The sequence below is a fragment of the Arcicella aquatica genome, from assembly GCF_034928825.1.
Taxonomy (GTDB): domain Bacteria; phylum Bacteroidota; class Bacteroidia; order Cytophagales; family Spirosomataceae; genus Arcicella; species Arcicella aquatica.
Genome location: NZ_JAYFUL010000010.1, coordinates 57,672 through 115,342, shown reverse-complemented (window position 1 = coordinate 115,342; position 57,671 = coordinate 57,672). Strand labels below are relative to the sequence as shown.

Below are 57,671 nucleotides of genomic sequence, written 5' to 3'. Positions count from 1 at the left end.
TTTTTTGCTGGTCATTGAATTGCTTTTGTTGCTGTTCCTGACGCTCTTTTCGGAGTTGTAAATACTGAGAATAATTTACTTTGTAGTCATAAATACGTCCCATTGTCAACTCAATGGTACGGTTGGTAATATTATCGACAAAAGCTCTATCGTGCGAAATTACAATTACTGCCTTGGCATTATTAATCAAGAAGTCCTCCAACCATTGAATCGACTCTATGTCCATGTGGTTGGTTGGCTCATCAAGTAATATCAAGTCTGGATTTTGTAATAAAATTTTTGCCAATTCGATTCTCATACGCCATCCCCCACTAAATTCGCTAGTTTGACGCGTAAAATCTGAACGTAAAAACCCTAAACCCAACAAAGTTTTTTCTACTTCTGCATCAAAATTGATTTCTTCAATAGAATAATATTTTTCACTTAATTCAGATACCTTTTCGATGATGTGCATATACTCATCTGACTCATAATCAGTACGTGTTTCTAGTTGAGTATTTAATTCATCTATCTCAGCTTTCATATTCAACACTGTAGAGAACGCTTTTGATGTTTCTTCAAAAACAGTGTTTTTATCTTCTGTAAGCAAGTGCTGAGGTAAATAAGCAATTACTGCATCATTAGGAGCAGATATTTTTCCTTTGGTTGGCTTATCAACACCAGCTATGATTTTTAGGAGGGTAGATTTTCCTGCTCCATTTTTCCCCATCAGGGCTACTTTATCTTTATCGTTGATGTTGAAAGTGACATCACTAAAAAGAGCTCTTCCACCGAACTCTACCGCTACGTTATCTATTGAAATCATTTTATTTTATTATGAAATACAAAGATAAGGAAAGTTTTTTGAGTGAGGAGTTTTGAGTTTTGAATGAGGAGTGATAAATTGTCATTGTCTGATATAGAGAGGAATCATAACTATTTTCTAATGGAATAGACAAGTATGTAAATGTGTTCTTCTAAAATTTTTACCCGCAGATTTATGGAGATTTTTTCGCTGATTTACGCAGAGATTAATATCGTGTAAATCTGCGGTTTTAATCTGCAAAATCTGCGGATAAAAAAATCTAGAACTACTAACTCAACACTCCACTAAATCATTCTTCAACTTTTGGTTTTGAAGCTGATTTAGCTTGGTTTAGTCGATAACTCAAAGTCAAATTGATTTGTCTTTGTCTTGGTAAAAAATCTCTGTTTGAATAGAAATTAACGCCTTCAATAACTGTCCTAATTCGTCGACTATTGAAAACGTCCAGAATATTCAAGGTTAATGTTCCTTTACCTTTTAGTACATCTTTATTCACAGCCAAGTCGGTATAAAACAGGTAGCCCCTCCTACCCTGCGGTAATTGCTGTGGTGCTTCATAATTCGCCCGTACTTGTAAATCTATCCCATGAGGTAAATTAAATTTAGAAGTTTGTCGGGCAAACCAACTGTAGGTGTCACTCTTATAGTTAGCTGAAACATTTGAACCATCAGTAACAGCTCTAAAAAAACTCCAACTCAAATCTAATTTCCACCATTTTTTAGGAGAATATGTCGTAGCAAACTCAGCACCAAATGAGTTTTGTCCGACTAAATTCAAGGGTAACGTCGTAGAAATACCCGCACTATTTACCGAGCGAATGGATTCTATTTTACCATTAGTTTGGCGATAATAAACTGATGACGAGAGTGAGCCCTTTTCAAAATATTTTACATGACCTAATTCAAAGGCATTGGTAAACTCAGGGTTCAAATTAGGGTTTCCACTAAAATAATTTCTTTGGTCAGAGAAAGTAACGAAAGGACTTAAATCATTATACGTTGGTCGGCGAACTCTTCTTGAATACGAAATTTGTAAGGCATTTTCATTGGGGAGATTCAAGGTAAAATGTGTGCTTGGAAACAAATTAGCATATTTTCGTGGGTTTACCTCATTGGTTTGTTTCAAGGTAGTAGTTACGTTTGTGAGCTCCGCACGTAGCCCTACCTGATATGAAAACATCTTACTTTTATTACCAATAATTCCATAAACTGCCGAGATATTTTCGTTATAAACAAAATTATTAGTTAACCCTACAAGTGGCACAAAACTGCCAGATGCATCTTGTTGCGTAACGCTATAATCGTTGGTCATATCTCTGAAACTTGTTCTTAAACCAGTCTCAATTTTGCCCTCCTTACTAATCGGTTGAATATAGTCTACTTGTAATAATATTTGTTTTTCTGCCTCATCATTAAGTGCTTTTTGTAGTTTGGTATTCGCTGGATTCGGTTTGCCATCTACCCAAAAACCATTTTGTGTAAATGTTTGGTCAGAACGCTCCCAATAATCCAAATAGCGGACATCGGCGACTAATTCTTGTCCTTTTTTGTCAAAATTCTTCTTATAGGTTATCGAGTATTCTGAATTAGGTTCTGTTTCGGTTTCGTCTTGTTGACGATAAGTAATGGTATGTAACGTTTCCGTTCTATTGTTTGAATCATCATAACGGAAATCTGTGATACGTCTCACATCACTCCTTCTGAATAAATACGAAGCCGTAAAAATATCTTTATCAGTCAAGAAAAAATCTAATCCTCCTTTTATGTTATTGTTCAATCCTTTTACACTTCCGCTGTTGGTTTGATTGAGCGTGAAAGTAGTATCATTAGAAAAAACGTTTTGAAATAATTTCCCATTCCCTCTTAAATCACGATACGAAATACCATAATTGATAAAGAAATTCACCTTTCTATGACGGTAATTCACATTGGCTGAAACTCCATAGTTGGCTGGTGTTCCCGATATTAATTCAAAAGAACCATTGAAGCCTTGTTTTTGTTCTTTTTTCAGAATAATATTAATAATGCCCGACATACCTTCTGCTTCATAACGTGCCGAAGGGTTCGTAATAATTTCTACTCTTTCTATTAAACTTCCTTGCAATTGCTGTAAGCCAGCCCCTCCTTTAAAACTTACTAAACCCGACGGTTTGCCATCAATTAAAATCCTGACGTTATCACTTCCACGCAGTTTTACTCCACCTTCGGCATCAACAGAAATAGAAGGAATATTACTGAGAATATCAGAAGCCGAACCACCAGCATTAGATAAATCTTTGCCTACATTAAATATCTTTTTATCCAAAGCCAATTCCATCGTACTTTTTTCAGCTTGTACTACTACTTCATCTAAAGTACTGCTTGACGAAGTCAACTGTATTAAGCCTAAATCTATCGTTTTCTTGTCTTTAGATATGGTAAAAACGGGCGACTTAAATGCTTTATATCCAATAAATTCTACCAAGGCATAGTATGTACCATAAGGATTGGCAATCGAAAAATCGCCAGCATCACTAGCAATATTGCCCCCAACTAACTTTTGGTCAGCATCATTATAAATTCTTATTGTTGAAAAACTTAATGGAGTAGCCGTTTGGGCATCTTTTACTTGCCCTTTAATAATACCTTGTGCTATTCCTAAAAAAGGTAATAAAGTAAGGAGTATTAGAAAGAAGAGATGTTTCTGAGTTTTTGTAAAATATAGCATATTGGATAATTAATCATTCATTTGATAAAAGGATGAGGTAGGTATTATTTACTGTATCGTAATCAAGAGCAATTTAGAAAAGTATTGAGACTTCTGTGGTGGTAATTGTAGGTAACAAATATTTAGTTCTCCCCTAAGTTTGGTTATTTTGCTATCTTTATAAACTTTTTCCAGATTTTGTTAGTTTATAAATCATACTGTATAAAATCTGATTTTATTTATTGCTCTAAACATATTGTAGTTTAATATTATCTAACAGTGTTAAATAGTTTATTTTAATTAAAATGGCAAGTAAGGACAGAATATTAAGGTTGAAGGAAGAGACCCGAAATAATATATTAGAAGCAGCATGCAAGATAGTGAAGGAAGAAGGATGGCAGGGGCTAAGTTTACGAAAAATTGCCGATGCTATTGAATATACCGCACCCATTATTTATGAATACTTTGCTAATAAAGAAGCAATACTTCAAGAATTAACAAAGAAAGGTTACTTAGTATTGAATAAAGATTTGATTCAAGCAAAGAAAAGTAAAGGTAATCCAGCTGAACAATTAGAGGCTATGTGGTTGGCTTACTGGAAGTTTGCTTTTGAAAATAAAGAAATGTATCAGCTAATGTTTGGCGTTGAAATGACAACTTGCCACATGGTAGCTTTTCCAGAAGTACAAACTCCTTATGACCTATTTACCGAAACAATTATTGAAGTGATGGGCGATAAAAATCCAAGTGAGGATATTATTTGTCAGAAATATTATACTTATTACTCAGTAGTTCATGGATTAATTTCAATTAATCTAGTAGGTAATGGTTTGCCAAATGACATTAATCTTCAGATATTGAAAGACGCAATTACGGGTATCACAAGATCTTTAAATTAATTTCTTATAGAAATTTTAGGAAAGAATATAGCATAAAAGATCTCAATAAAAGAGTATTTTTATTTAACGCCGTTAAATAATTTATCTTCATTAATGAACTAAAAATATTCAATATTGATTTTACATAATAAGGAGCAATATTTTTTTGCATTATAATCTAACGCTGTTAAACAATTTACTCACTATAATTAAGTATCAAGTAAACACTATTTGTAGTTCTTTTAACTACTAAAGTTTTTTGAATAATTACTTAACAGTGTTAAATAGTTAATCAATATTAAATACCCACAAATTTTAAACTAAATAATCCTTATGAATAAACTCCCTAAACACAGCAGTAATGTATTTCAAGGCAAATGCACTGCAAACAATCAATTATAACATAGTTTTAAACATTCCATTAAGTCAATCAAGTTTTAACAAATCAAATTAGTCATGAAGAATATATTCTTAAGTGTATTAATCCTTTATACATTATCTGCTTGTTCAGAAAAGAAACCTATAGCCCAGACCGTTACCGCTCCTTCATTACCTGTTATCAACATTAACAGTACCTCAGCACTAACCAGTTCTGAATATCCAGCTTCCATTCAAGGAGCAGTAAATGTTGAGATTCGTCCACAAATAAGTGGAAATTTAGAAAAAGTATTTGTCGATGAAGGCGTATACGTAAGCAAAGGTCAATCACTTTTCAAAATCAATGATTTACCTTTCCGTGCCCAACTAAATAGTGCAATTGCTAGTCTTCATGCCGCCGAGTCGGCCGCAAACAATGCTCAACTGGAAGTAGATAAATTAACTCCATTGGTACAAAACAAAGTTGTTTCTGAATATCAATTAAAAACGGCACAGGCTAATTATAAAACAGCCTTAGCGAATATTGCTCAAGCCAAAGCAATGGTTAATACTGCTGAAATCAATTTAGGTTATACATTGATTAAAGCTCCAGTAAGTGGTTTTATCGGAAGGCTTCCTAAAAAACAAGGTAGTTTAGTATCATCTGCTGATATTGAAGCCCTGACCCAACTTTCTGATGTTCATGAAGTTCACGTGTATTTCTCATTGGGTGAAAGTGATTTTATTGCCTTTAAATCACAATATGAGGGTTTTTCAATCAGTGATAAAATCAAAAACCTCCCACCAGTTTCGTTGATATTGCCAGACAATTCCCTGTATTCAGAAAAAGGAAAAATCGATATGGTAGACGGACAATTTGATAAAAACACTGGAGCTATTACCTTGCGTGCTACCTTCCCAAATGCTAAAGGATTACTTCGTTCGGGTAATACAGGCAAAGTAAATTTAAGTGTTCAGCATGAAAATGCCTTGTTGATTCCACAAGAGGCTACCATCGAAATTCAGGATAAAATATTTGTTTTTACGGTTGATAAAAGCAATAAAGTAACCAAACAGCCCATCACTATTGCTGGAAAAAGTGGCACCAATTATTTGGTGAAAGATGGTATAAAAGATGGGAATAGAATCGTATTCAAAGGTTTCGAAAATTTGCAAGAAGGTACCATAATCGCGCCTGAAAATACTGATAAAGAAGTTGCAAAAAACTAATTCACAAGTTATTCAATATCCATTATGTTTAAGAAATTTATAGACAGGCCTGTGTTGGCTACTGTCATATCCATCCTATTGGTAATCCTAGGTGTTTTAGGCCTTGCCAAATTACCATTAAAACAATTCCCTGATATTGCTCCACCCGCGGTACAGGTAATGGCAATGTATCCGGGTGCAAATGCCGAAACAGTATTGCGTTCGGTAGCTCCTTCCCTTGAAGAATCAATCAATGGGGTAGAAAACATGAGTTACATGAGTTCGACCGCCAGTAATGATGGTTCATTAGTCATCACAGTATTCTTTAAATTAGGCACCAATCCTGACCAAGCAGCCGTAAACGTACAAAACCGCGTAGCACAAGCTACTAGTCAGTTACCTGCTGAAGTTGTGCAAGCGGGTATTACTACTGCCAAGCAACAAAATAGTTTGATGATGGTAGTTGATATGTATTCTGAAGATGAAAAAACGTATGACCAGACTTTTCTAGCCAACTATGCTCAGATTAACATCATTCCAGAAATCAAAAGGATTCCTGGGGTAGGGCAATCCATGATATTTGGAGGGAATAAAGACTATTCAATGCGTGTGTGGCTCAATCCTGCTCAAATGACTAGCTATAACCTTACACCAAAAGAAGTAATGGCAGCTATTCAAGACAAAAACCTAGAGGCTGCTCCAGGAAAATTTGGAGAAAGTAGCAAGGAGTCTTTTGAATACGTAATCAAATACAAGGGTAAACTCAATAAACCTGCTGAATATGAAAACATCGTAATTCGCTCTAATGCAGATGGTTCGGTATTACGCTTAAAAGATGTTGCGAAGATTGAATTTGGAGCCTATACGTATGGAAACTTTACAAGAGTAAATGGCAAACAGGGTATCAACATTGCATCGATGCAATTGGCGGGTTCTAATGCCAACGAAATCCAGATAGCCATTGCTAAACTAATGGAAAAGGCTTCTAAAGATTTCCCAAAAGGTGTAAAGTACCTTATTTTATATAATACCAAGGATTCGCTTGACCAATCTATTAATCAGGTAATCTCTACATTGATTGAAGCATTTCTTTTGGTTTTCTTGGTTGTATTTATTTTCTTACAAGATTTCCGTTCAACACTTATTCCTGCTATCGCAGTGCCAGTGGCTATTTTAGGGACATTCTTCTTTATGTCGCTTTTTGGATTCTCGATTAATCTACTTACTCTATTTGCTTTGGTATTAGCCATTGGTATTGTGGTAGATGACGCCATTGTAGTAGTAGAAGCTGTTCATGCTAAAATGGAACATCGACTACTTCCTCCGAAAGCAGCTACAACGTCGGCGATGAGTGAAATTACGGGAGCAATTATTTCAATTACTTTAGTAATGTCGGCCGTATTTTTACCTGTTGGTTTTATGAGTGGCTCAACAGGCGTTTTCTATCGTCAGTTCGCTTTTACCTTGGCTATTGCCATTGTTATTTCAGCTATCAATGCCTTAACGTTGAGTCCAGCGTTAGCAGCTTTGTTCTTAAAAGCGAATCATTCACACCATACGGACAGTCAACAAAAACCTAGTTTTAAAGAGAAGTTTTTTATTGGCTTCAACAAAGGGTTCGATAAGCTTACTAATAATTATGTAAGAAGCCTATATTTTTTGGTAAGAAATAAATGGCTAAGTATTGGTGGACTGGTAGTGATTATCGCAGCGACCATCGTTATGGTAAAAAGAACTCCAACAGGCTTTATTCCTTCTGAAGACCAAGGTTTTATTGCCATATCGCTTTCAATGCCTGCTGGTGCATCGTTAGAAAGAACTACCAATGTAATTCATCAAGCAGAAACAGTATTAGGCAGTATGGAGTCTAAAAAAACTTTGATGGGTCTATCGGGCTTTAATATCCTCACTCAATCTTCAAGTCCTTCGTCGGGTGTTGCTTTCGTGTTGTTGAAACCCGCTAAAGAAAGAGGAGCAGTAACAGACATTAATGCAATTATGAATGAAGTAAGACAAAAGCTTGGCGGTATCAAAGGAGCTAATTTCTTTGTCTTTACTTTCCCAACTGTTCCAGGTTTTAGTAATGTCGATGGACTAGACTTAGTCCTACAAGATAAAACTGGTGGTAGTCTAGTTAAATTTAGTGAGGTCGGCAATAAATTCCTTGGTGAATTGATGAAACGACCAGAAATCGCATTTGCGTTTACTGCCTTTAAAGCAGACTATCCACAATACGATATGGAAGTGGATGATGTAAAAGCCGAGCAACTGGGCGTAAACGTAAAAGATATTCTTCAAACAATGCAAGCCTATTTTGGTAGTGCTCAGGCATCCGACTTTAACAGATTTGGGAAATACTACCGAGTAATGGTTCAGGCAGAAAAATCTGCTCGTACAGAAATATCATCAATGGACGGCATTTTTGTAAAGAACAGATTAGGTAACATGGTTCCTATCAATACGTTGGTAAAATTAAAACGGGTTTACGGTCCAGAAACGGCTTCTCGTTATAATCTCTTCAATTCAATTGGTGTAAATGCCATTGCCAAACCAGGGTATAGTTCTGGAGATGCGATTCTTGCGGTAGAAGAAGTTGCGAAACAACACCTACCAACAGGCTATTCTTTTGAATTTTCAGGGATGACCAAAGAAGAACTTTCTTCAGGTGGACAATCTACAGTCATCTTTATGCTTTCGTTATTATTTATCTATTTCTTATTGGCTGCTCAATACGAAAGCTACATCTTACCGTTTGCCGTTATTCTATCCATTCCCACAGGAATATTTGGCGTATTTGTGGCAATAGGGTTAAAAGGAATAGAAAATAATATTTATGTACAAGTAGCCTTGGTTATGTTGATTGGTCTGTTGGCTAAAAATGCGATTCTGATTATAGAGTTCGCCTTACAACGCAGAAAAGCAGGGAAGACGTTAGTTTCTGCATCAATAGAAGCTGCGAAACTCCGTTTAAGACCTATTATCATGACCTCCCTCGCTTTTGTGGTGGGTTTAATTCCGATGATGGATGCCAAAGGGCCTTCGGCTCAAGGTAACCACTCTATCAGTATTGGAGCAGCAGGCGGAATGGTCTCTGGCGTAGTCTTAGGCTTGTTTATTATTCCAGTGTTATTTGTAATTTTTCAATACTTACACGAAAAAATTTCTAGAAAAAAACCAGAGATTAACTCTATCATTCATGAAGATTTGGTCGCTACTTATAATTAAGCATACAATGAAAAATCATATTAAAACCTTGTCGATAATGTTATTATTATCGACAAGCATTATTTCTTGTAAAGTTTCAAAAGAAGTTAAAATTCCCGAAGATGCTATTCCTGTTACTTTCAGAGATGTAAATATTCAAGATAGTACTACTAGCGTGGCAGATTTAAACTGGAAAACGTTTTTTACAGAAACTACCTTACAAAAACTAATCGATAGCGCTATTCATCGTAATAATGATTTGTTGGTTGCTCAGAAAAATATTGACATTGCACAGTTACAACTAAAGCAAGCTAAGTTTAATAATATTCCTAATTTGAATCTTCAGATTACCTCAAACTCTACGAACCCTTCCAACAATAGTTTGAATGGCATTAGTTTGAATCAGTTTTTGAAAAAGGAACATATCGAAGACTTTACTGCGGCAGCAAGTTTATCTTGGGAAGCAGACATCTGGGGCAAAATTGGTAATCAAACGAAAACCACCCTCTCACAATATGCTCAGTCGGAGGAAGCTAAAAAGGCCTTGCAAACAACCATTGTAGCGGCTGTTTCAAAAGGATTTTATACTTTATTGATGTTGGATGCACAAGTGGAAATCGCTAGAAAAAATCTGGAATTAAATGATAAAACTCTTTTTATGATTAATCTTCAGTTTGAATCGGGTCACGTTTCACTATTGGCCAAACAACAAGCAGAAGCACAAAGACTAGTGGCTGCACAATTGATTCCTTTGTTGGAACAAAATATCGTTATTCAAGAAAATGCGTTGAGTGTATTAACGGGAGGTTTTCCAAAAGCAGTTGAACGCAAAGTGATGTTGAGTGCTATTGCTTCCCAAAATCAACTTTCAGTAGGCGTGCCGTCTGCTTTAGTTGGAAGAAGACCCGATGTAAAAAATGCGGAATTGCTATTGCAAGAAGCCAATGCAAAAGTAGGTATAACAAAAGCAAGCTTATATCCGTCATTGACGATTACCGCAACTGGTGGCTTAAATGCCTTTGAAGCAAGTAATTGGTTTTCGCTTCCTACTTCACTGTTCGGAGTAGTTGCTGGTGGGCTTACCCAACCTTTGTTAAATGGCAAAAAATTGAGTACTCAGTATGAAATAGCAAAAGTACAAAGAGAGAAAGCCGTTATTGGTTTTCGTCAATCTGTTTTAATTGCTACAGGAGAGGTTTCTGATGCTTTGATTAAAATTCAAAAAATAGAAGAGCAAAATACGAAGCTCTCATTAAGAGTAGCAACATTACAACAAGCTATCAGCAATGCAGATATGCTGTTTAAAAGTGGCATGGCTAATTATTTAGAGGTAATTACTGCTCAAAGTAATTTACTACAAAGTGAATTAGAATTGGTTTCCTTGAAAAAAGCCAGACTAGAAGCAGATGTAGATTTATATCGTTCGTTAGGTGGTGGCTGGAAATAAGTAGTATCGCAGGATTTGTATTTAAACAAAACAGCTCAGCCGTGTGGCTGAGCTGTTTTGTTATTAATTAATAACCAGTATTTTGATACATTTTCACTGGATTTAATTTGTATTCGTCTGCAGGAATTGGGAATAAATAATCCTTCAAACCAAAGTTAGACACTTTAGCCGTTCCATAATCTGCCTGTGCTTTGCTTTGGATATATGAAACCAACTCAGTCGCTGTAAAGAAACGAAGTAAATCAAACCAACGGTGATGTTCAAATGCTAATTCAACTCTACGTTCATGAAGAATTGCCAATTTTAACGTTGGGTATCTTTTAGCGTAATCAGCATCGTTTTTCATTACTTCATACGTTGGCATTTTGGCTCTTTCACGTACTTGGTTTAAGTATTGAATAGCATTAGCTTCTTCTCCTAAATACATACTTACTTCTGCTAACATCAAAATTACATCTGCATACCTGATAATCGGCCAGTCGTTTCCACCTAAACCTGTAGCTCCTGCCAAAGCACTAGCATCTCTGAATTTAGTAATGTACCAATCTTTTACAGAAGCATCGTTGGCATATTTTATTGAGAAATCTTTACGTAAATCATTGGTTTCGTATTCTTTTACTAAATCAAGTTTTACATTTCCACCTACACCGCTACTTGGTTTTAATGAATTAATTGTTTCCCCTTTTGCTTGATTATTTGCCGCAATAGATGACGAATACGTTATGTCGCCTTGTTTGTTAACAATCTGGAAAATAATTTCTGGATTCGTTGACTTTTTATTTATATCAAACACATCTACATAAGGAATATCTTTCAAAGTCGTAAATGTTTTCATATTATAAGCTGCCGTTAAATACGTTTTTGCATTGGCTAAATTACTAGCTCGGTTAGCTTGGTCTAAAGTAGTAGCCATTGTTAAGTACACCTGTCCCAATAAAGCGTTCGCTGCTGCTTTTGACACTCTTCCTTTACCCGTAAGTGGCTGTTGATTAGGCAATCCACTTGCTACAGCCTCTTTCAAATCTGCAACAATTTGTTCATATACTTTTTCTTTTTTCTCACGGAAAGTATTAGCAACAATCTCATCAGAATTTAGTTGTTTAGTAACCAAAGGTACATCACCCCATTTTCTTACTAAATGAAAGTAAATCATCGCACGAACAAACTTTACTTCTGCATTGTAAATATCTTTATTGGCAACAGTGGTAAAGGTTACGTTATCAATATTTGAAGTAACCTGATTACAACGGGCAATTGTTTGATATAACGACAGCCAGTGGCTTTTTAAATACGTGTTACTTGGCAAAATAGAAAAATCATTGAACTGAAAAGGCTCCCCTGCGTTCGACTGGTTATCATTTCTACCAGCATCATCCGAACGTTCGTCGGTATAAAGTCCGCTGTTTTCACCAATATTATTTGAGCTACGAAGCGATTGGTACACACCATTGACTGCTAGAAGCACATCATTTTCTGTACGAAAATAATCAGAAGCAGCTACTGAGTTAGGGTCTGTTTGTAGGACAAAATCATCACTACAACTTGTAAGGGCTGTTGCCATTACAAGTAATACTATTAGTTTCTTTATCATTGTTATGAATATCGTTAAGGTGATTTTCGAGAAAGCATCACAAGAGATTACTTTCCTTGAAAATCAATTTAGAATGTCAATTTTGCACCAATATTATAAGCTCTCATCAAAGGATATTTTCCGTAATCAACACCTGGTGTAAGGTTCGCTCCGTCGTTATAATCAACTTCTGGGTTATAGCCTTTGTATTTAGTAATGGTAAATGCATTATCCACTCCTACATAAATTCTAGCATTTGATACTGATTTTTGTTTTCCTAACCATTGGGTTGGCAAAGTAAATCCTAAGGTAAGGTTAGTACAACGCAAGAAAGAGCCATCTTGTAAATAGAAACTTGAAAGACGTGTACTATTACTTTGTGTACCACCACGAGAAGCACGATATACCGAACCATCTCCAGGTTCTGTTTCTGAACGATAACGATTTGCTACCGAAGCATATTGATTACCAGAACCTTCCATGTTATAAACATAATAATCTTGACCGTCTAATACTTGGTTACCATAAGACCCATTGAAAGATGAACTTAAATCAAAGTTTTTATAGGTTGCTGATAACGCAAAGCCATAAGTAAATTTGGCATAAGGCGTACCAATCACCGTTTTATCTAAATCGTTTACTACTCCGTCACCATTAACATCTTCAAAATAAATATCCCCTGGCTTTAAAGTATTGCTGGATGCAGTTGAGCGAGCAGGACCTTTGATTTTATACCCTGCTGGGAAAGACTGTGTAGCCGTATTATACACTAAGTTATCAGCCGCTAAATTATCCATGTCCGACTGGCGAACCATTCCTTTTACCTTAAAACCATAGAACATACCTATTGGCTGACCTTGCTGTGTAATATGTGTTAAATACGAACGCTCAGCACCGTTAGTAATAATCGTGTTAGCACCACCAAGGTCTAATACTTCATTACGGTTGATTGAGATATTACCGCTTAAATTAACTCTTAAATCGCTGTTCTGAATGATACGTGTATCAATCTGCAAGTCTAACCCTTTATTCTGTACTTTAGAGTTTCTTAGGTTTGTTAACATCGTTGCAGCACCAGAAATCGCAGAAACGGGTTGATTAAACAATAAATCTGATGACTGACTGATATAATAGTTAGCCATTACAAAAATACGATTGTTGAATAAACCGATGTCTGTACCAAAGTTGAACTGAGAAGTAGATTCCCATCCTAAGCGTTGGTCACGAATGGTATTTGCATAAACAGCAGACTGAATGGTTCCATTGCCAAAAACAACTCCTGTGGGACTAGACATCGTTTGTAAATAATTATAGTTACCAATATTATTGTTACCACTTAATCCCCAGCTTGCACGTACTTTCACAGAAGTTTGCTCTCCGAATCTATCTGCATAGAAAGGTTCTTGAGAAAGATTCCAGCTAGCAGAAACAGAAGGGAAATTACCCCAACGATTCAAAGGACCAAAACGAGAAGAAGCGTCACGTCTAAAAGAAGCCGTTAAGAAATATCTATCTTTGTAATTATAAGCCACACGAGCTAAATATGAAAGTAAAGTAGCTGTTGATTTACCTGTGTTACTATTCAAGGTAAACAAGGTAGCATCTGCTCCTTTTCCAGTAATTTCCTCAATTCTATCATTCTGGAAACCCTTAGCTGTTACACTAATCACATCAATATCAAGCTCTTGGGCAGTATAACCTGCCAAAGCATTAATATTGTGATTTCCGAATTTACCATTATAATTCAAGGTAAACTCTGCCAATTTATCCATTTCAGATCTAGTCTGAGCAACAGCGTTAGCAGCAGCAATAGATTGCGCAGAACCTGGCGCATTAGCACCGTTACTCAAAGAGGTCGGTAAATAGAATTCATATTTTTCATTGTAAGTCTGTAAGCCTACATTTACTTTAGCAAATAAGCTTGGTACAATTTCATACGTAGCATTTCCACTAAAAGTACCACGAACACCTTTACGAGAAATATGTGTTTCAGTAGCCAATGCTACAGGGTTTTCTACCGATTGGTAAGCATACAATGCAGATTTAGCAGCCGCTTCATTTTTCTTTAAGCTTCCGTCTTCATTATAAGCAGCAAAAAATGGCATATAAATTAAAGCTCCAAGAATTGGTCCTTGATTGAAACGTCCTTCTTGTACTTCACGGTTTTCATTGGTAGTAACCGCTAAATTCCCTGCTACTCTTAGTTTTTTGCTTACCTGTCCGTCAATATTTGCACGGAAATTAATACGTTCCTGCTTGGTACTTTTAATAATACCAGGCTGGTTTAGATAACCACCACTGATAGCATAACGTGTTGAGCTATTTCCGCCTGAAAATGATAAATTATGACGTTGTGCTAGCGATGTCTGATAAAGTTCATTCTGCCAGTCAGTATCAATCTTTGGTTTAATCAATGTTTGTGTACCAAAATTATAGAATTCTTCAGGAATACTAACAGAAGAAGCATTTCCTACTTTAGCAACTCTGGTAGCGTTATCATCAGAGAACATCGCATCTGACCATGCTCTACCAGAATTCACGATTAAATCACGATAAGTATTGTTATGACCATCAATCAATAATTGCGCAAATTGTTCTGAGTTCAACAAATCTACTTTTTTACTTAACTGATTCAGACCATATTGTACATCATACTGAAACTGACCTGTACCTTCTTTTCCTCTTTTGGTAGTAATCAACACTACACCGCCTGAGGCTCTTGAACCATAAATCGCAGCCGAGGCAGCATCTTTTAAAATGTCGATTGATTCGATATCGTTTGGATTGATGAATAAATCATTTCCTACAGGATAGCCATCTACCACATAAAGTGGGTCTGAACTCGCATTGATTGACCCTACCCCACGAACACGAATTTTAGTACTTACATACGGTGCACCACTTACCTGTGAAACCTGCACCCCCGCTACTTTCCCTACTAAAGCCTGACCTACTGTTGGCGTACTAAGGTTTAATTCTTTAGCTTTTACACTTGAAATCGCTCCTGTTACATCACCTTTACGCACGGTTGAATAACCAATAGCTACCACTTCTTGTAACTCTTGTGAATTCTCGGTCAACTTAACATTGATTACCGCTGATTTTCCAACAAGTATTTCTTTGGATTCGTAGCCTACAAAAGAGAATACCAACGTTGTTCCTTCGTTCGCTGTAATTGAATATTTACCATTAGCATTTGTAACTGTTCCTTTTTTTGCCGTTTTATCAAAAACGTTTACGCCTGGCATCGCTTGCCCTATTTCATTCGTCACGGTTCCTGTTACAGGCACCGCCATTTGTCTCTGCTGTGTAAAAGCGTTTGCTTTTACCGACCCAATTACTTGAGAACCAGCCATTACAATTAACAGCAGGACTCTTAGCCATATCTGCTTTTGTAGTTGTTTTTGCATTTTAAATTGATTATTAATTGGAAACTAGGATTATATTCTTACCATTTTAAACTTGTCAGATGCACATTTGCTTTACGAGAAGAAGTAACAGCTATGCCTTTTTGGAGATTTTTAGTCAACGAGAAGCCTTCTAGCTCATCAGCTTTATCTACATCTATTACTTTTAATACTACTTCATGACCACTTTCTAAAGATTTTTCAAAATCCAAGAAAGTAAATCGCCAACGACGACCTTCTATTTGATTTTGAATTAATACCAACACCTTTTTTTCGGGTACCCACAGTAAGTTTTGAACAAAAGGGCTACAAGTAAATTTCTTATAAAGGACACCTTCTTCCGATGTCTTTTTAGCAGATTTTAGCGCTAACGGATTGTATAAACGTACTTCATTTTTTTTGTTACCATAATCGGCTGTAGCCACAAACCACTTGTTTTTGTATTGCACATATTCTGGTCGAGTTCCTTGAATACAAGCATCGTCGTCGATAGTATTCAATAGATTACCATCCAATGTTTTTGTTTTTTGCAAGCCTTCCCAATCCACTAAATAAATGACAGCCTTCCAGAGCGTCCCTTCTGGGTTCAGTCGAATGCTATTACCAATAAAAGTGGGTTGGTCTTTATGAAAAGCAATGCCTGTAGGATGATTGATGACGTCCTTCCCTTCTAAGCTTAATTTTATTTCTTTACCCGTGTAAGCAAGTGAATCATTGTGTAATACATATTCACGAATCATCCCTACTTCACGGTCGCCATAAATAAATGTTTTCTCATTTTGTATGCTGATACCTTGTCCAGCACCCAATGAATCTATAGTAAACTCTTTTCGAAGTGTTAGCTGAATATCTTTAGGCAACGTTTTTTGCGATAAAAAGCAAAAACTCAAAATACCTGAGAGGATGAGTCCACTCATTTCGATGATTGTTCTTTTCCTTTTCATGATGGGATGATAGTTGTGAGTTAGTGAATTGTAAGTTAGTGAATGAGTAATTTGTGATTGAGTGATTTAAAAAAGTACTATTTTATTTAATCACTCAATCACAAATTACTCATTCACTCATTATTCTATGGGTCAAGCGGTTCTAATGGATTAATTTGTAGGGCTTCAATAAGTGGATAAAATTCGGCTTCAGTTTCTGACAGACGTTTGCCTTTACGATAAGGCACATGATTTAATTCTTTTTCGCAACGTTTATCCAAATTCAATTCTTGGATATACATACTTTGTGATTTAGAAGTAGAAGTAATACAAGCTTTATCGAAAGGGATACCATAACGGAAAATCAAACGGGCTGTATTACGCATATTAGTGGTAGTGTGGCGTGCATGGGGTTCTACAATCACGGCATTGGCTGGTACATGAAGCTTCTCAACCATAAACTTTCTCATTTCTATGGCCTCATTATAAGGAGTTTTATAAGGATGAACATTCCCCCCCGAAACGACAACTAAGGGTGCTAATCCCTCAAAATAACGTAAAGCGGCTACTCTACAACGCAACATTCCTTCAGCACTTAAGGCAACCTTTGGCTCATCGGGACCGGCACCAGGCACTAAAATTAAAGCATATTGGTAGGCTTTCCAGTTGATAGTCTTGATACGCTCGAATGCTAATTTGTTTACAGTAGAAGCCATTGGTTCATAATCCGCCACTTGTTCACGTTCGTTAATTTCTAAGGAAAGTAAAGCGGACGTTAGAGAAGGCTCGAAAAACAAAGTTGCTTTTTTACTTTCTTCTTGAACAGTTGTGTGGAAATCACCAACTAATTGCGAATAGTTTTTATTACTAACCTTAAAACTGATAGAATCAATCGCTGGATAATTTGGTTTTTGTCCTTCTGTATAAACTCCAATCGTAAAATTGATGCCATGTGCATCTTGCTCCCACGCCTTAATAAGTTGTTCTTTAGCTGAAAGCTTTTGTGATAAAATATAAGTACCCGAAGGAATTAAATGATTCACCACAAGTTTCCCCAAAGCATTATTATCATTATACAATACGCCTAAACGACGACTAACTTCCTGAATATCAGCTTCACTTAATTTCATACTTTCGCTTAAGCAAAGGAATTTATTTTGGCATTGCTTAGAAGCCTGACTCAAAGTATGTAGCTTTTGCTGAGTGATTTTCTGTAAAGTAACATCTTTACTAAGCAATTGTTTTACCTCAGGAAGATTTTGGAAAAGTGTTAAGAGGTAATAATTTTTTGATTGAACAAAGCTTTTCCCATGTATCAATGTATAATTTACTTTCGCATTTTGGGCTTTTAATGCATGAACGCTACAAAATAATAGTCCCCAAAAGACTAAACTGTATATTTTTTTCATCAATTTGATAGTTATATAAATAAGTTATCTCTTCCGAAAAAGAGGTCACTTATTCATGTTTTTGGATAATAGTGTTATTAATGAAGTTGTCTTCTGTAAGGCATACTGTTTTAAAGCGTTGCGCACTTAACGTCGGAAGGTGTTATTGAAAAATGTCATCTTTCTGGAGCACTTTTATGTTGCAAAAGTACACTGGCTGTTTAACCTGAAAATAATTACAATAATATCTGTTTGTTAATAAAAATATAATTTTTGAATCATTTTATGATTAAATTGCACTAATTGGTGTATAGGTGCAAATCCTTCGTATTCAAGTGATTAGTAATTACTTTTTTTCAAAATATTCAGAAAATTTGCAATGTTAATAGTGTATTTGCTGTTAGTATAAAAACAAAACTCAAGGAAATTATCAATATGCCATTCACTTTTCAAGTAATTGCTCTTCTGTTAAACCTTTGTTTAGCAACACCTTCAGCACACAAAGCGAAAACAATCGCAGCAGTAGATGAAATCCAAACCCTCTATATTGATTGCCAACTTAATGGTGTTGTTAGCTACGATGCTTTTAAAGAATCGGTTGAAGGCGTTCATACTTTTCACCCTTCAAAACCCATCGTTACTATTGTAGATTTTTCTCTACCATCTAATGTGGAACGCTTTTTTGTGATTGACTTAGCAAAAAAGAAGTTGCTTTTTTCTTCCTTAGTAGCACATGGAAAAAAATCAGGTGATAATCTTGCTCGCTCATTTTCAAATAAAATAGACTCACATCAAAGTAGCTTGGGCTTTTATTTGGTTGGCAGTAAAATTACGAGTCCAAAACATGGTATGGCATTATTATTACATGGTTTACAAAAAGGAATTAACGATAATGCTCGTAGAAGAGAAATTATTATTCACGGAGCATCGTATGTAAGTCCTTCATTTGTTCACCAATTTGGTCGTCTGGGTCGAAGCTTCGGCTGTCCAGCATTGCCGAACGACTTAATCCCTAAAGTGGTGCCTGTATTGGCAAATGGAAGTTTACTATATATTCATAGTTAACAAGGTTGTTCATATTTGTAAATAGTAGATTTTTAACCGTGGTTAGCAATCTGCTATTCATCAACCTGTAATCTTATACTCCTATGCAGAAAACTAAAATCACATATCAGTTATTTTTAGTCTTGTTTGGTACTTTATTATTCCTTGTTGTAATGGAAGGATGTAATAAAAAGAAAAAGAAAAATAGAGGCGTTCTACCAGATTCAAGCATTTATCAGTCACAGAATTATAATGATTTATTACTAGATTCTTCCTCCATTACGGCTTTCCTTAAAACATTTTCTGTGTCAGATACCATCAAAGAGGAGATTAATGAATTTTATATACGACGTAATTACCAATTAGCTTGGATTAACAATAACGGCTTGTCGAATTCAGTCTCTACCTTTTATAATCAATTACAGAACTACCAAAAAGATTTCGCGGATAATAGCCTTGATAACAAACAGATGGAAGCGCTTATATTAGCCTTTCAAGCTGATGAGAAAGGATTCCTTGCTCAAAAAAATCAAGTCCAACAATTAGAATTATTACTGACGACAACTTTTTTCAAGTTTGCCGAAAAGGCTTATGGCGGTATCAATAAAAGTCCATACGACCTTGAATGGTTTATCCCTAGAAAAAAGAAAAACTATCAAGTATTGCTTGACTCATTGGTTTCGTTGGCTAAAGGCGAAAATATTCAAGAACCTGTGAATCAGTATTATTTGCGGTTGAAAGATAAGCTTAAACAATATAGAGTGATTCAAAAAAATGGTGGTTGGAAAAGCGTCGTTACTAGCAAAAAGAAAATAGCAGTAGGTGATAGCGATTCTTGTGTAGTAAATATCAAAGAGCATTTATTTCTGACAGGCGACCTCAGAGCAAATGATAAAACTATGCTGTATACGGATTCATTAGCCTATGCTGTAAAAAGATTTCAGCGAAGAATGGGACTACCACTAACAGCCAAAGTTGATCTTGCTACTATTAAAGAACTCAACCAAAGTGTCGATATTAGAATCAGACAAATCATGATTAATATGGAACGTCTAAGATGGGTTCCAGTAGAAATTGAAAGTGATAATTTGTTGATTAATATCCCAGAATTTAAACTCCATGTCATTGAAAAAGGCAAGCAAGTTTGGGAAATGAATGTGGTGGTAGGTAAAACAGCTAGTCAAACCAGTATTTTTAAAGGTAATTTATCGCAAATTGTATTAAATCCTTATTGGGGGGTTCCGACTAGCATCGTTCGTAATGAAATCTTGCCTAAGTTAAAGCAAAACACCTCTTATTTGTCCAGAAATCACATAGAAGTACTTTCTGGCAATAAGGTAGTTAATCCCAATTCAATCAATTGGCGAAAATATGAAGGAAATGTTCCTTTTAATTTCAGACAACTACCTGGAGATGATAATGCCCTTGGTAAAATAAAGTTTTTATTCCCTAATAATTTTAATATTTATTTGCATGACACTCCTTCAAAAGGATTATTCAATGAACCTAAAAGAGCATTTAGTCATGGTTGTATCCGTATATCACAGCCGCATAAATTAGCCCTTTATTTATTAAGAAATGACAAGGCTTGGAATAAAGAGCGAGTTGATAAAATACTGAAAACCGATAAGGAGTATGGCATTAAGGTTAGTCCAACGGTTCCTGTTTATATTGTTTATTTTACTTCGTGGGTAGATAATACTGGACAAATCAATTTTAGAAAAGATTTGTATGGTTTGGATGCCAAGCTTTCAAAAGAAATTTTTGGAGATAGTTAGAAACATGAGTCATCCCGAATTTTAAAATCATAAAAAAGTAGTCTAAAAACTAATTTCGACCGCTTTTTTATGATTGATGAACAACGAATTCCTACTGTTTGAGCGCTAGCGAGTTTAGGAATTCTTGATTTTCTTTTGTTACTTTTCTTTCATCAAGGAAAGAAAAGTAAGGACTAGACAATAAATGGAATTAGTTGATTTTTTGTATATCATGCGCACATACGTACATGCATGATAGTAAATTTTAACTAATTGGGTTTAATAATAAGTAGAAAACTTCTCAAATTGTCTCCAAAACGCACAATTTTAAGGGAAATTCGGGATGACTCATGTTTCTATACCTCTTCATTCTCTACACTTTTCTTTCGCCAGTAATTAGCTAAAATTGAGCCTGAGATATTCATCCACGGACTAAAAACGGCTGCTGGCAAGCCAACAGTACCAAGTTTGCCCATACCACCAGCTAAGCCAGAGGCCATTCCACCATTTTGTAAGCCTACTTCAAAAGCAATTGTTCTAGAAGAGTTTTTATCTAAGCCAAACAAGCGACTCAGCCAATAGCCAAAGAAATACCCTGAAGCATTATGAATCACGGAACTGATAAAAAGGAGGACTCCTACTTTCATCAAGTTATCTCGCCCTGCTGCCGTGGTTACTGTAGTAAAATAAATAATACCAAACATTGAAATATAAGGCATGATGGTATCAAGCTTTGGAAAATAATTAGCCGCTTGATGGTACAAAACACCAACCAGTATGGCTGCTAACAAGAAACTTAGTACTTCTAAAGACTGAAGAATTTCAGGAGGAAGCAGTGATGATACTAAAAAATGCCAAAGACCAAAGGGTAAAGCAATTAACCAAAGCGAGGAAATTACTACCATAATGTTTACTTTCTTTTTGCCTTCGTCTGAAGCCGTTTTTAAGTAATCATGTAATAAAGCCGCACTGATAGGGACAATAACGATTTTGATGATTTCCATCATCATATTGATAAAATGAATTTCTATTAATGTACCTGCTAATAGTTTCATGATTAAGGGTGTCAAAAACGGAGCAGCTAAAGTAGCCATTGCCGTTACTACAACCGATAAAACCAAATTTGCCTTGGCTAAATAAACCATCACATTGGATGCTAACCCACTTGAACATGACCCAATTAAAATAATTCCAGCAGCAATTTCTGGTTCAAAATCAAAGACTTTAGTAAGTAACCAACCCATAAAGGGCATGATAGAAAAATGACAAAGTAAACCAATCGCTACACCTTTGCCAGTAGAAGCCAATCCAGAAAAATCACGAATACTCATCTGAATGCCCATGCCAAACATTACAAACTGAATGATAATTAGTATAAGCCATTTGTTTCTTAAATCAATCGTTCCCCAATGTGTGAAGGCAGCAGGATAAACCATTCCTGCTACTACAGCGACGATAATCCATGCCGTATACTGATAACTTTTTAAAGCGGAAATGCTTCCCATTCCTAGGGTAAAACTTAGCACAGTCACTACAAGAGCTACTTTGCTGATTGCTGAATTTTCTTGTATAAACGTATATACCAAAATCAACAGAGTAATGGCACTGATTCCTAAAAGAAATTGCTGGATATTTTTCATCATCAAAGAATAGTAGCAAGGTGTTGAACAGCAATGATTGGACTCGCCAAGATGGGCACTTTTTTATCTGCTTCGTCTAACGTATCTACTACTCTTGCCATAGAAGCCTGCGCTAGCAAAATAACATCTACTTGATTGACTAATTCTTTTAAGGCTTTCGCTACAATCTCATCGTGTTTGGCTGAATCTCCACTCATTAACGCTTCAAATGCTCCTTCACATAATATTGAAACTAATTCTATTTCCTTTCCTGCTTTTTGAGCACGACGGACTACTAAATCACTAGTTGGGCCTAATGTAGTTGGTAACGTAGCTATTACGCCTATTTTCTTTCCAGTTTGAACAGCCAAATCAGCCATTGGTTGGTCAACTCTCAATACTGGAATACCCGTCAAGGCAGCAGAAGCTTCAACCGCAGAACCAATGGAAGAACAAGTAACCATGATAAAATCTGCCCCTGATGCTTCGGCCGAACCTACATAGTCGACCACTCTTCTAGCCACATCTGGTCTGAGTTCTCCATGTTTAATCACATTTTTAATTAAGCTATCATCTACAATATTAAATACCTGAATACCTGGCAAGTATTCATTACAAAGCTGTTGAAAAATAGGCACCAATGTTGCCGAAGTATGGATAAGACTTAATGTTTTTGTTTGCATTTTTATGTTGTTTTCTAAATTAGCAATTCATTATAATTTACCTTCTAATAAAATACCGAAGTATCGTTCATCACCTACTTGTCCTCCCTTAAAGTTGACCTCTATGTTATTAATAGAGGGATTTGCAGAACGAGCTTTGCACAATGGTGCACCAGCTACTAAGGGAACAAGCATTTCTACAGCTTCTATTTCCATGGCTCTTGCCGCATAGCTAGAAGTATCGCCCCCAGCAATTACTACTCTGCTAACATTGGTAGATTCTACTACTTTTTTGGCAATTAAGCCTAAGGCATTCCCTAATTTTTCTGAAGACAAAGTTGCCTTAACGTTTTCCTTACTTCCATTAGTATGCACAATCAAGTGTTGCCCTTGTTGAGCTATGTCGACTGCTTTTTGAATATATTCTTCAATTGGTAAAGCATCGATTTCGCTATCACAAATGATTTGAGCATCAATGATAATCTCTTTAAAGCCTTGTTCTAAAGCCCAAGAAATTTGTCTGGATGTAACAGGCGAACAACTTCCTGCAATTACTAATAATGGGTCAGCTTTTTCTAATGCTTGCCATGAAGTAACAGCTTGCAACATTTGAGTTTCATTCCAATACTTACCCAAAGCCATTTCTACGCCAGAAGAACCTACTGAAAATAACGGCTGTTCTTTATCGGCTAATTCATCTATTAGCCGACCGATATTCAAAAACTGGTCTTCGTACATGGCATCAATCAATACAACTTTTGATTGTTCATCCATTAGTTTTGCTAACCTTGTTGATAGTTCCTGAAAAGGTTTAGCTACTTGAAGGATATCCAATAATCCTATTTTTTTGTCTGTCTGCTTAGCTAGATGTAATCTTAAATCGCTTTCGTCAGCAGGCGTTACAGGGTGTTTAATCATAGCAGGGTGGCGGTCGAGCCTATAAATTTGCCCTGTACTACCAATGCCCATTCTAGCAAACAAATTACCAAAAGCACAATATCTTCCTAACGAGGGTGCCGCTACCAATAACGGAACACACGTATTTTGAAAAACAGCGATACCTACGTCAATGGCTTTTCCAATGCTTCCAGTTGTTGGGGAAGAATCGAACGTTGAGCAAACTTTATAATGTACGTGCTTTACTCCTAATTGCTTTAAGGCAGAAAATGTTGGCAAAAGTGTTGCTTCCATTTGTCTAGGCGACATAGAGCGAGACAAACCCGCCACGCCGATAGCATTCAAATCAGTATAAGCAGCCAATTGAGTAGCCGTTGGCGCATCAATAAATAGTGCCGTTTTTGCTCCTGCCTTACTCAAAAATTCTAGTGCATCAGTCGAGCCCGTAAAGTCATCGCCATAATATGCTAAAAGTAAATTATGATTGACCATCTTATTTTGTACCAAATTTTTCTACAGATTTAGCAAATTCAGGATATATTTTAGCGGCATCTTCAATCCCCAAACCATCAACTGCGGCTTGCCAAGCTTGTTGGAGTGCTGTTACGCCAGCAGCTGGCCCCATAGGGTGAGCTAAAATACCCCCGCCCGCCATGTATAGCAAATCGGTAGTTTGTGTGCGACGATAAGTTTCTGGAGCTTGTCCACCCCATTGTCCCGACGAAACTACTGGTAAAACAGAATATCCTCCTAACAAAGGCTTTAAGCAAGCTTTTATCGATTGAACCACAGAGTCATCGCTCTCCCAAAATTTATTCTGTATCCCATTTACATGCAGTTGGTCAACGCCAGCCAAACACCAAAGCTTTTGATAGGCAGTAAAGTCTATTCCTAATAATGGATGTCTGGTAAGCATTCCCCAACCATTTCTATGTCCATGAATTGCCAAAGTACCTTGGTCACATATCTTTTTAGTTCCTGCTAAGCCCACGCTGTTGATGCTAATCATCGCACAAGTTCCCCCTGCATTGACTACTTTTTCATAGCGTTCTAACATTTCATCTATTTCTCCACTGATATTGAAAGCGTACATAATTTTCTTGCCCGTTTTATCAGCGTGCTTGTTGATTACTTTCATTACCTCGTCAACTCGTTCATTAAAAGGAGAATTGGCCGTTGAAGAAAGCAATTCATCATCTTTGATAAAATCAATGCCTGCATTAGCGAGGGTTTCTACTAAAGTTGCCGTTTGCTGAGGCGTTAAGCCAACACTAGGTTTAATGATGGTTCCAATTAATGGACGATTTTGAACCCCAGTCAATTTTCTACAGCCTTCTATACCAAATTTGGGTCCTGAAAAATGATTAGCATAACTCGCTGGAATATCAATATCCATTAATTTCAACCCAGTAAATTGACGAATCTCGTATAAATTACCTTGTAGTGTGGAAATCAATACAGGTAAATTATATCCAAAATTCTCTATCGACCAAGAAACCTTGACGATAGCACGATGATATTGATTATTGGTACTTTCAGCCCCAGGAATAGCAGGCGTAGAAACTGTTTCTAAAAATTCAACAGATTCTACCCTTGCTGCAAATCGTTGTTTTAATTCCTCGGTTTCACCCGGTACTGCTGTAAAGGTGCCAGACGATTGTTCCCCTGCTAACACTGTTGCAGCGGCTTCTGGTGCAAAGGGTGTTTCTATAAAATATGTTGCTGTTATTCTTTCCATAAAAATTTTATCTACTTATTGGAATCCATACTTCCATTTCAGAATGCCCACGGTTACTCCAAGCATAATAGGGGATTAAACGTACCTTGGTTGAAACAGGAGCTTGTTCTGAAACCTCTCTGTATAGTTTATTAGTCCACGTATCTACACCATCAATAACTTTAGCTTCGCCTTCTAATGCGGTGATTGGACTATTTTCTATCGTCATTGAGGTTGTCTTCCATTTGCTTTTAGGAGAAATGGCTAGCGTATTTAATTTTAATTGACTATTATCAACTGACTCTAAACAATATACAATTGGTCCTCTTTTTACTGCTACTTGGTTTCTGATTTCTTCTGCCAAAGGATTAGCTTCAATTAATTTTACCGTCATAGGTAAAACAATCTCTATCTTATCAGCAACCGCCCATTTTCTATTTACTTCAACATACCTTCCTGCTTCAATTTTGCCTGTAAAAGGCTTACCATTAATCTTAATCGTCGCACCTTTACTCCATTCTGGTATTCTTACAAAAACTGAAAAAGCATTTTGTGGCACTTCTTTCAATGATATGCTAATATTTCCATCCCAAGGATAATTGGTCTCTTGAGTAAGGCTAATTTTTGAACCACCTTTTAAAGAAGTAGAAAGCGCATTAGCACCATACAAATTCAGCCATAATCCTTTCTCAGATATACTGTAGGCATAATTATTTATTTGGGCGATGGTTCTTACTGTATTTGGTGGACAGCAGTTTGATTTGCTGATATACTTTTGTCGACCACCCATCCAACGCAGTTGGTAAGGATAAGCATCAGAGGCACTCAGAGGATTGGTATAAAAAAACTTATCGCCATCTAAACTAATGCCCGACAAAATACTATTATACAATGCCAATTCCATTACATCTGCATACTTGGCATCGCTCGTGATTTGAAGCATTCGCCAGTTCCATAATAGATTCCCAATGTTGGCACAGGTTTCATTATGTGCTGAATGGTTGGGTAATTGATACGATTTACCATAAGATTGATGTACTTTCTGAACCGTATCAGGTTTATATGATGTTCCCTCTGGTGAAACACCATCGTACAAAGCGCCACAGCCTCCCGTAATGTACATTTTATGGTTAATGACATCGTCCCACATCAAATCTAACGTTGATAGTAAGGTACTATCTCCTGTTTCTGCAAAAATATCAGCCGCTCCTGCAAACAAATAGTTAGCTCTTACGGCATGACCAACTACTTTTTTCATTTGTCTGAACGGTACTCTATCTGAATTGTCGTCAGTGCCTTCTGAAAGCCCACGGATATTAATAAGCTTTTTAGCAAGTGTTAAATATTTTTGCTCACCCGTAGTTCTGTACATTTCAATAATACCCATGTAATGTGAGGGGCAAATAGCATTTCTTGCTTGCTCAGGACTTGCATTATTATAAAATCCTATCAGGAAGTCTGTCGCTTTTTTGGCTATATTTAGGAGCGTCGTTTTGCCTGTTACCCTATAATGTACACAAGCGGTAGTCATTAAATGTCCGAAATTGTAGGCTTCAAAGCTCAGTTTGTCATCAAACATTTTTTGCTCGCCTGTTTTCTTTTGTTGAATAATTGCCTTCGTGTAAATATATCCATCGGGCATTTGGGCTTTACCAATCACCTCAATGGCATGATCCATTAACTCATCCAATTTCTTGTCTTTCGTCGTGGCATACATACTCGCTACTGCTTCAAGGGTTTTATAAAAATCACCGTCATGAAACGATGGTCCTTTAAAAACACCATTCTCTAACCCTGCGGCTATTTCAAAGTTTTTGAAAGAATGACTTAGGTTAGCATCGGTATAGTTTTTCCATAAAGTTGGCACCATAGCCGAACGACAAACGGCAAAACGGTCTGCCCAAAAACCAGAAGTCCACGTTACATCGCCAAAATCAATGCTTTGTAATTTAGCATTCGGACTTTTAGAAGTATTCACCAAGCCTTTATTTTGTGCTTGCAAATGATAGAAAGAAATCATCACTATAAGTAATGTTCCCACTTTCTTGATTTTTCTCTTCATATTTCTTTAATCATTGAAAATTTCTCAACTAAAACCTCAGTTCTTTTGCTTTTAATCCTACCGATTCTTTTACAGCATTAAATGGCATCATGAAAAACGTATATTGATAAGGTTTCGCTTTTATTTGATACTGCTCTAAAGGTGCTGCCACATCACTCCAACTATCATTTCCTCCCACGCCCATCTGTACCAAATCAATGTTCAGGTTGATAAAACCTGCATCTTTTAAGTTAAAAGTATGTTTAGCTGTTTCGATATTTTGGTCGGTATAAGGTCTGGCACTCATGCTTAACAAACTATCGGCTACTACCAATAATCCTTCTTGTTTTTTGTTAGACAGATACATCCAGCGAACATCTGTTCTATTGCCATTCTCTTGCGGAACGGCATAAGGCTCCATAAAATCTTGAATATTTTGTTGATAAATTCCTACATCAAATCCATAACGACGGTCAACATAGTTTTCTAATGCTCCTCTGCCATACCACGTTATGTTGTCAAAAGTGCTTTCAATACCACACTGCATCCCAATCTTAGGAATGTTAGGGAGTGCAGGAGACGCTTTAAAATCATAGTTTACTTTTACGACGCCATCGCCATTAATTGTATAATTTACTTGCACTGATGCACTGTCATTTACTAAAGTATAATAGCTAGTAATTATTACGGCGTTCTTAGAGCTCATCTTCACGGTACAACTCTTTGTTTTTAACGCTACATTATACCATTGTTTTAACTTGCGCTGAGCCTTCCATCCACGACGGTCGTTATCAGTCAGTGGACGACTAAATTTTGGCAATAATGGATTAAAAATCTGTTCTTTACCTTTGAATAAATAGGATACTAAAGCGCCATTTTTCCTGTCGATTTTTATTTGAAAACTTTTCCCACTTAATAAAAATGCATTATCTGTTTCTTGTAAATCAACAGTAGCAATGGTTTTCTTCTCTGAATGATGTGCAATTAATGTAGTTAAGGCAAATTGGTTAGAAGCTACTTCAAAACCTTTGTCTGCCCATGCTTCTTTTTTGGCTAAGGTAAAGTGTAATGTTGCAAAGTATTCTGTGTTTGCTTTGAATTTAGGTAAATACGGTAGGATATTAACGAGCGTATCACTTCCTGCTGAAACGTTCATTTTAGGCAATTCTTTGGTAAAAAGCACTTTGCCATCTTCTATTACTGACAACAAAACCGTATAATCACCCAAAGATTTAGTAGCATGGCGATTTGTTATTTTAACAATTCCTTTCTCCGCATTTTCTAACCCAGATTCCACGCCTTGGAATACTCTTTTACATTCATACATCGCAGCTTTAGGTCTTCCGTCAGAAGCAACAACTCCTTTAATGGTAAAATTATCGAAGTATTTTTCCCCAAAGTCGCCACCATACGCATAAAACTCTTTGCCAGAAGCAGAATCTTTTTTCAATAATCCTTGGTCTTTAAATTCCCAAATACACCCTCCTATTACTCTTTTCGTTTTACGGAATAAGTCCCAGAACTCCTTTAAATTTCCTGCACTATTTCCCATCGCATGGGCATACTCGCAAAAGAAAATAGGTCTGGTATCACCATTTGGCTGATTCGCCAATAATTCAGGCGTGTACATGGCTGGGTACATTCTACTAACAATATCTACATAATATTGATCTAACGGATTCTGGAGACGATGCGAATGGTCATTAGGCTTTAAATATTTCGGATCTTTATTATCCATATACCCTTCCATATTGGGACTTCCCATCGCTGGTTCATAATGCACAGGACGAGTAATGTCAAAATCGTGTATCCAAGCAGCCATCGCAGCATGATTTGGTCCGCGACCAGCTTCATTCCCCAAGCTCCAAAATATAATAGAAGGGTGATTTTTATCTCTTAAAGCCATCCTACTACTTCGTTCCAAATAAGCCCCTGTCCAAGCAGCATCATTGCTTAGTTTTGAGCCTAGCCCATGTGTTTCCAGATTGGCTTCATCGATAACCATAATACCATATTCGTCACATAAATCATACAAATGTGGGTCGCTTGGATAATGACTTGCACGGATACAGTTAAAATTGAAGCGTTTGATGGTAAGAATATCCTGTAGAATATCTTCTCTGGATAATGCCTTACCTTTTGTAGCATGATGGTCTGGACGATTAACGCCATACAAATACGTTACTTTTCCATTTATTAACAATTTGCTATTTTCTTTTGAAAATTCAATTGAACGAAAGCCTAGTTTACAGCTTTTAGCTTCTAGCACCCGTCCCAGACTATCTTCTAAAGAAAGCACTAACGTATATAGATTAGGGATTTCGTCACTCCATTTTTCAGGGTTTTTAACTTTGCTTTCTAACACGCCAAATTTGGCATTATCTAACCTTGGATAAATTTCGTTGATGATAGATTCAACACTTTTTTCGAGAGGCTTCTCAAAAATAGGTAAATTATTCTTATCATATAATTGCGCTTTCAATTGATAGCCCACTACCTCTTTTCCTGTAAGGTTTTCTATTCTTGGGCGAATGCTAAGTAAAGCATCTTTATAATCCTTATCTAATTTAGTTTGATAAAAAAAATCTGCAATTCTGATTTTAGGCTCAGCATGAAGATATACTTCACGATGGATACCACTTAAACGCCATTGGTCTTGGTCTTCCAAAAAAGACCCATCGCTCCAACGGATTACCCACACAGATAAAACATTTTCCCCTTCTTGTAAATAAGGCGTAATATTGAATTCAGAAGAAAGAAAACTATCCTCAGCATACCCAACAAATTTGCCATTTAACCATACTTTGTAAGCCGAACTTACACCTCCGAAATGTAGGGTGACATTACTTTCTTTCCAATTAGCAGGAATTGAAAAAGTACGCTGATAACAGCCTACACCATTATAATCTTTAGGAACGAAAGGCGGATTTACAGGTCTAAAAGGATACACCGCACTTTTATAAATAGGTTTGTCATACCCCTGCATTTCCCAATTAGAAGGCACAGGGATTGTTTTCCAACCCATTACCCTACTTTTATAAAAATCTTTCGGAGCATCTGCAGGTTTTAAGGTAAAGCTAAAATCCCAGTTACCATTTAAAGTCAAATAGCGATTGCTCTTTTCTCGATTGCCCGAAATAGCACTCTGAATATTATCAAAAGAATAGGCTGTTGCTCTGGATGCATCCCTATTAATCCCACTGACGGTTGGGTCTTCATAAGGCTCAATTTGGTAAACCGTTGGAGCATTTGGCACAGCAGCTGGTGTTTTATCAACCAATTGTGCGAAGCTTGCAACATGTATGAAACAGCCTAAGAAAAATAAATATTTTAACATCTTCATTTGATATATACTAATAAACAGCTTCTAAGATAAAAGCAAACTAGATTTCAGTAAGGTATTCATCTTTAAATGAAAAACCCCAACCAGCACGATCATGTGGTTTTGCCATCCCATTCTTTATTTCCAAAGGATAATCAATCAATGGATCAATCCAGTCGAATGATTCTGCCCCTACTCCGTTTGAAATGGTACAAAGCAGTGGAATATCATAGTCTTTGTAATAATGTGGTAAAACAGGAATATTATAGCTACCCGCCAATGCTGCACTATTTCGCCAAGCCTCTACCCCACCCAATCGTAAAATATCGGGTTGCCAAATATCAATGGCATTTCTTTGTAATAACTCTCGAAGTGGTAAGGTAGAATACTCTCGTTCACCCATTGCCAAAGAAATACCAGCTTGGGTTCTTAATAATTTATATCCTTCAAAATCTGCATGGTCGATTGGCTCTTCAAACCACTGGATATTTAATGCTCGGGCTGCTCTAGCCAATGCTAATGCGTTTGGGACTGTCATACCTTGGTTAGCATCCATCATAATGTTGATGTCGTTTCCAACAGCTTCACGAACCAGTTTTAATCGTTCCAAATCCTCTTTCCATTCAGGCTTTCCTACTTTTATCTTTACTGCCTTGAAACCACGGCTTTTATAATTGCTAACCTCGTCAATTAATTCAGCTGTCGTATATGAAATCCAACCACCACTACCATAAATAGGCACTTCCCTCCTTGACGAACCCAATACTTTCCAGATAGGTTGGTTTAATATTTTACACCAAGCATCCCACATGGCAATATTAAAAGCTGCTTGTGCCCAACGATTTATACCTTCCATTCCAAAGTATTCGTTGGCATGGTTTAGCTTTTCGAAAACTTTTACGGTATCAAAGACCTGTTCTCCAACCAACATTTCACCGACGTCTTTTAAGGCTCCTGCAATGGCTCTAGGACTGTATTGAAAACTCAATAAATATGATTCACCAATAATTCCATTTGTGGTTTCGATTCTTAATACTAAAAAGGAGATTTCAGTCAACGTGTGCGTAGCATCAGAGATAGGTTTTGCTAATGTAGCTTTTGCAGTAAAAACTGAATTTTTTTGGATTGAATACATATTAAAAGCGATTGTATAAAAAATCAAAATTAATAGTAATATACCTGTATTATATATAATATTTTCACAAGATATTGTAGGATGTTTGCATGAAAGTCAATGCCGTTTTTCAGCATTAAGTAGATGCACAAATGTTTGAGATATATTAATGCCATTTTACTATTAGAGTGCGACTTAAGTCGCACTCTAATAGTAAAATGGCATTAATCGTTTTTATGGTTGACTCTCTAAGAGCTTCACTGGGCCTAATAAACCTGATTCGTACAAGGGCTTGCCTTCTAAATATTTCATCGGCGCAGTAGTTTTAGTAGTTCTTTTATCTTCAGACAAAAGCATATCACCCATTAACCTATTCGCCCACGTATTAGTTACTTCTATTGTTAATTCATTGTTGCCAACTTTCAATGCTTTGCTGATATCTACTCGATAAGGAGCTGTCCAGACAATCCCACAAGAGACACCATTTACTTTTATTTCGGCGAGGTTAGCGACCTTTACTAAATCTAGCCAAATTTGTTGGTTCTTATTTGGCAAACTATTCATTTGAAAGTTTTGATGGTAGTCGGCTGTACCTGCGTAGTAACGAATTAAAGAATCAGCATTTAGCGACCAATCACTTAAAGATTCAAATGTTTTTGAGACTGTTTGATTTGCTTTTGTACTGCTAAAATTTACATTCCAAGACTTGTCTAAAGTCTGAATAGGCTTGAATTCTTGCCAATTTTTAACTTTGTTAGGTTTTGTTATAGCTTTATCAGCTTTTGAAATATTGACAAAGTTGTCTTTAAAAATTACAAAAACTGAGGCATTTGCATCCAATTTTAACTTCAAATTTGTTCTACCGTTTTCAGTTTTCCAAGCATTAGGCGAAAAAGTTTTATCATTCACAGCATCGTACAATTGAATATTTTTCCCTTTTGCTCTTAAAGAAAAATCTAATACTCTTTCCTTATTTTCTTGATTAGCAAGAAAGTACAATTCCAAATCCATTGCTTTTCTATGCGTATAAGCAATGCCTTTGGCATAGTTTCCATGTTCATCTTTTACAATCACATCCTGCTCAATACCGATTTTGGCTAAAGTATTAGCCTCATAAGGACTTTTTACAACTTTCCCTTTCCCGATTGTTTTATAGAAAATTTTGTTGTCTCCATCTATCATTAATTCAAAATTTCCTTCCCAACATTGTTTTGCAAATGTTGCTACAGCATCGTTACTTTTTGTTCCGAATTCAACTATTGGTTTGTCACCAATAATCAATGTAGCTCCTTCCTTTACTAATGCTAATAATTTTTGAGCCGTTTGCGCAGACATTCCATTGGCATTGGGTGTCATTTGGTGTTTTTTAGGCAACACTAATACACTATAGCTAGTACCATCCCCAAATATAACTTTCCCATTGTTCACTTTAGCAGTATTTAAAAGCGCATCCTGACTAAAAGAATCATAGGCATATCCCTTTAAAGCATTTACCCAGTTTTCAGGGTCAGCCATGTTAGCCGAATGTGTAACGCTTGTAGGAATTTGTCTTAAAGGTTGTCCTTCATTGGTTAACCTTTTGGCTTCGGCATCAACGACCTCTTTGCCAAATAATCCGCTTAATGTTGGTACTAGTCGGTCTGGCAAAACCGAACGTCTTGGAATATCATCTCCTACAAAAACGGCTAAATCGGCAACTGGAGCCCCTATTTGTAATAATTCCTGACAACGTTGTGCATATTCAACCCAAGCTTTACCTGTTTTCCACCAAGTTTGGTCTCTCTGAAAATACAAACCAACACCATCCAAAGTCATACCAGGTTTTCTATCCATCCAAGGATTGTGCATGAAAACATGATACACTAATTTATTAATTCCTAAAGCATAATTTCGATCTTGTAGGGTTTTTAACATCGCAGGATGTTCGTTCCATGTCATTCTTAAAGTAGTGAATGCTTCTGCTTGAATGACGGGCTTACCATAAATATGTCCTGCCGAAATGGCATCGAGCATATCGTTTGGTTTGTCGTGCGTGGGGCTATTCAACCAAAATTCCCCCATTGGCACATCTACTAATTTATAGTGTGCTAATCCGTCACTCGTCATGGTTGGAGCAACACTTTCAGCAGTGAATTTCAACCCATTTGCTTTGGTTAATTCGGCTAGTGTCTTATAAAATTTATCAACCACCAATTCCGAAACTGTCTGACGATAATCGTACAAAAACTGTTCTGAAAATTGATTATTTTCTACTGGTAGTCCTGTAACGATGGGCAAATACGGCAATATATCATACCCTCTTCTTTTTTGAAATTCTTCTCTGAAAACCGATGACCAATTCTGACTTCCACATTCCCAACTATCTACATGAAAAACTTTCAAAGCTTTTTTACTCAGTTCTGGTCCAAGCTGACGTTGGGCTTCTCCAAACCAATTATCAAACTGCAACTTGATAGCAATAGGATTAAATTTATCACATTCTAACCCTTTACCTGCTCCGCCAGTAGCATTAGTATGTCCTGTTGAAGTATGACCGACACGCAGAATCGTCCAAGAACCAGCAGGGGCCTCCCAAACTAACTTCCCATCTGGCGTAAGTTTATCAGTGATATTGATGATTTTATTGAATGGAACACACAGGTTATCAGGCAGTTGCTCTGAAGAACTTTGCTTACTTATTCGCCATACTTCTGCTGATTTACCTTCAAACTGATGAATAATGGGTTCAGACGATAATTCAATCCCGACAGTTTTAAAACTTGGTTTCCACTTTGCTGCATCTAAATCTTCTGAGCCTGGTTCACTACCTGTTTTATCATATACAAAACGGAAGTGTTTAGCCGTTGTTGGCACGATTGAATGAGTAATATTAGCATCTGTATCTTGCCAGCCATGTCTGGGAGATTCTAGTCTTCCGATAGACCTAAAACTCTTTCCATCATCACTCACTTCAATCAATAAACGTTGAGCTTGATAATTGTTCCCTCCTGTTTTTACAACGATTGTCCTACAAGTAAAAGGATTTTCAAAAGCATACTGAATCCAGCATGGCTCATCGCTTTTAAAGCTCTCTTTGTTGCCCTCTTTTACTAAAAACTGTGGATTGATATCGGGTTTGTTTGAACTTACAATGGGTACAATGTTTTTAGTTGATTGCCCTGCTCCCGTTAAAGAAGGAAACGCATATACTGCTATGTCTTTGTAATAATGCTCGTTGCTACTAGGTTGTGCCAACTGTATCTCTATACGTTGATTCCCTTTTATATACACTTTTGACGAAACTACTTTTTGCATAGAAAGTTCAGGTGTAATCCACGGCCCACCTGCCAAAGCAAAACCATCACTAACATGCATTCCCATTTCTAGATTCAATCGAGCGGCTTCATTCATAGAATGTTTCACCATGTCCCACCAAAGTGGTGTTAACTGTTCGGCTACTGGGGTAAAAATTGGAGGATTAGTCGCACCTTTTATAGGCATTAAATAGGCTCCTCCTATTCCAGCTTCTTTCATGGCTTCCAAGTCTGCGGTAATACCTTCTTTAGAAACACTTGCCTGCATCCAATACCAAAATACCCACGGCTTAGCAGCCTTAATGCTTTGTTGATTTTGAGGAATAATAGTAGCTAATCCTCCTTTAGATTGTCCCCAACCATTATTTGCACTGCAATAAAAAAGCATGCTTATCAATAAAAGCCTACTGATTTTATTGATAAGTATATTCTTTTTACTCAAAAATGTATGTTTAGACTCGCTCATTTCTTAGTTTCTATAATAATCGTATCCGACTGTAAACCTTCTGCACTAGCTTTTAAAACTATCTTTCCTGTTGTTTCAGAAGCCTGTACAATAGCTAAACAAAGTCCGTTGAATGCTCTTCTATAATTGGCTTTAAAAGGTTCTAAACTAGCTTGATAGCCATTATCTACTCCCACAATTACACCTTCTCCTTCGATGCTAAAATTCACTAAATGATTGGCCTCTGGAACAAGATTTCCGTTTTCATCAACGATACTTATTTTTACAAAGGATAAATCCTTGCCATCTGCTTTTATCAATTGATGGTCTGCTGTTGCTTTTATTTTAAAAGCTTTTCCTGCTGTTTTAATTTCTTGTGTCAGAATTATTTTCCCAGCTTTTCTTGAAACTGCTTTAAGTGTGCCTGCTTCATAATTGACCGACCATTTTACATGGAATTCATCAGTTCCTTTTCGTTTAATCCCTAAAGATTTATCATTCAGAAATAGCTCTACTTCATCCGCTTGTGAATAATATGCCCATACATCAACGGTCTTGCCTTTTTCCCAATTCCAATGTGGTAATAAATGCAAAACAGGTTTATCTGTCCATTCACTTTGGTACATGTAATACACATCCTTAGGAAAACCCGCTAAATCAATGATTCCAAAGTAGGCACTACGCGCTGGCCAAGGATAGGGATGTGGTTCTCCTAAATAATCAAAGCCCGTCCATACATAAGTGCCTGCGATAAAAGGAGCATTTTTTACAGCTTCCCAAGCTTCTTCGTGGGTGGTTCCCCAATACGCCGCCACATTGTCATAGGCCGAAAGTGTCCAATCAGCATTTCTAGGCTGTGTTTTTACATCTCTTGATGAAAGTTCAATTTTTTCCTGAGGCATTTCATAGCGTCCTCTCGATTCTAAGGCAGAAGCTGTTTCTGAAGCAATAAATTTTTGATTAGGAAAGTTTTTGGGGAAATCTGGATAGCCCTCGTGTTTATAATTGAATCCTAATAAATCTAAAGCCCCCGATTGAAAGATGAAATTTTTAACGGGTTCATTTTCTGTCAATGCAGAAGTAACTATACGAGTACTATCTAATTTTTTCACAATAACTGCTAATTCTCTCGTAATGGTAATACCCGTACTATCAAACTGTTCTCTGATTTCATTGCCTATACTCCACATAAAAATAGCAGGGTGATTGCGGTCTCTTTTAATAAAATCCTCTAAATCTTTTTGATGCCAAGCGTTCCAGTCAGCTGAATAATCTTTCTTTGACTTCCTTTTTTTCCACATATCAAAAGCTTCATCCATGACGATAAAGCCCATCTTATCGCATAAATCTAAAAATTCTGGCACAGGAGGATTATGAGCAGTACGAATGCCATTACAACCCATTACTTTTAATAATTCGAGTTGGCGTTCCATCGCTCTCACATTTACAGCAGCACCCAATGCTCCTAAATCATGGTGCATACAAACGCCTTGAATCTTGGTGGGTTTTCCATTGAGTGAAAACCCTTTTGCTGAATCAAAATTGAAAAAACGCACTCCTAATGGTATCTCATACACATCTATTTCTTGATTATTCTGATAAACCTTCGTGACTATCTTATATAAGTAAGGATTGGTGATTGACCAAAGTTTAGGTTTAATAATCTTCAATTGTTGAAAATGTTTACCTGTACTATCTTTTATCGAAATGTTTTTAGATGTTTTGCTCGCTATCGTTTTTCCATCCGCATCAATAATACTTGAAGTAATGGTAACTGATTGAGTTTTGTTAGTTTTATTGAGTAGGTTTACTTCTATACTTACTTCCGCTTCTTCTGCATTTACTTTAGGAGTGGTTGCAAAAACGCCCCATTGGTCAATAGCAATCGGGGCAGTCATAATCATTCTTACATTTCTGTAAATCCCTGAGCCTGTATACCAACGAGAATTGGGTTGTTCAGAATTATCAACTTTTACGGCAATTACATTTTTCTCTTTCCCAAATTTCAAATACTTAGTCAGCTCATATCGAAAACTAGCATAGCCATTCGGTCGTTTGCCTAAATAATGACCATTAATCCAGACTTCACTGTTGCGATAAACGCCATCAAATGTTATCCAAATTATTTTATGCTGTGCGGTTGATGGCATTAAAAAACTTTTACGATACCATGCTAAACCTGTAGGCAAAGCACCGCCTTGAGTAGTAGACAAGTGTTCTGCACTAAATTGTCCTTCTATACTCCAATCATGGGGCAGATTCAATGTTCGCCAATGAGTATCGTTAAACTGATTAGTGATAGCCTTTTCGTTATTTTCAAATGAAAATTTCCAAGACTTATTAAAGTCGATTGTTTCTCTACTTTTTTGTTGAGCGAAACCTTCAACTGTGACTACAATTAGCAATAGTATATAAAAGAATTTCTTCATTAAAATTGACGTGGTTTAAATACTAATTCTTACTTCACAAAAGTCTTTTTACTTTTCCCTAAATCTTTAGAGGTTGCTATTGCTATCCCTCTTTGGTCTTTTTTATTGACAGCGCAGTAAAAATGGTAAACGACTCCTTTATGCTTAACGACATAAGATTTATGCGCATACAATTCATCATAAGGTTCGGAAGATTGTACCAAATTATCTCCATTCCAATCTGTCCAATGAATCAAATCTTTTGAAGCGGCAAAACGGTTGAATGCGCCTTTTCTATCTTTCCAGAAAGCTCCGAAGTAAAACATTACCCAAGTATCGCCAATTTTTTGAATAACTGGGTCGCCAGTGATGCCAACAGGATGTTGAATGATTGGCTCATCAATCATTCTTTTCCAATCAAGCATATTATCCGAAACTGCCATCCCGATACGTTCGAACCAACGAGTTTTTACATTGTTCTTAGCAGAATCGCCATTAGCATTATAAAACATTACAAATGGATATCCTGTAAGTCTTTGCTTATCCTCAATGACAGTGCTTTTAAATAGTTTTCTATTTTCCCACCATCTTACATCAGCATCTTTTGCGGTTAAAATTGGTGTGGGTTTTCTTTTCCATTCATGTGCCGTTGTGGGGTTTTCGGCCGTAAAGGCTATTCCTGCCGATAAATCCCCTGCCTCATAGCCACGCATATTTCCTCCAAAATATGACATCCAATATTTTCCATCATACTTTTTCAAAGCATAGCTTCCCTCCCATTTGGTATCTCCCAAAGCTACATATCCTGCTTTTTGGCTTCCATCCCACTGTGTAGAATCGGTAAAGGACATGATTTTGCCTACATTTTCCCAATTCAATAAATTATTACTTTGGGCTAACCACGTTTCATACCCTTTTCCTCCAAAAATCAAGTAAGTCATATACCATTTCTTTCCTTTTTTAAAAACAGTTGGACAATCCATTTTCTGAGTATTATCTTTGGGCGTCATCACTAAACCGTATTTATAAGGAGTTTTGACTGCTTGATAAATGGCTTGCATTTCAGCATCAGAAATATCATTTTTTACTGTCTGAGCACAGGTAGCAATAGCGCATAGGACAAACAAGCCTATTAGGGTATTCGTGATTTTCATTTTTTGTTCTTTAAAGACTTTATTAATTCTCCACCACAAAATGGTAATTCCCTGAGCCTACTTTCAAGATTGTTTTACCATTACTAAATCCAATTTTCTCAATCCCTTTCATTGAAGTGGTTTCTTTAATGTTTGAGGTATTTTTTGAGGGTAAATAAATCATAGCAGAAGCATTAGCAGGGATGATGACCTTTAATTCAAAGGAATTATTGGTGTTATTCCATTCCGAGCGAATCTTTCCATAAGGCGAATCGTAATATCCTTTCACGAAACTAAGGCCGTCGACAATTTGTGGGTTTATTTCAATACTTTTAAAAGCATGTCCATTTTCTGGTTGTTTGATGCCTAATAGTCCGCTATAGAACCATTCCATTAAATGTCCCAACATAAAGTGATTGTTAGAAACCGAAGGCAATGCTTGCCAAGATTCTGTCAGAGCAGTAGCTCCCTTTGCTAATTGATAGCCATAGCCTGGTACATCAGAGCGATTGTTCATGTCAAAAATCACATCTGAACGCCCAGCATCTTCTAAAACCCTTAATACATAGCGGTAACCAATATCCCCCGCACTTAGGCTATTGTTTCTACCTTTAATTTCTTGAATCATGTTTTCCACTACCGCATCTTTGTCCGCAGGATCCACTAATTGCATATAAACAGCCATGGCATTAGCCGTCTGACTACCAGTAGCATACTGTTTGGTTACCCTATTGAAGAAGGTATCATTAAACGCTTTTCTTACTTCAATAGCCAAATTCCTATATGTTTGTGCGTCATCCGTTTTATGTAAAATAGTTGCTATTTTCTCTAGTATTGTTAAATCATAGTAATAAGTAGCCGTTCCCGTAACGCCCATCGGAGTTAGTTGTGATACCCCCGGAGGCTTTGGACCAAGGTCATACCAATCACCTAGTCCTTGTGATAAGATATGATTTTTTGCTTTTTTGCCTAAGTAGGTTATATAGCGTTGCATCATCGGGTAATTTTCTTCCAATGTGTTTTTTTCTCCGTACCATTCATACAAATACCACGGGACAATAATACCACTACTCCCCCATTCCGGCGAATCTCTGAATATATCATTACCACCCCATTCAAATTTCACATACTCTGGTGCAATGGCAGGAATTAGCCCCTCAGCAGTCTGAGAGTTTTTCATGTCTTCGATGCCTTTTTTCAATAAATTTTGAATATTGTAATTATATCGAACTGAACTCCCCATTAAATGGAGTTCTTCTAACCAGCCCAATTTTTCACGATGCGGACAATCAGTAAATACAGAAACCATATTACTCTTGATACCCCAGTCAATCAATTTATTGGTCTTGTTGAACAATTCATTTGAGCTACTAAAGTCACCAGCTGTTTCGGCGGCATTTCTAATATGTAATCCCTTCAATTCAATGACTGTTGGCTTATTACCAGTATTTTCTTGTCCTTCTGGAACGCCTCCTTTTACTTCTAAGTACCTAAACCCATAATATGAAAATCGAGGTTGCCAAGTTTCAATACCATCACCTTTTAGGATATATTCAAAATAATAAGGACTACCTGTGGCTTTTTGATTGGCAGAGCCATCTTCCTTTATCAACTCGGCAGGAATAACACGAACAGTATCGCCCATTTTCCCTTTTACTTTTAACTGAATAATTCCGGAAGCATTTTGGGCTAAATCGTATATCCAATTACCAGAAGGAAGTTTCTTGATACTTTTCGGTAAAAAGTTATCAAACACTTTTACAGGTTCTTGCATTTGTGAAGTGAGTTCAATATCTCCCTCTACAACCATGGCAGATTTCCACGTTTGGTCATTAAACGTTGGCGTATCCCATCCTTTTTGTGCTAAATTTGCATTATAGTTTTCTCCTCCATAAATACTTGAAAAAGTAATAGGACTTGCAGTCATCTTCCATGTATTATCACTCACGATTGTAGCGACAGAACCATCCGAATATTCTAAGGCTAAACGGCAAATCATTTTTGGGTAACCAAAAGAAACTTTCAGTTTTCTATAACGTTCTTTTACGGGGGGAATATAATAAAATCCATTTCCCAACATTACACCTACTACATTCTCACCTTTTTGTAGCTCTTGGGTTAAATCAAATGTTACATATTGTGCTTGCTTATCGTATTTAGTCCAACCTGCATCTAAAAAATGGTCTCCTACTTTTTTACCATTCAAACTCATTTCAAAATGTCCTAAGCCTGCTATAAACATCGTCGCTTTTTTTACAGTTTTGGTTATCGCGAAGCTTTTTCTGAAAATTGGTAAAATATTACTTCCTTGTATTTTGTCTTTTTTTCCATCAGTTGGCAAACTATTTACCAAAGTATCAGCTAATTTTTGGTTGGTAATCCAATGAGCACCTCTCCAATCGGCTTTATTTAATAAACCCATTTGCCAGAAATTAGCTTTACTCCATCCAGAAATATGGGCTTTGTTATCCCAAGTTTTCACCTTCCAGAAATAGGTCTTCGTAGCTAGCAAAGGCTTTCCTTGATAACTTACTTGAATAGAGTTGTCTGAAACAATTTTGCCAGAATCCCAAACATTGCCTTGATTTTTAGCCAATGACTCGGGGCTATCAGCCACTAATATTTGATATGCACTTTGTAAGACATTGCGTTGTGAAGATTGTATTTGCCAACTAAGTTTTAGAGAAGTAGTTTGTACACCAAGAGGGTTCAAACGACACTCGCAACGTAAATTACTGATTTGTAGCGTTTGAGCAATAGCATTCAACGAAAGTAAACAACAAAACAACAACGTAATTGTTTTCATACAAAATGTATTTCTCTTCATTTTTCTATATGTATTTTTTTGTTGACAGGCTATCTCAAAAAATAAAAGTTATGTTAATTTCTTGGAATAGTTCTGTCAGCGTACAAAGTTAAGAATAGCCAAAAATACATATTTGTACCATTTTCTCAATGTATTATACAATTTTATCTTTAAAAGGGAAGGCTCAATTGTACAATGTATGCATTGAAGTAAAATAGTGAAACAGCAGTGAAATATTGATTGATTTTTTGGAAAGATATAAAAAATCCGATAATCAACAGGATGTGATACTATCAATTATCGGAAGTATAAAAGGTGTATTCTTATTTACTGATTTGCTTTATCTAAAAACAGATTGGTAAAAATTCAGTACCTCCTGTGCTAATTCGTCTACACTAATCGAAACTGTATTGCTTACGTGCAATCGATACAGTTGGGTATAAGCTTGTTCATCACCTAATTGGAAGACCTCCCACAGTTCCTGTTCCTTATTTAGCCCTTCCGTGGTTTGATTCTTTATTATCAGTAGTGCTTTTAATGTTACAGGCCTCTATTCCCTTTATTTTTAGTATCTTATTACCTCCTATGCTTCATTTACTATACTATAACAAAAACGACTTTTATGGGGCTATCATTCCTATATGATTATTAAAATATTAAAACGACTTTTATGGGGTTAGTATTTCTATGTTATCCGCAAGACTGTCTTAGTTTCTATTAAAAACGACCTTTATGGGGTAATAATTTACTTAATATTCGATTTATCCTACTATTAAAATAAAATACTAATTGCTTAAAACGACTTTTATGGGGCTGAAAAGAATAGATACATTAAATTGTTATGATTCCTTGAATAAGCACATATCAAAATCTTAAAACGACCTTTATGGGGTGCTTTACTATTAGTTTTTATACACCTCAATATCAGACTGGCTAAACATCAAAAACGACTTCTATGGGGTATAAACTATTCCTAGCTTTTACATTTTATCCTTATTAAAACTTAGCTTGTAATAAATCTTTTTAGCAATGGTACTATTTAGATGAGAATTTAACATTAATAAATAGGCATTTGGAAAAACGACTTTTATGGGGCTGAAATAAATCATCTTTTAAGCTCATACAATTTTATAATAACGACCTTTATGGGGTCAGCCTTATTTTATCTTTAAAAAAAATTATAATATCATTCAACAGGACGTTTGAAAAAATATTCTATAACATTCATGTTTAAAAACGACTTTTATGGGCTTCATTTTTTTTATCGCTATTTTTTAAAAAATAAAAATCAAGAATTATTCACCATCAAATACTATTTGTTGTCTTTCTTTTATCTTTCTTTTCTTTTGTCTTTCAGGGTTTATAAATGACTGAAAGTGAGCTTGTTGAATCCTATTAAAACGACCTTTATGGGGCATATCAACGACCTTTATGGGCTATATCGACGACTTTTATGGGGTGCATCACGACCTTTATGGGGTTCATCAACGACTTTTATGGGCTATATCACGACTTTTATGGGGTTTCAAATAACGACCTTTATGGGGTGCGATAAACGACCATCTCTTTTTTGTTGTCGTTTTATTTTGATTTTATAAATTTATCTATTTTTTTTGTAAAACGACTCAACAAAGTTGTAAGTCGTGTATTCTATTTTTCATCTCAAACTGTTGGAAAGCGAATGAGCAAAGAGAAAAGTGATAAAAGAGACAAAGCAATCAATGCAATATCAAACGATCCTTATAGAATAATCAAAGGTAATCCAATTATCAATGCAAAATTTGATATTTCAGCCATTCAAATGAAAATCTTTTTGCATATGATTGCCAGTATTGATCAAGCAAAAGATTCAATTCCTATCATAAAAATAACAGTAAAAGATTTTCAGCGACTTACGGGTATCAATAGTAATAATATTTATGCACACGTAGAAAAGGAAGCAATGAAGATGAGGGAAAAACGTATTTTTTTCTCAAACAACAAAATCACCTTTGATGCCAACCTTATCAGTGCTTTTGTATATTATAAAGACGAAGGATATTTTACCTTAGAAATCCCGCAGGCACTCCACCCCTTCCTCTTACAAATCAAAGAGAATTTTACGGTATTAGATATTCGAAATATTTTAAGGCTCGATAGCGTATATGCTATGAGATTTTATGAATTCTGTAAAGAGTATGAGCGATTTGGTAAATTCAGGTTTGACGTCGAAGAACTGAAAGCAACTTTAGGGCTATCGGCTAGGTATAAAAACTATTTTGACTTCAAGAAAAAAGTAATAGAACAAGCAAGGAAAGAACTTTCTCAAAATGCAGAAATATATTTTGAGTTTCAAGAAATCAAAAATGGAAAGAAAGTTGAAAGCATAGAGTTTATCATTAAAAAGAATATCATTATCAACGATGATATTCAAACTATCTCTATCATTAAAAACAATGATTCCGAAGATAGTATTGAAAACGAAGAGCCTTCAATTGTTGAGCAAATTTTTGCGAAAGTCAAGGACTATGAAATTACGCTAAAAACAGTTGAACATTGGGTAAAGGAAGTGCCAGAAGAACAAATATTATTGGGGGTTGAGTATGTTTTAAAGGAAGTAAAATCAGGCAAGCAAATTATCAATGTTGGGGGGTATTTGAATCAAATGGTACGAAATCCTACTTTATTTGAAAAGAAGACATTAGACAAAGCCGAAGAGCTTAAGAAAACCCAACAGAAAAAAGAAGTACAAAAAAAGCAAGATGTTGTTGATAAAATAGAAGCCAAAAGAGAAGAACTAAAAATTGCTTATTCAAATGCTAAAAGAGAAGTTGCCTTAAAAATTTTGCAGACAAATCCAGGGTTATACTTATTAATTTTGAATAAATTACAAGGGAGTTTATTGGGGCAAATGAACTACAATAGTTACATGAATTATTGCGAGAAAAAGCTATCTAATGAATCTTTTATAAAATATTTCTCTGATGATGCCTCGTTCTTTGCGGGCGTTATGAATGTCATGTCTTCTGAATTTCCTGATATTGTAGCTGTAAAAGCTCAATTTGATAAAGTAGCCAATCGTTTAGGTGTACAATTGATATAAAAAAACCAAAGTGACACGCTGTCACTTTGGTTTTTTTGTTGGTTTGATATTGAAGCAAAACCAAAGTGACACGCTGTCACTTTGCTATAAAATGTCCAATAATTGATTAACTCTGTCAAGAATAGATTCGCAATCACTTTTGTTTAAGCTACCTTTTGCAATTTCTCTAATTTCACTTTGCAATTGAACTACTTGAGGGCTCAATTGCTTTTCTGGAGAAGGATGGTTGATTTTTGATAATTGACTATTAATCTCTTCGATACTTTCTAATGGACTAGTCGTTTCTAGTTTTGAAATAGCATTGATGGTAGATTTTGGTAGTTTTTGTTTTCCCGTCAGAACTTCTTGTTTTAAATCAGTTGATAATTTATTTAAACCAGATGCAAACTCCCCGTCTCTTTTTATCGTTCTGCTACTAACACCATATTCTGTAGCAAGTGCTATAGATACATCCTGCTGCCCTTCATTAGCAAACTTATCGCCACCTCGCATTGATTTTTGTTGAAGATAACGAAGCCCTCTTAAATAAGAAGCTTGTTCAGGGGTTAAGTTTCTGCGTCCTAATTGGAAATCAATCATGTAGTCTTTCACTTCATCTAACGAAGCAAATTTCAACAGATTGATACGATAATCTAAACGATTCTTCTTACAAATGTCATACCTATTGTGTCCATCAATCAACACAAATACAGGCGTATTGCTATCATCAATCTGAGCAATGGCCGCTGTAGTTTCCCAAATTGATAGCGGGTCTTTTACACCATGTTTTAGAATGTTAAGTTCTAATTGATTTAATTCATCCACTGTAAGTGGCGGAATTAAATCACGCAATTGATCGATGACTACAATTTGACTCTTTATATTTTCTTCTGATGATAAAAGAGAAGGGCGAAGGTCGCTAGTTTTCTCTTTCATAATATTCATAAAATCTTTTTTTGCCATATTAAAGAACCATTATTTCTGTTGCTAGATTGTGATATTGAATCCAAGAGGAAGATTTGGGTGCATAAGTAAACAAATCTTCTTTGGCTACTTGCGACTGCTTAATCACGGTTGAGCCTTCAATAATAGTGTTGTAAATGTGAAAACTTTTAAATTTTTCTTCAATGTGTGTCATCATACTTTTGTGTACACTTTGGTTTTTATGCACCATCGTAAATACAATGCCTTTAACCGTTAGAGTCGGATTAATATAAGCACGCACTTCAGCAATCCTGTTAAATAAACTTTCTACACCATGATAAGCACTGGCTTCTGGTTGAATGGGTACTACGCAATAATTAGAAGCTACTAACGAACAGGTTGTACAAATACCTAAACTTGGTGGGCAATCAATTAAAATGTAGTCAAAAAACTCTTTTACTTCATCAAGTTTCAACGAAAGGCGTCTGTCAGCACCAATAGCATTGGCTAATTCGGATTCTTTATAAGCCATTCTGATGTCAGATGGAGCTAAAAATAAACTATCAGTAATGGGAATAACAGGAAGTTCTGTATTGCTCAATAAAGCATCAATTACCTGACTTTGGGGTTCATGAATACCAAAACATTGAGATAAATTCCCTTGTGAATCCATATCTACCATCAATACTTTATTGCCAAGTAAACTTAACGCTTTCCCAACATTGATAGTTGTAGTAGTTTTCCCAACGCCACCTTTATGATTTACGATAGAGATGACGGTTGCTTTATCAAACATTGTTTCAGAATAACCATATTGTCTGAGGGCTTCGTCGATGGCAGGTAAATGTTTTGTCGGAATATCTTTCTGTTCAGCAAGTGCTTTATGTAAGGTTTTAGAAGGAATCCCAGCTTCTTTTTCAATTTGAGTTAAGTTAAGTGCTTGTTTTGAGCGTAAAAACTTAACAACTTTTTCTTGTGTAATCATTTGCTAGAAGGGATAAAAAATTATCTTTTGTAAATGTAAAAATAACTTTTTTTATCCAAAAACATTTTGGTAAAAACTTACCTAAAAATCAAAAGAAATATTGAAAATAGTAATTCTGATAAAAAAATGAGATTGTGATAAAGCAATAAATTAGCAGAGTAGGAGGGGATGTAAAATAAAGTAGGAATTATATTGCCGATTAATATATGCATAGCACTGAAATCCTTAACAAAGATATGCTTTTATTTTTTTATGGACTTCTCAGTCGTTTAAATTTGACGAGTAAACGATGTAAGTTGTTATAAATAAGCAGTTTAACAGTATTTATTGATACCATATTAAACTGCTTTACTTTTTGGTTTTTTCTTATTGAGTTAAATATTTTCTTTTGTATTCCAACGGAGTGATGCCAGTTACTTTTTTGAAGTGTCTATAAAAGTTTGAAACATTATTAAAACCACAATCAAAACAAATGACTTCAGTGGGCAGTTTATCTTCTACCAAGGCTCTGCAAGCATGACTTATCCTGATTTCAATGAGGAAGTCATAATAAGTTTTCTTAGTCATCAACTTAAAATAACGGCAGAACGATGTAACACTAAGATTGCTGATAGCAGAAATTTCTTCCAACGTAATATCCTTTTTATAGTTGGATAACGTATAAGTACACACCTTATTCAAGCGAATAGTATCCGATTCATTTGACTGATAAAAACTATGGTCAGTAGCAATGGTAGTATATTCATCTGTTTCCGCAAGGATATTCAGAATAGATAATAATAATATTATTCTTTCCAGATTACTTGCTTTGGTTACTTCTAGCATCAACTTCGCTACTTTCTCGCGGGCTTCGCCGCCAATAACCATTCCGCTTTTTGCTTTCTCATATAATTTAGGAATCATATAGACTTCTGGCAAAGTCAATAAGTATTTTCCTAAACAATCTGGTAAAAAATGAATGACAATTGCCTCAACACAAAGGTCGGGATTGTTTTCAAAATATTCTTCTTTACAACGCCAAGTATGAGGTAGGTTTTCACCGATAAGTACGATTTCTCCATAAGAAAAGTTGCTGATATTATCACCAATAAAACGAACGCCCTCACCCTTAATGATATAGTGCAATTCGATTTCTGGATGATAATGCCAGATAGTATCAAAGTTCGGCCTTATATCATGACGAATGCTGAATGAGCTTTCAGGTTTTACAGGAACTTTATGAAAAAGTGGCTTCATTTATAATATATATTTTATTTAAAATAATTTTTTTGATAAAGAGTTGAACTATTATAATGCACAACGAATAGAACGAAAATTCCTTGAAATTATGCTTTAAAGCATCAAATATAATAATTCATAGTTAAATTATGACAATATCATATACTAAGTTGGTAAAAATTTACACTAAAATTCCTTTTTCATTGATGAAATTTGTATTCAAATCTAGTAATATCCCATTTCTCCAAAAGATAATATATTATAATGATTACGAAGGGTTAAACTTATTAAAGCATTTTTTCTGTAAAGCCTAAAAGCATTGAAAGTAGAATATATACTTACTGCATAACAGGAATGGATGGTAGAAAATTGAAAATTTTAGGATTAGTCTGTGTAGAGATAGATTTTTATCTTCAAGAAATAGAGATGATAAATTAGTACAGAAAACAACAGCTTTATCAAATATTAAAATGGAAAGAATAGGAAGAAAAATGATGGTTTTAGTGATGTTGATTATTTCAACACCAACAATGCTTTGGGCTCAGGATGTACAGACGAAAGAGCAAAAAGATGCTAATTATGTAAAAATGATTACTGACCGAGCAGCTAAAATTGTAGCTACTCTTGGTTTAACGAATGCAGATGCAAGCATCAGAGTAAGAGATATTATCAGTCAGCAATACAGCGATTTAAATCAAATACATGAAGCTAAGAATTTGAAACTAAAAGTAGCCAAAGAAATAGCGAAAGATGATAAAGTTAAAAGTGAAGCTGATATAAAGCAAGCTGAGGCAGAGGCTAATGTTGCTATGGATAAATTACACGGAGAATACCTAAAAAAATTATCTAAAGAGCTTTCAGCTAGTCAAGTGGAGATGGTAAAAGACGGCATGACTTATAAAGTTTTACCTATAACTTATAAAGGTTATCAAGAGATGCTTCCAAATCTAACTAATGAACAAAAGACGCAGATATTAGCATATCTTACTGAAGCCCGTGAGCATGCGATGGATGCCGAATCGTCAGAAAAAAAACATGCTTGGTTTGGAAAATACAAAGGTAGAATCAATAATTATTTATCAGCGGCAGGGATAGATATGAAAAAAGCAGGCTTAGAATGGGAACAGCGAATAGCCGCTGCAAAGGCATCAAAGCAAAATTAGTAGTACAATATAAAGGCAAAATATGTTTAATATTATCATAGAAAAAATAGTGCATGATAATATCTCATAATATCTTGAAAAAATTATATACAAAATTAGGCTTTCATTAGCCTAATTTTGATGCGTAATATTTTTATTCAGGTGGGCTATAATTTTGCCTTTTTTTGAATATAAATATTTTGTGAAAAAACCACATAAAATTTAGTTAGTCACTCGCTTTAGTAGCAATCAAGTGATTCTTATCATTTTAAAAATTAAGATCCCAACGTAATTATGGAATTATTTTTACAACCACAGCCTAATTTGGTAAAGAGGTCATTGATGACTTACTCACCGATTTTGGCTTTACTTTTGTTCTCAGGAACATCCTTTGCAACAAAACATAAAGAGGTCGTTTCTTCGACACAATCAATTTCAGTAATTTCTAAAGCAACTACTCCTGTTAAAGGAATTGTGAAGGATATTTCTGGAGTAGCGATTCCGGGAGTAAGTGTAAGAGTGAAAGGAAGTAAAACAGGAGCTGTAACTGATGCAACAGGAGCCTATCGTTTAGATTTACCTAAAGGGGATGAAACGTTAGTATTTACTTCGGTTGGTCTTAAAACTCAAGAAGTAGAAGTTAAAGGTCGTTCTGAAATAAATTTAACCATGGAAGATGATGTTTCAGCATTAAATGAAGTGGTTGTAGTAGGTTATGCACAGCAAAAGAAAATAAACTTGACTGGAGCTGTTGCAGTAATTGATATGAAAGCTATTGAAGATTTACCAGTAGGAAGTTTATCAGCTGCTTTAGTAAGTCAACAACCAGGAGTAGGGGTATCTGGTGGAACGAGTCGTCCAGGTGATAATGCTTCTATTACTATCCGAAATCCGATATTATTGTCTAAAGACGGAGGCTCATTACGTCCATTATACGTTATTGACAATGTAATTCGTACAGAAGACGATTTTAACGTATTAGATGTATCAGAAGTAGAGAATATTTCTATTTTGAAAGATGCTGCCGCGGCTATCTATGGTGCTCGTGGTGCTTACGGTGTTGTTGTGGTAACCACTAAAAGAGGAAAGACTGGTACACCGAGATTTTCTTATAGTACTTCATATGGAACATCGGATGCTAAATTGCCTACCATGATGAATGGTTATGAGCTTGCAACTTACACAAATGACTATAACTTTCTTGCGGGAAAAAAAGCTACAGATAATAACTCAGTAATTTATACACAAGATGAATTAGATTATTTCAAAACACATAGCCAAGATTGGTTGAGTGATGCATGGAAAGCTTCAACAGTTAGTCGCCATGTGATGAACGTGAGCGGTGGTACAGAAAAAGCAACCTATTTTGCTGGTATTACTTATAACAACCAAAATGGTAATTTTGATAAAATTGACTTTAATAGATGGACATTCAGAGCAAGTACAGACGTTAAAGTATCTTCAAATGTAAGAGTTGGTTTAGGCTTGTCGGGCGACTTATCAGAAAAGAAAAGATATTTATTGAAACAAGGTGGTTCTGATAATGAAAAAGATTACAAATCGTTAATTTATGCAGCACCTTTCAGACCTGCCTATGTAGATGGTCTTCCCTTAAACACTACGGGTGGTGGTTCAACGAGTGAAAACTTTCACTTCTTTGAAGCTCAGAAATCAAACAACTATTTGTTGGCAAAAAATAATGGGTTGAACATCAACGCTTACATCGAATATGATATTCCATTTATCAAAGGATTAAAAGCAAAAGCTACCTACAATAGAACATTTGAGAATAACTTCGGGAAAGAATTTGGTACAAAATATACGCTTTACAACTTTAATATGTTGGGAACAAACAAACATATTTATGGTGGGGGTGTAAAAAGTACTACATCAATTAGCAATAGTAACCGTATTTATTTCGCACCAAACTATTCTGATGTATATCAGTTGAATGGTTATTTAAACTACGACCGTACATTTGGTAAACACACTATTTCTGCAATAGCATTATTTGAACAATCAGAAACGTATTCAGATGGTATCACTTCGTACTTGGATAACTTAGTGGATGGTGCACAAGACAACGCTGGATATGCTTTAGGAGGAACAGCCTCAGGTGCGGGTGTAGGAACAATTGCTGAATCTGAATCTGAATCTGGAAGATTATCATTTGCTGGTCGTGTTAATTACACATACGCAGGTAAGTATTTAGCTGAATTTGCAATTCGTAGAGATGCTTCTACCAACTTTGCTCCTGAAAATCGTTGGGGTACTTTCCCTTCTCTTTCAGTAGGTTGGGTTATTTCGGAAGAACCATTCTTTAAAAACAATGTACGCTTTGTCGATTTCTTAAAATTACGTTTATCAGGAGGTCTTACTGGTATGGACAATACCAGAGCTTATAACTGGTTAAAAAGTTATAACCTCATCCAAACAGGTAACGGCCCTGTATTTGGTGGAAACCTTGACCGTGCTGGTATCTTCCGTTTGAAAAATGCTATTCCTAATCCAGATGTGCAATGGGATAGTGATACTAAATTGAATGCTGGTATTGATGCTAATTTCTTGAATAATAGACTTTCGTTTGGATTAGATGCATTTTATGATCATCGTTACAATATGCTAGTTACGCTAGCGTCGTCTGTTCCTTTAACGGTTGGAGCTGCTCTTCCTTCTGAAAACTTTGCAACCATTGATGGTTTCGGTACAGAAATTTCATTAGGGTGGGCTAGTAAAATCAACAAAGACTGGTCATATAAGGTAAGAGGCTTCTTCTCATGGAGTGATAATAAGCAAATTAAAGTGGATTATGACAAAGGGCTTACTGGTACATACCTAGACCCAACAGGAAAATCTACAGACATGGGCTTCCTTGGCCTTCGTAGTGCAGGAATGATAAGAACTCAAGCAGATTTAGATGCACTTTTAGCTAAATACCCTAATTATACTATTTATGGTACAAAGCCAGCAGTGGGTATGTTGTATTATCAAGATATTCGTGGTGCGAAAAGTACAACAGCTAATCCAGACGGTTCGTACTCTTATGCTGAACCAGATGGAAAAATTGACGATAATGACAGACAATACTTAACGAATAAAAAAGATAATCACTATGGTTTTGGGATGAATTTTACAACGAGTTATAAACGTCTTTCGTTCTCGTTAGCAATGGGGGGCTCGTTTGGTGGACAAGATATTCTTGAATCAGGTGCAAGAGGATGGGGAACTTCAGCGCAGGTGAATGCAATTACTAATTTACCATCAATTTTAACAGACCATTGGACTCCAGAGAATCCAAATGCTAAGTATCCTGCACCAAACTATAGAGGTCAAAATAACTTAGATTCAGATTTCTGGTTTGTTAGCTCATTCCAAATGTCAATCAGAACGTTGAATGTATCATACGAATTGCCAGCTAACTTACTTAGAAAGTTGAATGTTAACGGTGCAAGAATATACTTAACATCAACAAACCCATTGAACCTATACAATCCTTATACTTATAAGCAGTATTCAGGTTCTTATGATGTATACCCTGTATTGCGTTCATTCTCAATAGGTTTAAATTTGAATCTATAATTAGTTACCCATTTTTTCTTATACAATTGATATATTTTTTATCAATGATATTGAAAACTTAATTATTACAGAAAAATGAAAAAGAAATATATTATATATACAGCACTTTGTTCAATGCTTGCTCTAGCAAGTTGCGAGAGTGTGTTAGATAAAACAGATTTAGGAGCTGCCTCTCCAGATTTAATTGCAGGAGACTCTGTGTTAGCCAATATTGCATTAAATTATGTTTATAACCAAAATTTACCAGATTGGGGCGGAGTAACAGCAATAAGTGGTATTGGTGGTAGTGTTTATTCAGAAGAATCATATAACCAAGGAAGTTCTGAAAACAAATACTTAGAAGGAACGCTTACTCAAGCAGACGTTTCGGATTTTGGAACAGCCTTGAATGCAAACAATAATTATGGAAAAATCAGGACGATTAATTCTTTTATTTTCGATTTAGGAAATGATAAATTGATGGACAATGGTGCTAAAAATAGATTGTTGGCTCAAGCATATTTTTTCCGTGCTTGGCGATATTTTGAGTTAGTTAAATTATACGGAGGTGTGCCGTTAGTATTAACGCCTCAAGATGCTGTAGGGCAAGAGGCGCGTGATGCATCATTTATTCCTAGAAATACAACCACACAGTGCTATAATAGAATAGCAGCAGACTTAGATACAGCTATGAAATATTTACCAACAGTTTGGCAATCACCAAGTGCTAACTGGGGTAGAGTTACTAGAGGTGCAGCGGCAGCTTTAAAAGGAAGAGTATTATTATACGCTGCTAGTCCTCAATTTAATCCAAATGATGTAGTATCTAAATGGCAAACAGCTTATGATATTAATAAGCAAGCTTATGATATATTAACGGCGAGTGGGTCAAAACTTTTTGCAGATTATGGTAAAATGTGGTTTAGTGAAATTACTGGAGGTGTTGGAAATTCAGAAGCTGTATTTATCACAGGTTATAATACATCTCCGGGAGATCAACAAAAAAGAAATAATGGATGGGAAGCAAGTACAAGACCAAAGTATTCTACTGGTTCAGGCGGTGGTTCGAATATTCCTTCGTGGGATTTAGTAAAGGCCTATCCTATGAAAGATGGTAAGAAGCCTGGTGCTTCAACGAAATATACGTATTCAGATCAGTTATTCTATAAAGACCGTGATCCTCGTTTTGAAAAAACAATTGCTTACAACGGTTCTACTTGGCCGATGACTAACGTAACAAATAATAGGCTTTGGACTTACCAACAATATGATGCAAATGCGAAAAAGTATGTTAGTGTTGAAAATGGAGGTACCAATGGTAGTAACACTGGTTTTTATTGTAGAAAAGCCCTTCAAACGTCAGATGTAGCAGCATCTACATTAGATGCTTCAAGCACAATTTATTCAGGAACTGACTGGATGGAAATTCGTTTTGCAGAGGTGTTGTTGAATTTAGCAGAAGCTGCAACAGGTGTAGGTAGATTAGATGAGGCCTATACTCAATTAAAAGTTATTCGAGCAAGAGCGGGTATTGAAGCAGGTACTGATGGCTTATATGGTTTGAAAGCAAATATGACTCGTGCTGAAATGTTTACTGCCATTTTAGATGAAAGACAAATTGAGTTCGCCTTTGAGGGAAAACGTTTTTGGGATTTGAGACGTTGGAAACTTATCGAAAAAACTTTGAACGGTACTAAAGGAACGAAAGTTGTGATTGCATTGAAAACGACAGGTGTACCATCAGATTTTGCTGCTACTCGCGATGGTTTAAAATTAGATGATATCTATACCAACTATTTTACCGTTACAATAACGCCAAATGCATTAATGACTAGAAATGCGATTGCTTGGAAACCAGAATACTATTATTTTGCTATTCCACAGGCTGCTATCAATAATAATCCATTGATTATTCAAAATAATACTTGGGGAGGAGCGTTTGACCCTCTACAATAATTATGGTTAAATCTTGTTGATATTAAAATAAAGGCTTCATTCGAAGCCTTTATTTTTTGTTATATTTGTCCTGCTCTGTCTTGATTATTTTATAAAACAACAGGGTAGAATTGAGATAATATCATACATTAAATTGAAAATTTTTTATAGATAATTATCATTAATTAGTACTAATTTTGGAAATAATATACTTTTTTAGCTAATTATAATTATTGGTTTAGCGAAAGTTTTCATAAACTCAACATGCTTGGTTTTGATAGTCATATGAAGAGGTTTGTAGCTGATAATCAATACTAAATTTTATTAACAATCACAGATGAAAAAGATTTCTTTCTCAACAATACTCCGAGTAGTATTGGTTTTGCTAACATTACAGCAATCGGCTTTAGCTCAGTATCCTCAAATTCCTGCCGATATCCAAAAACAAAGCGACTCGTTACTTAATGCAAGTAGAAAACAATCTGATATCGCTTGGCAAAAAGCGTTGCCTATTATTCAGAAAGAATCGCGTGAAGGAAAACCATATATTCCTTGGGCTGCTCGTCCTATTGATTTACCGCAAGCAAGTATCCCTGCATTTCCTGGTGCTGAAGGTGGCGGAGCATACTCTTTTGGTGGCCGTGGCGGAAAAGTATATGTCGTAACAAGTCTGGAAGATAACTGCCCAGGTTCTTTGCGTGAAGCTTGCGAGCAAGGTGGTGCAAGAACAGTTGTTTTTAATGTCTCAGGTATTATTCGTTTAAAAACACCTTTGATTATTCGTGCTCCTTATATCACAATCGCTGGTCAAACAGCTCCGGGTGATGGTGTCTGTGTGGCTGGTGAGTCTGTTTGGATCAATACTCACGACGTTGTAATTCGTTTTATGCGTTTTAGAAGAGGAGAAACCAATGTTGGTCGTCGTGATGATTCAATCGGAGGAAATCCAATTGGTAATATCATGATTGATCACGTTTCAGCAAGCTGGGGCTTAGATGAAAATATGTCGATGTATCGTCACATGTACAATGATAGTACTGGTAAAATAGAAGATAAATTACCTACTGTTAACATTACGATTCAAAACTCAATTTTCTCTGAAGCACTAGATACTTGGAATCACGCTTTCGGAAGTACATTAGGAGGAGAAAACTGTACGTTTATGAGAAACCTTTGGGCAGATAATGCTGGTCGTAATCCTTCAATCGGATGGTTTGGTATTTTCAATTTTGTAAATAATGTGATGTTCAACTGGGTACACCGTTCGACAGATGGTGGAGATTACCGTGCAATGTATAATATTATCAATAACTATTATAAGCCAGGACCACTTACGCCAAAGGATTCGCCGATTGGGTATCGTATTTTAAAGCCTGAGTCTGGTAGAAGTAAACTAGGTTACTTAACGTTCGGTCGTGCTTATGTGCATGGTAATATTATGGAAGGCAATGAACGCGTAACGAAGGATAACTGGGACGGCGGGGTGCAAGTAGAGAATTTTGCCAATGCAGATAAATATACAGCAGATATTAAATGGAATAGTCCATTGCCAATGCCTAAACTAACGATTTTACCTACGACACAAGCACGTGATTATGTATTAGCCAATGCAGGAGCAACGCTACCTATCAGAGACGCCGTAGATACTCGTGTGATTGAACAAGTTCGTACAGGAAAAATTAAGTATTCAGAAGGTGTTAAATTACCAGAAACTCAATTTAAGCATCGTCGTTTACCAATCGACTCATACAAGCAAGGTATTATTACTGAAATTAGTCAAGTGGGTGGATACCCAGCGTATAAAGGAGTAGCATACAAGGATTCGGATAATGATGGTATGCCAGATCCTTGGGAGCTAAAAAATGGCTTAAACCCCAAAGATGCTTCTGATGCTGCTAAAGATAGAAACAAAGATGGCTACACAAACATTGAAGAATATTTAAATAGTGTGGTTGCTTTAAAAACTGTAAAACCATAATATTAAAAAAGCTTTAAACATGAGTCATCCCGAATTTCAAAATCATAAAAAAGCGGTCGAAATTAGTTTTTCGACCGCTTTTTTATGATTGATGGGCAACGAATTCCTACTGTTTGAGCGGAGCGAGTCGGTTCGCCGATGCGATTAGGAATTCTTGATTTTCTTTTGTTACTTTTCTTTCATCAAGGAAAGAAAAGTAAGGACTAGACGATAATTAAGTAGAAAACCTCTCAAATTGTCCCCAAAACGCACAATTTTAGGAAAAATTCGGGATGACTCATGTTTTTAATAATCCTATAAGAAATTACCCAAAAATACAGTATACAGATGATGTTTTTTCGCTTCTTACTATATATTGATAAATCCATAATAAAACACTGATTATCAGTATATATTGAAATATTTAAAGAAATTATATAGAATATAAGATGACCTTAGTAAGTAATAGCCCTTATTTTTGCCCTGATTTGTAGGGTTCTTACACTTGAATGGATTTGATAATATTGTATAATAGCTTGAGAAAATGATATAAATACATCAGATTGATTCTTTCTAATTTTGTGTTGAGGTATAGAAATAGCAAAAGAATAAATAAAATAAATGATATTCTTTAAGGATGAAATGATTATTCTTGACTTTAAGTGCTTAATGGTAGTTGAATTTAAAAAGGACTGATTGGTGGAAATTACCAAATGAATATGGTGAGTTTAATAAAGAAAATAACATTTGTATGCCTTG

The 57,671-nt window shown here is 35.9% G+C and carries 32 protein-coding genes (2 of these 32 cut by a window edge); 12 read left to right on the top strand and 20 right to left on the bottom strand.

Features of this window, described 5'->3' with window-relative positions:
- Positions 1 to 805 carry the start of an ABC-F family ATP-binding cassette domain-containing protein gene (locus tag VB264_RS08645; protein ID WP_323248519.1) on the bottom strand. 836 nt of this gene lie to the left of the window's left edge, so the window shows 805 of its 1,641 coding nt (coding positions 1-805); it begins with the start codon at positions 803 to 805; its stop codon lies beyond the left edge, outside the window.
- Between the two features lie 289 nt (positions 806 to 1,094).
- Entirely contained in the window at positions 1,095 to 3,512 is a 2,418-nt protein-coding gene (locus VB264_RS08640; RefSeq protein WP_323248517.1) for a TonB-dependent receptor domain-containing protein, read from the bottom strand.
- Between the two features lie 284 nt (positions 3,513 to 3,796).
- Between VB264_RS08640 and VB264_RS08635 the strand changes: the two genes are divergently transcribed.
- The 4 genes from VB264_RS08635 (at position 3,797) to VB264_RS08620 (ending at position 10,586) form a co-directional block, all read left to right on the top strand.
- Positions 3,797 to 4,390 carry a TetR/AcrR family transcriptional regulator gene (locus VB264_RS08635; protein ID WP_323248515.1) on the top strand — a complete coding sequence of 198 codons (594 nt, stop codon included), beginning with the start codon at positions 3,797 to 3,799 and terminating at the stop codon, positions 4,388 to 4,390.
- Between the two features lie 435 nt (positions 4,391 to 4,825).
- On the top strand, positions 4,826 to 5,956 hold the full coding sequence (locus VB264_RS08630; RefSeq protein WP_323248513.1) for an efflux RND transporter periplasmic adaptor subunit: 1,131 nt from the start codon (positions 4,826 to 4,828) through the stop codon (positions 5,954 to 5,956).
- A gap of 24 nt (positions 5,957 to 5,980) precedes the next feature.
- Entirely contained in the window at positions 5,981 to 9,160 is a 3,180-nt protein-coding gene (locus VB264_RS08625) for an efflux RND transporter permease subunit (RefSeq protein WP_323248511.1), read from the top strand.
- Positions 9,161 to 9,167: 7 nt separating this feature from the next.
- Entirely contained in the window at positions 9,168 to 10,586 is a 1,419-nt protein-coding gene (locus VB264_RS08620; RefSeq protein ID WP_323248510.1) for a TolC family protein, read from the top strand.
- Positions 10,587 to 10,653: 67 nt separating this feature from the next.
- Here VB264_RS08620 and VB264_RS08615 read toward each other — a convergent pair whose 3' ends face one another.
- The 4 genes from VB264_RS08615 to VB264_RS08600 form a co-directional block, all read right to left on the bottom strand.
- The gene (locus tag VB264_RS08615) at positions 10,654 to 12,177 is read right to left on the bottom strand and encodes a RagB/SusD family nutrient uptake outer membrane protein (RefSeq protein ID WP_323248508.1); all 1,524 of its coding nucleotides are present in this window, start codon (positions 12,175 to 12,177) and stop codon (positions 10,654 to 10,656) included.
- A 68-nt stretch (positions 12,178 to 12,245) separates the two neighbouring features.
- Positions 12,246 to 15,566, bottom strand: coding sequence for a SusC/RagA family TonB-linked outer membrane protein (locus VB264_RS08610; protein ID WP_323248506.1), 3,321 nt, complete (start codon positions 15,564 to 15,566; stop codon positions 12,246 to 12,248).
- Positions 15,567 to 15,604: 38 nt separating this feature from the next.
- Positions 15,605 to 16,507: a hypothetical protein gene (locus VB264_RS08605; protein WP_323248504.1), complete on the bottom strand. Its 903-nt coding sequence runs from the start codon at positions 16,505 to 16,507 to the stop codon at positions 15,605 to 15,607.
- 125 nt (positions 16,508 to 16,632) lie between these two features.
- On the bottom strand, positions 16,633 to 17,895 hold the full coding sequence (locus tag VB264_RS08600) for a YdcF family protein (RefSeq protein WP_323248502.1): 1,263 nt from the start codon (positions 17,893 to 17,895) through the stop codon (positions 16,633 to 16,635).
- A gap of 414 nt (positions 17,896 to 18,309) precedes the next feature.
- On the opposite strand from VB264_RS08600, the gene VB264_RS08595 reads away from it, so the two are divergent.
- Positions 18,310 to 18,939 (top strand): murein L,D-transpeptidase catalytic domain family protein, encoded by a 630-nt coding sequence (locus tag VB264_RS08595; RefSeq protein WP_323248500.1) that lies wholly within the window; start codon positions 18,310 to 18,312, stop codon positions 18,937 to 18,939.
- 83 nt (positions 18,940 to 19,022) lie between these two features.
- Positions 19,023 to 20,696: a L,D-transpeptidase family protein gene (locus tag VB264_RS08590; protein WP_323248498.1), complete on the top strand. Its 1,674-nt coding sequence runs from the start codon at positions 19,023 to 19,025 to the stop codon at positions 20,694 to 20,696.
- A 335-nt stretch (positions 20,697 to 21,031) separates the two neighbouring features.
- Here VB264_RS08590 and VB264_RS08585 read toward each other — a convergent pair whose 3' ends face one another.
- The 11 genes from VB264_RS08585 to VB264_RS08535 all read right to left on the bottom strand — a co-directional run bounded on the left by VB264_RS08585 (position 21,032) and on the right by VB264_RS08535 (position 42,132).
- On the bottom strand, positions 21,032 to 22,318 hold the full coding sequence (locus VB264_RS08585; protein ID WP_323248496.1) for a bile acid:sodium symporter family protein: 1,287 nt from the start codon (positions 22,316 to 22,318) through the stop codon (positions 21,032 to 21,034).
- On the bottom strand, positions 22,318 to 22,977 hold the full coding sequence (locus VB264_RS08580; RefSeq protein ID WP_323248493.1) for an aspartate/glutamate racemase family protein: 660 nt from the start codon (positions 22,975 to 22,977) through the stop codon (positions 22,318 to 22,320). The genes VB264_RS08585 and VB264_RS08580 overlap by 1 nt, the downstream gene beginning before the upstream one ends.
- A 30-nt stretch (positions 22,978 to 23,007) precedes the next feature.
- Positions 23,008 to 24,345 carry a four-carbon acid sugar kinase family protein gene (locus VB264_RS08575; RefSeq protein WP_323248491.1) on the bottom strand — a complete coding sequence of 446 codons (1,338 nt, stop codon included), beginning with the start codon at positions 24,343 to 24,345 and terminating at the stop codon, positions 23,008 to 23,010.
- Position 24,346: 1 nt separating this feature from the next.
- Positions 24,347 to 25,591 (bottom strand): ribulose-bisphosphate carboxylase large subunit family protein, encoded by a 1,245-nt coding sequence (locus tag VB264_RS08570; protein WP_323248490.1) that lies wholly within the window; start codon positions 25,589 to 25,591, stop codon positions 24,347 to 24,349.
- A 7-nt stretch (positions 25,592 to 25,598) separates the two neighbouring features.
- Positions 25,599 to 27,632, bottom strand: a complete 2,034-nt coding sequence (locus VB264_RS08565; protein ID WP_323248488.1) for an aceric acid hydrolase — start codon at positions 27,630 to 27,632, stop codon at positions 25,599 to 25,601.
- A gap of 28 nt (positions 27,633 to 27,660) precedes the next feature.
- Positions 27,661 to 30,948, bottom strand: coding sequence for a glycoside hydrolase family 2 TIM barrel-domain containing protein (locus VB264_RS08560; protein ID WP_323248486.1), 3,288 nt, complete (start codon positions 30,946 to 30,948; stop codon positions 27,661 to 27,663).
- Positions 30,949 to 30,994: 46 nt separating this feature from the next.
- Positions 30,995 to 32,068: a mandelate racemase/muconate lactonizing enzyme family protein gene (locus tag VB264_RS08555; RefSeq protein ID WP_323248484.1), complete on the bottom strand. Its 1,074-nt coding sequence runs from the start codon at positions 32,066 to 32,068 to the stop codon at positions 30,995 to 30,997.
- Between the two features lie 213 nt (positions 32,069 to 32,281).
- Positions 32,282 to 35,806, bottom strand: coding sequence for a glycosyl hydrolase (locus VB264_RS08550; protein ID WP_323248482.1), 3,525 nt, complete (start codon positions 35,804 to 35,806; stop codon positions 32,282 to 32,284).
- Complete coding sequence (gene galB, locus VB264_RS08545) at positions 35,803 to 38,214, bottom strand: beta-galactosidase GalB (protein WP_323248480.1); 2,412 nt, start codon at positions 38,212 to 38,214, stop codon at positions 35,803 to 35,805. Before galB ends, VB264_RS08550 begins: the two co-directional genes overlap by 4 nt.
- 29 nt (positions 38,215 to 38,243) lie before the next feature.
- Positions 38,244 to 39,347 (bottom strand): glycoside hydrolase family protein, encoded by a 1,104-nt coding sequence (locus VB264_RS08540; RefSeq protein WP_323248478.1) that lies wholly within the window; start codon positions 39,345 to 39,347, stop codon positions 38,244 to 38,246.
- Between the two features lie 22 nt (positions 39,348 to 39,369).
- Positions 39,370 to 42,132, bottom strand: coding sequence for a family 78 glycoside hydrolase catalytic domain (locus VB264_RS08535; RefSeq protein WP_323248477.1), 2,763 nt, complete (start codon positions 42,130 to 42,132; stop codon positions 39,370 to 39,372).
- Positions 42,133 to 43,813: 1,681 nt separating this feature from the next.
- Between VB264_RS08535 and VB264_RS08530 the strand changes: the two genes are divergently transcribed.
- Complete coding sequence (locus tag VB264_RS08530; protein ID WP_323248475.1) at positions 43,814 to 45,214, top strand: replication initiation protein; 1,401 nt, start codon at positions 43,814 to 43,816, stop codon at positions 45,212 to 45,214.
- 84 nt (positions 45,215 to 45,298) lie between these two features.
- On the opposite strand, the gene VB264_RS08525 is transcribed toward VB264_RS08530, so the two are convergent.
- The 3 genes from VB264_RS08525 to VB264_RS08515 all read right to left on the bottom strand — a co-directional run bounded on the left by VB264_RS08525 (position 45,299) and on the right by VB264_RS08515 (position 48,338).
- Positions 45,299 to 46,156 carry a hypothetical protein gene (locus tag VB264_RS08525; RefSeq protein ID WP_323248473.1) on the bottom strand — a complete coding sequence of 286 codons (858 nt, stop codon included), beginning with the start codon at positions 46,154 to 46,156 and terminating at the stop codon, positions 45,299 to 45,301.
- 1 nt (position 46,157) lies between these two features.
- Positions 46,158 to 47,102: a ParA family protein gene (locus VB264_RS08520; protein WP_323248472.1), complete on the bottom strand. Its 945-nt coding sequence runs from the start codon at positions 47,100 to 47,102 to the stop codon at positions 46,158 to 46,160.
- Between the two features lie 366 nt (positions 47,103 to 47,468).
- Complete coding sequence (locus VB264_RS08515) at positions 47,469 to 48,338, bottom strand: AraC family transcriptional regulator (RefSeq protein ID WP_323248470.1); 870 nt, start codon at positions 48,336 to 48,338, stop codon at positions 47,469 to 47,471.
- A gap of 452 nt (positions 48,339 to 48,790) precedes the next feature.
- Here VB264_RS08515 and VB264_RS08510 point away from each other — a divergent pair, with 452 nt between their 5' ends.
- From VB264_RS08510 to VB264_RS08490, 5 genes are all read left to right on the top strand, one after another.
- The gene (locus tag VB264_RS08510; RefSeq protein WP_323248469.1) at positions 48,791 to 49,483 is read left to right on the top strand and encodes a DUF3826 domain-containing protein; all 693 of its coding nucleotides are present in this window, start codon (positions 48,791 to 48,793) and stop codon (positions 49,481 to 49,483) included.
- A gap of 273 nt (positions 49,484 to 49,756) precedes the next feature.
- On the top strand, positions 49,757 to 53,041 hold the full coding sequence (locus tag VB264_RS08505) for a SusC/RagA family TonB-linked outer membrane protein (protein ID WP_323248467.1): 3,285 nt from the start codon (positions 49,757 to 49,759) through the stop codon (positions 53,039 to 53,041).
- A gap of 75 nt (positions 53,042 to 53,116) precedes the next feature.
- Positions 53,117 to 54,976 carry a RagB/SusD family nutrient uptake outer membrane protein gene (locus tag VB264_RS08500; RefSeq protein WP_323248465.1) on the top strand — a complete coding sequence of 620 codons (1,860 nt, stop codon included), beginning with the start codon at positions 53,117 to 53,119 and terminating at the stop codon, positions 54,974 to 54,976.
- A 316-nt stretch (positions 54,977 to 55,292) separates the two neighbouring features.
- On the top strand, positions 55,293 to 56,933 hold the full coding sequence (locus tag VB264_RS08495; RefSeq protein WP_323248463.1) for a pectate lyase family protein: 1,641 nt from the start codon (positions 55,293 to 55,295) through the stop codon (positions 56,931 to 56,933).
- A 698-nt stretch (positions 56,934 to 57,631) separates the two neighbouring features.
- A protein-coding gene (locus VB264_RS08490) for a DUF6298 domain-containing protein (RefSeq protein ID WP_323248461.1) crosses the window boundary here: on the top strand, positions 57,632 to 57,671 show its 5' end (the start). Its footprint extends 3,107 nt past the window's final position; the window shows 40 of its 3,147 coding nt (coding positions 1-40); it begins with the start codon at positions 57,632 to 57,634; its stop codon lies off the right edge, out of view.

Coding starts and splice junctions, on each gene's coding strand:
- VB264_RS08575 (WP_323248491.1), bottom strand. CDS start 24,345: ATGGTCAATCATAATTTACTTTTAGCATATTATGGCGATGACTTTACG.
- VB264_RS08525 (WP_323248473.1), bottom strand. CDS start 46,156: ATGGCAAAAAAAGATTTTATGAATATTATGAAAGAGAAAACTAGCGAC.
- VB264_RS08570 (WP_323248490.1), bottom strand. CDS start 25,591: ATGGAAAGAATAACAGCAACATATTTTATAGAAACACCCTTTGCACCA.
- VB264_RS08605 (WP_323248504.1), bottom strand. CDS start 16,507: ATGAAAAGGAAAAGAACAATCATCGAAATGAGTGGACTCATCCTCTCA.
- VB264_RS08580 (WP_323248493.1), bottom strand. CDS start 22,977: ATGCAAACAAAAACATTAAGTCTTATCCATACTTCGGCAACATTGGTG.
- VB264_RS08510 (WP_323248469.1), top strand. CDS start 48,791: ATGGAAAGAATAGGAAGAAAAATGATGGTTTTAGTGATGTTGATTATT.
- VB264_RS08555 (WP_323248484.1), bottom strand. CDS start 32,068: ATGTATTCAATCCAAAAAAATTCAGTTTTTACTGCAAAAGCTACATTA.
- VB264_RS08515 (WP_323248470.1), bottom strand. CDS start 48,338: ATGAAGCCACTTTTTCATAAAGTTCCTGTAAAACCTGAAAGCTCATTC.
- VB264_RS08585 (WP_323248496.1), bottom strand. CDS start 22,318: ATGATGAAAAATATCCAGCAATTTCTTTTAGGAATCAGTGCCATTACT.
- VB264_RS08540 (WP_323248478.1), bottom strand. CDS start 39,347: ATGAAAATCACGAATACCCTAATAGGCTTGTTTGTCCTATGCGCTATT.
- VB264_RS08610 (WP_323248506.1), bottom strand. CDS start 15,566: ATGCAAAAACAACTACAAAAGCAGATATGGCTAAGAGTCCTGCTGTTA.
- VB264_RS08600 (WP_323248502.1), bottom strand. CDS start 17,895: ATGAAAAAAATATACAGTTTAGTCTTTTGGGGACTATTATTTTGTAGC.
- VB264_RS08500 (WP_323248465.1), top strand. CDS start 53,117: ATGAAAAAGAAATATATTATATATACAGCACTTTGTTCAATGCTTGCT.
- VB264_RS08625 (WP_323248511.1), top strand. CDS start 5,981: ATGTTTAAGAAATTTATAGACAGGCCTGTGTTGGCTACTGTCATATCC.
- VB264_RS08520 (WP_323248472.1), bottom strand. CDS start 47,102: ATGATTACACAAGAAAAAGTTGTTAAGTTTTTACGCTCAAAACAAGCA.
- VB264_RS08635 (WP_323248515.1), top strand. CDS start 3,797: ATGGCAAGTAAGGACAGAATATTAAGGTTGAAGGAAGAGACCCGAAAT.
- VB264_RS08595 (WP_323248500.1), top strand. CDS start 18,310: ATGCCATTCACTTTTCAAGTAATTGCTCTTCTGTTAAACCTTTGTTTA.
- VB264_RS08560 (WP_323248486.1), bottom strand. CDS start 30,948: ATGTTAAAATATTTATTTTTCTTAGGCTGTTTCATACATGTTGCAAGC.
- VB264_RS08535 (WP_323248477.1), bottom strand. CDS start 42,132: ATGAAAACAATTACGTTGTTGTTTTGTTGTTTACTTTCGTTGAATGCT.
- VB264_RS08590 (WP_323248498.1), top strand. CDS start 19,023: ATGCAGAAAACTAAAATCACATATCAGTTATTTTTAGTCTTGTTTGGT.
- VB264_RS08530 (WP_323248475.1), top strand. CDS start 43,814: ATGAGCAAAGAGAAAAGTGATAAAAGAGACAAAGCAATCAATGCAATA.
- VB264_RS08565 (WP_323248488.1), bottom strand. CDS start 27,632: ATGAAGAGAAAAATCAAGAAAGTGGGAACATTACTTATAGTGATGATT.
- VB264_RS08495 (WP_323248463.1), top strand. CDS start 55,293: ATGAAAAAGATTTCTTTCTCAACAATACTCCGAGTAGTATTGGTTTTG.
- VB264_RS08620 (WP_323248510.1), top strand. CDS start 9,168: ATGAAAAATCATATTAAAACCTTGTCGATAATGTTATTATTATCGACA.
- VB264_RS08630 (WP_323248513.1), top strand. CDS start 4,826: ATGAAGAATATATTCTTAAGTGTATTAATCCTTTATACATTATCTGCT.
- VB264_RS08615 (WP_323248508.1), bottom strand. CDS start 12,177: ATGATAAAGAAACTAATAGTATTACTTGTAATGGCAACAGCCCTTACA.
- VB264_RS08505 (WP_323248467.1), top strand. CDS start 49,757: ATGGAATTATTTTTACAACCACAGCCTAATTTGGTAAAGAGGTCATTG.
- galB (WP_323248480.1), bottom strand. CDS start 38,214: ATGAAGAAATTCTTTTATATACTATTGCTAATTGTAGTCACAGTTGAA.
- VB264_RS08640 (WP_323248517.1), bottom strand. CDS start 3,512: ATGCTATATTTTACAAAAACTCAGAAACATCTCTTCTTTCTAATACTC.
- VB264_RS08550 (WP_323248482.1), bottom strand. CDS start 35,806: ATGAGCGAGTCTAAACATACATTTTTGAGTAAAAAGAATATACTTATC.